Here is a 47,501-nt window from a genome sequence, read left to right on the forward strand (position 1 = left end):
CAAGGGCGGCGTTCTGGGCCTCGCCAAGGCCATGGCCCGGGAACTCGGCCCCGACGGGATCCGGGTGAATTCCGTGACGCCCGGCCTGATCCAGACCGACATCACGGGCGGCAAGCTCACCCCCGAGCTCAAGGTCGAGATCGCGAAGGGCATCCCGCTGGGGCGCCTCGGGGTGGCCGACGACGTCGCCAACGCTTGCCTGTTCCTGGCCTCCGACCTGTCCGCGTACATCACCGGCGCGGTGATCGACGTGAACGGCGGCATGCTGATCCATTGAGAGGCACGCCATGACGTCTCCGTCCCCGACCGAACGGCCCCGTGCGGGGTCCAACGTCCCGCTCAGCGAGCGCGCCTACCATATCCGCCGCCATGCCCTGCGCATGGGCGAGGTCCAGGGCCAGGGCTACATCGCCCAGGCGCTCGGCATCAGCGACGTGCTGGCGGTGAGCTACTTCCACGCCATGGCCTACCGGCCGGAGGATCCCGAATGGGAGGGCCGCGACCGGTTCCTGCTGTCGATCGGCCACTACGCCATCGCGCTCTACGCCGCGCTGATCGAGGCGGAGATCATCCCGGAGGATGAGCTGACGAGCTATGGCGGCGACGACAGCCGCCTGCCGATGTCGGGCATGGCCGCCTACACGCCGGGCATGGAGATCACCGGCGGCTCGCTCGGCCACGGGCTCGGGATCGCGGTGGGCATGTGCCTCGGCCTGAAGCGGAAGGGCTCGAAGAGCGTCGTCTACAACCTGTTCTCCGACGGCGAGCTCGACGAGGGCTCGACCTGGGAGGCCGCCATGTCGGCGGGCTCGTTCAAGCTCGACAACCTGATCGGCCTCGTCGACGTGAACGGCATGCAGGCCGACGGCGCCTCCACGGGGGTGCTCAACTTCGAGCCGCTGGCTCCGAAATTCGAGGCGTTCAACTGGTTCGTGCAGCGGGTCGACGGCAACGACCTCGACGCGCTGGTGGCTGCCTTCGATGCGGCGCGCCATCACCCGGGGCCGCAGCCCCGGATCATCATCTGCGACACGCGCATGGCCAAGGGCGTGCCGTTCCTGGAAGCGCGCGAACGCAATCACTTCCTGCGCGTCGAGCCGGACGAATGGCAGCGGGCTTTAGCGGTCCTGGACGAAGGGAGGGTGCGGTGAGACGCTCGAAATACGAGAGACCCGCCCCGCGGGAAGGCGGCAGCCTCAAGACCTCGGCGATGATCGCCTCGCTCGCCGCCCCCGGGCAGCGCACCAGGGCCGCGCCGTTCGGACATGCCCTGGTCGAACTCGCCAAGACCCGGCCCGACATCGTCGGCCTGTCGGCGGACCTGTCGAAATACACCGACCTGCACATCTTCGCGCAGGCCCATCCCGAGCGGTTCTACCAGATGGGGATGGCCGAGCAGCTCCTGATGAGCGCGGCGGCCGGGCTCGCCCGCGAAGGCTTCACGCCCTTCGCCACCACCTACGCGGTGTTCGCCGCCCGCCGGGCCTACGACTTCATCTGCCTGGCGATCGCCGAGGAGAATCTCGACGTCAAGATTGCCTGTGCCCTGCCCGGCCTGACCACCGGCTACGGCCCGAGCCACCAGGCGACGGAGGACCTCGCGATCTTCCGCGGCATGCCCAACCTCACGATCATCGATCCGTGCGACGCGCACGAGATCGAGCAGGTCGTGCCGGCCATGGCCGCCCATAAGGGGCCTGTGTACCTGCGGCTCCTGCGCGGCAACGTCCCCCTGGTGCTCGACGAGTACGGCTACACGTTCGAACTGGGCAAGGCCAAGACGATCCGCGACGGGCGCGACGTGCTGATCGTCTCCTCCGGGCTGATGACCATGCGGGCGCTGGAGGTGGCCGAGGCGCTGCGCGACGACCGGATCGACGTGGCGGTCCTGCACGTGCCGACGATCAAGCCCCTGGACGAGGCGACGATCCTGCACGAGGCCCGACGTGGCGGACGCCTCGTTGTGGTGGCCGAGAACCACACGGTGATCGGCGGCCTCGGCGAGGCGGTGGCGGGCGTGCTGATGCGCAGCGGAACGATGCCGGAGCGCGGCTTCCGCCAGATCGGCCTGCCGGACGCATTCCTCGACGCCGGCGCCCTGCCCACGCTCCACGACCGCTACGGGATCTCGGCCGCCGCGATGGCGCGGAGCATCCGCGGATGGCTGTGAGCCGCCTCGCCTTCGTCGGCCTCGGCGCCATGGGCCTGCCGATGGCGGGTCACCTCGTCGCCGCGGGTTTTTCCGTGCGCGGCTACGACGTCCGGGCGGAGAGCCGCGCGGCCCTCGCGGCAGCGGGCGGCGAGCTGGCCGGGACCCTGGCGCAGGCGGCCGACGGTGCCGACGCGCTCGTGCTGATGGTGGTCAACGCCGCCCAGGCCGAGGACGTGCTGTTCGGACAGGGTGCGCTCGACGCCCTCGCCCCGGACGGGATCGTCGTCCTGATGGCGACCTGTCCGCCGGGGGCCGTGGAGGCCATCGCGGCGCGCGTCTCGGCCACGGGCCGCCGGTTCGTGGACGCCCCGGTCTCGGGGGGCGTCGTCGGGGCCAAGGCCGCCAAGCTCACGATCATGGCCGCGGCGCCGGCCGCAACGCTTGCGGAGATCCGCCCGTTGCTCGACGCCCTGGGTGACCGGATCTTCCATGTCGGCGAGCGGCCGGGCCAGGGCGCCACCGTCAAGGCGGTGAATCAGCTCTTGTGCGGCGTCCACATCGCGGCCGCCGCCGAGGCGATGGCTCTGGCCGGCCGGGTCGGGGTCGATCTCGCGGTGGTGCTGGAGATCCTCTCGGGTTCGTCGGCGTCGAGCTGGATGCTGCGCGACCGTGGCCCCCGCATGCTGGAGGGCGAGCCGGAGGTCACCAGCGCGGTCGACATCTTCGTCAAGGATCTCGGCATCGTGCTGGAGGCCGGCCGAAGCGCGGGGGCGGCGCTGCCGCTCGCGGCGCTGGCCCATCAGCTCTTCGTCTCGACATCGGGCCGCGGCGACGGCACCGCCGACGACAGCCAAGTGGTGCGCGCCTATCGCGCCCTCAACGGGACCTGAACGTGCGGGCACGGCAGCGGTGAAGTGTCGGCGTTTGTGCGCCGCCACGGCTTGTCCCCGCGCCGCTGAGCCTGGATGATCCGCGCCGGAGCGAGAGACGGCGCGTGAGACGCACAGAAGCGGTCCCCCGAATATCGGTATCGGGCCGCGAAGACTGAAGGGACGCACGAATCCACACGACCGGTCAACGGCGGGGATCGCGCGGCTCGGGACGACCCAGGGAGTGAAACCATGCGCGACACGCGCTTCAGCCGCCGCAGCCTGCTCGCCGGCGCGACCGCCGTGCCGGTCTTCGGCATCCTGACCCGGCGCGGGCAGGCGGCCGAGTTCTCCTACAAGCTCGCCACCGGCCAGGACCCGACCCACCCGGTCAACATCCGGGCGCAGGAGGCCCTCGACCGGATCCGCGAGGCGACCGGCGGGCGCCTGGAGATCAAGCTGTTCCCGGCCAACCAGCTCGGTTCGGACACCGACCTGCTGGCGCAGGTGCGCAACGGCAGCGTCGAGTTCTTCAACCTCGCCACCTCGATCCTCGCCACCTTCGTGCCGGCCGCGAGCCTGCCCAACACCGGTTTCGCATTCAAGGATTACGACGCGGTCTGGTCGGCGATGGATGGCGGCCTCGGTGCCTACGTCCGGGCCGAGATCGCCAAGACGCCGATCCTCACCGTCTCCAAGGTCTGGGACAACGGATTCCGGCAGATCACCTCCTCGACCCGCGAGATCAGGACGCCCGAGGACCTCAAGGGCTTCAAGATCCGGGTGCCGCCGGCGCCGATGCTGACCTCGCTGTTCAAGGCGCTCGATGCCGGCGCGGCGCCGATCAATTTCAACGAGCTGTACTCCGCGCTCCAGACCAAGGTGGTCGAGGGGCAGGAGAATCCGCTTGCCATTACGGCGACGGCCCGGCTCTACGAAGTGCAGAAATCCTGCAGCCTGACCGGGCATGTCTGGGACGGCTACTGGATTTTGGGCAACAAGAAGGCTTGGCATCGCCTGCCGGAGGATCTGCGCCGGACAGTTTCGCAGGAATTCGACCGATCCGGCACCGACCAGCGCGCGGATGTGGCCAAGCTCAGCCTGTCCCTGCGCGAGAGCCTTGCCGCCAAGGGCATCGGCTTCGTCGACGTCGACCGCTCGCGGTTCCGCGCGGTGCTGAGCCGGACGAGCTTCTACCGCGACTGGAAGGCCAAGTACGGGGATGCGGCGTGGGCGCATCTCGAAGACGTCTCCGGCAAGCTGACCTGAAGGACGACCGGCATGCAGATCGATATCGCGGCCGTCGAGAGCGCGGCCGGGCTTGAGCTGGCGGGGCCGCCGCTCCGCGCCAGGACCTGGCTGCGCAAGCTGGACGTGGCCCTCGGCTACCTCGTGGAGATCCCGGCGGCGCTGCTGGTTCTGGCCGAGATCGGCGTGTTGTTCGGCGGCGTGGTCAGCCGCTACGTGTTCCGGGAGCCGCTGGTCTGGTCGGACGAATTGGCCGCGATCCTGTTCCTGTGGCTCGCCATGCTGGGCGCCGTGGTCGCGTTCCGCCGTGCCGAGCACATGCGCATGACCGCCATCGTGGCGATGTGCGGCCCGCGCCTGCGCGCCTTCCTGGAGACGGTCGCGCTGGTGGCCGGCCTGATCTTCGTGGCGCTGGTGCTGGAGCCGGCCTTCGAATTCGCCAGCGAGGAGACCTTCGTCCAGACCCCCGCGCTGGAGCTCAACAACGCCTGGCGGGCCGCCGCCCTCCCGATCGGCTTCGGCCTGATGCTGCTGGTCGCCGTGATCCGCCTCCTGGAATCCGCCGACTGGCGGCTCACCGTCGGCGCGCTCGCCCTGGGCGGCGGCATCGCGGCGGGGCTCATGGCGCTCCAGCCCTGGCTCATGGGGCTCGGCAACCTCAACCTGCTGCTGTTCTTCGTCCTCGGGGTCGGCGCCCTGGTCTTCTCCGGCGTGCCGATCGCCTTCGCGTTCGGTCTGTCGACCTACGCCTACATCACGCTCACCACCAACGCCCCGTCGATGGTGGTGGTCGGGCGCATGGACGAGGGCATGAGCCATCTCATCCTGCTCGCCGTGCCGCTGTTCGTGTTCCTCGGCCTGCTGATCGAGATGACCGGCATGGCCCGGGCGATGGTCGGGTTCCTGGCCTCCCTGCTCGGTCACGTCCGCGGTGGCCTGCATTACGTGCTGGTCGGCGCCATGTACCTCGTCTCGGGCATCTCCGGCTCGAAGGCCGCCGACATGGCCGCAGTCGCGCCCGTGCTGTTTCCCGAGATGAAGGCGCGGGGCGCCAAGGAGGGCGACCTCGTGGCCCTGCTCGCCACAACCGGCGCGCAGACCGAGACGATCCCGCCCTCGATCGTGTTGATCACCATCGGCTCGGTCACCGGCGTGTCGATCACGGCCCTGTTCACCGGCGGCCTGCTGCCGGGCCTAGTGCTGGCCGTGACCCTGTGCGCCCTGGTCTGGTGGCGCTACCGCCGGGAGGATCTGAGCCACGTCGCCCGCCCGTCGCGCAGCGTGATCGGCCGGGCTCTCCTGGTGGCGGTGCCGGCCCTGGCGCTGCCGTTCGTGATCCGCTTCGCGGTGGTCGAGGGCATCGCCACCGCCACCGAGGTCTCGACCATCGGCATCGTCTACGCGGTGCTGGCGGGGCTGCTGATCTACCGCCAGTTCGACTGGCGGCGGCTCTACCCGATGCTGGTCATGACCGCGACGCTGTCGGGGGCGATCCTGCTGATCATCGGCGCGGCCACCGGCATGGCCTGGGCGCTGACCCAGTCGGGCTTCTCGCAGACGCTGGCGATCGCGATGAAGAGCCTGCCCGGCGGCCCCGTAGGCTTCCTGTTCGTGTCGGCCGGCGCGTTCATCATCCTGGGCTCGGTGCTGGAGGGTATCCCGGCGATCGTGCTGTTCGGCCCGCTGCTGTTCCCGATCGCCCGGCAGGTGGGCGTCCACGAGGTCCACTACGCGATGGTGGTGATCCTCGCGATGGGCATCGGGCTGTTCGCCCCACCCTTCGGCGTCGGCTACTACGCCGCCTGCGCGATCAGCCGGATCCACCCGGATGCGGGCATGCGCCCGATCGTCGGCTACATCCTGGCCCTGCTGATCGGCCTCGTCGTCATCATCCTGGTCCCCTGGTTCTCGATCGGGTTCCTCTGACGACACCGAGTCTGCCCTCGCCACCGTGACACCCGGCCGGATCCATCCCCGTCCGGGGAGCGCCGCCGCGCGCCCAATCCGGAACCGCCCCATGCGGGCGCGACCTGCATGACGGCATCCGCGAGCCCGCGGTGGGCTCGATGATGAACGGCATCGCGGCCCATCGCGGGCTGGTGCCTGTGGGCGCCACCGACCTGGTCTTCTCGGATGACATGCGCCCGTCGCTGAGGCCGCGCGGACGCCGGCGTTGAGGCTGTATGCCGGTCAGATCATCCCGGCGCCGCCGGTGCGCGCGACGCGGTCGCGCTGCTCGGCGTAGCGACCGTCGGCGACGCGCTTCAGCGCGCCTTCGAGGCGGCCGGCGACCTGACCGAGAAGCGAACGCTCGGAGCGGAAGCCGACGAGATACGCGAGGGTGGCCATCGTGTCCGATCCCGAACAAGGGCCGGGCAGGCGCGCCCGGTTGCTGCGGTGCAATATGCGCCGGCTCGGGATCGCGCGTGAGGGGGCTCTTCCGCGGCCTGCCATGCAAGGACGGCATGAAGTTCGCATGAATTCTTCACCGAACCGGTCCGCGAACGGCTTCTGCCGGGTGCGGTGCAGCGAACGCGGTCGTCCGAACCGTCACCGTCCGGCAGGGGCACCCGGATCAAGCGGCAGGCCGCCGCGGGCTTCGAGACCCTCGCGGATCGCCCGCTTGGTGATCTTGCCGTAGCCGGATTTCGGCAATTCGTCCCAGAAGAACACCCGCTTCGGCAGCTTGTAGCGGGCGACCTCGCCGGCGAGCCACGCGATCAATTCCGCCTCGCCGATCTCCGCGCCGGGGCGGGCCACGCAGACTGCGACGCCGACCTCGCCCCAGGCCGGGTCGGGCACCCCCAGGATCGCGGCCTCGGCGATGGCCGGATGCTTCAGGAGCTTCTCCTCGGTCTCGCGCGGGTACACGTTCGACCCGCCCGAGATGTACATGTCGGAGGCGCGGCCGGTGATGAACAAAAACCCTTCCGGGTCGAGGTGGCCGAGGTCGCCGGTGCGGAACCAGCCGTTCCGGAACGCCGCCGCGTTGGCCTCCGGGTTGTCGTAGTAGCCCGCGAACACGGCCGGGCCGCAGACGCAGATCTCGCCGGTCTCGCCGGCCCCCAGCTCCCGCCCCTTCGTGTCCTGGATCTGCACCTGCATGCCGGTGCGCTCGAACCCGCAGGTGCCGACCTTCACCCCCGGGCCGTCTTCGGCGGCGTGCAGGCGGGGCGGCAGCACGGTGATGTTGCCGGTCACCTCGCCGAGCCCGAAATACTGGACCAGCACCGGTCCCAGCGCCCGCAGGGCCCGCTTCTGGTCCTCCCGGTACATTGGCGCGCCCGCGTAGATCACGTGGCGCAGGCTCGTATGGTCGTGCGCCGCGACCGCCGGGTGCTCGGTGATCAGCTTCACGATGGTCGGCACGGTGAACAGGTTGGTGATGCGCCAGCGCTCGACCAGCGACCACACCTCCGCGGGGTCCAGGCGCGTGCCGCCGGTGAGCACCGTCATGGCGCCGGCCGCGACCTGGGCGAGCTGGTGGATGCCGGCTCCGTGCGAGAGCGGCGCGACCACCAGCGAGGCGTCCGCCTCCGTCGTGCCCGGCATCAGGTCGCAGAGGTGGTTGGTGATCACGAAGGCCATCTGGCCGTGGGTGAGCACCGCCGCCTTCGGGCGGCCGGTGGTGCCCGAGGTGAAGAAGAACCAGCACGGATCGTCGTGCTCGACATCGGCGGTGGGGGCCGTCTGCGCGGCGTGCGCGGCCACCAGGGCGTCGTAATCCAGCCCGAAGGCGGAGCCGCCGATCTCGACCACGAGGCGCAGGTCCGGCGCGGCCTCGCGGATCGCGGTGGCGTGGTCCGGGAACTCCGCGCCGCAGATCAGCGCCGAGGCGCCGCTGGCGCTGGCGAGATAGGCGACCTCCGCGGGCGTCTGCCGGAAATTCGTCGGCACCCAGACGGCGCCGAGCCGGAAGCAGACGAACATCGATTCGAACAGTTGGTTGCCGTTGCGCGCCTGGACCAGCACGCGGTCGCCCTTGGCGACGCCCCGGGCCGCGAGCGCCGCCGCCATGGCGTCGACCCGGGCATCGAGGGCGCCCCAGCTCCAGGTCCGGTCACCCCAGGCGAGGCCGATCGCGTCCGGCCAGCGGCGGGCCGCCCGGCGCAGAAAGTGGGCGAGGTTCATAACCCGCCGCGAACAGGGCGCGACGCCGCCGCGCGGCGCCGGCCCCGCCGGGCCGTTCACGCGAGCTTCCCGCAGGCCTTCTCCAGGAGGGACCAGCCCTCCTCGCCGTACCGGCCCTTCCATTCGGCGTAGAAGCCGGCCTTGCGCAGCTTCTCGCGAAACGGCTCCGGATCAGGCTTGTTGAACACGAGGCCGCTCTTGGTCAGGTCTTCCTGCAGGCTGGCATTGAGCTTGGCCACGTCGGCCCGCTCCTTCATGCCGGCCTCGTTGATGTGGCGGGCGACCATGGTGCGCAGGTCCTCGGGGAGGCGCTCCCAGGCCCGGCGGTTCGCCAGGAACCAGTAGCCGTCCCACATGTGGTTGGTGAGCGAGCAGTATTTCTGCACCTCGTAGAACTTCGTCGTGGCGATCACCGCCAGCGGGTTCTCCTGGCCTTCGACGATCTTGGTCTGGAGGGCCGAGTAGGTCTCGTTGAGGTTGATCGAGGCGGGCGCCGCCTCGAACGCCCGGAACATCGAGGTCCAGAGCGGCGAGACCGGCACGCGGATCCGGAAGCCCTTGAAGTCGTCCGGATTGGCGATGGGCCGGGTCGAGGAGGTGGTCTGGCGGTAGCCGTTGTCCCAGATCTTCTCCATGGCCACGAGGTTGGCCTTGGCGATCTGCTGGCGGACCCAGGCACCCAGCTCCCCGTCCATCGCCGGCCACACGGCCTCGTAATCCGGGAAGGCGTAACCGATGCCGTTGATCGAGGCGTTGGGCACCAAGGTCGAAAGGATCAGCGGCGACATCGTGAAGAACTCGACGCTGCCCGAGCGCAGCTGGCTCAGCGTGTCGGTGTCCGAGCCGAGCTGGCTCGTGGGGAAGATCTTGAGATCGAAGCGGCCGCCGCTCTCGGTTCGCAGCGCGTCCGCCATCTCGCGGGCGCGGACGTTCATCGGGTGCGTGTCGGGCAGGTTGTTGGCGTACTTGTAGGTGAAGTCCGCCCGCTGGGCCCGCGCCACGTGCGGCATCGCCACGGTTCCGGCGAGGATCGCCGTCGAGCCGGCGGACAGGAACCCGCGGCGGGACAGGGGCAAGTGAATTCGCGACGACATGGGCGGCCCTCCTGATCCGGGCGCGCGGCCCGGCGTTTCCTCAGGGTCCGCGTTCATGCGCGGACTCTCTCGTGTCTTGCGGCTTCGATAGCGGCTGGCCCAATCCAGTCAACGGGGCCGTTTCGGCCCGGCCGTCAGTGCGGGCGACTTGTCAGGGCATGTCTTAAGGGCATGCCCGCCGAAGCGTGCGGATCATCCGCGCGATGACCGTCTCGTGCGGGCCTATGCGGCCGGCAATTGCTGCTCCAGATGGGCACGAAGGATCGAATAGTGTTGGACGACCTTGTCGAGCTTGTCGGCGTTCGCTCTCCGGATCCGCTCCGAGCCGGCGTCGGGCTGGTAGGTGGTTGCGTAGTGGGCGGCGTGTGCTTTCAGCTTCGCGGAAACGAAGGCCAGATCGGCCGACCAGACGACCTCCGCGCGGACCAGCTGAAGGCGCCGCGCGATCTCGAGCCAATGCAAGTCGAGCGCGATGCCGCTGCCCATCTGCTTGAACAGGTCGAACAGGGAATCAAGGATGCCGATCGCGGTCCGGGCTGACACGATGGAGCGCTCCGTCATGCCTGCGTCGCGATGAGGTCGGGCCGCACATACCAATCGTCAAACAGGGACAGCTGCCGGAAACGCCGACGGTAACCCAGGCCGGTCAGCAGGGCGTAGATTTTCTCGCGGCTGTCCGAGAAGTTGTGCTCGACGCTGATCAGGGCGATGTCGTGGCGCGTGAAATCGAAGCTTTCCAGCACGTCAAACTCGCCGCCCTCCACGTCGATGCTCATGTAGTCGATGCGCTTCGGCGCCCGGGCCTCAACCAGGAATCGCTCCAGCGAAACCGTCTGGACCGCGTATTGCCGACCGTCCTGGCGGAACTGCGCGTGGAAATCGCCCGTCACCAAGTCGTTCATGCCGGACAGCTCGCCGATGTCCACCTCGTTGAATAGGACCTCGACCCCGTCGGTCCTATAGACGCACTTGTCGGTGATGTAGCAGTTCCGGTTGGCGTAGAGCGCGGCGTGCCAGGCCCGGGCCGGCTCGGCCAGCGCGCCCTGCCAGCCGAAGGTCTTCTCGAGCAGCAGCGTATTGCTCAGGCTGATCCCGTCGCAGGCACCGAACTCGACGAAGTAGCCGTTCCGCTTCTCCTTGAGTTCGTACAGGACCCAGAGGTCCTGCAGCAGCTGCGCGTTGGAATACGGCGCCATCTTCGTGGCGAACGACAGGAACGCGAGTTCGGAGCTGGCGAGATGGGGCTTCGCGTCCAGTTCGTTCCTGAGATCGACCAGGGCGTTGAAGACGGTCAGGAGCGCGACATCCATGGCCCTGCGTTCCACCATGTTGAGGGGACCGATCGATACAGGTGACGAGTGCGGGTGCGGTGCGCTCAGGGACGGGTCCGGTCAAGAGGCCGGGCCCCCAGGATCCGGTTCGAGCCGTCGAACAGAACCGTATGCTGCAGCGAATCGGGCCCCTGGTCCGGTACCGTGCGGGCCGCCCTGCGGATCGCCGACAGGAAGCGCTTCCGGCTGAACCCGAAGGGCCGCAAACTCGCCAACAGGGCCTCGATCAGCTTGGTCGAGGCTTCGGATCGCGCCCGGGCCAGATCGCGCTCCCGCACGGCCGCGTCGCGCTCGGCCGTGATCAGTGCCAGTGCAATCTGCTGCTGCTGGATCTGGCGGATGTATTTGGTGTCGATGTCGTGGACAGGGGACGTCGTCATACGGCAGCCTTCGGGGCTCTGAGCGGAACCAGGTGGCGATACGGCCGGGAACGCGGCGGGACCTACGGGGATGATGGGATCCCATGCATGCTCCCGTGCCCTCGCACGTCTCAGATGGTCCTGGCCAGATCGTCCTGGCCAAGACCATCTGGCAAAGATTACGGTTCTAAGCGGCCCCGCATCCGGTGCTGCCGGATGGCGGCCTGTGCAAGCATCGGCCGACGTTACGGTCCCAACGAAACGATTGACTTCGTCGGGTCCTGAGATGGCGGTTTCGCGGTGTCGAGGGTTGCTGGGCCAGCGGGATAGCCATCAGAAACCGCATGGTTGCGTCACTGTCCGTCCCGGCGACCTCCCCCACCGTGCGCAGCGGCATGTCGTGGCCATCTGGCGCGCGCACCGTGCCGCGGCATTCGACACGGTTCGGGCCGGTCGGCTGCGGCTGCACGACGCCGGGCCGGTTGTTCATCGCGTGCTGGACCCGCGCATCTGCCCGGTCTCTCGTCCTCGCGGGCGAAGCCGAAGGCAGACAGGGACGTCCAGCGCGTCGCGCCCTTGCGGTGCTTCAGGTTGAGGAGGCGTGTAGAAAGTTTCCAACCCTGAACGGTCCAGAGGACGGTGACGATGCCGCCGTTCACTGAGGGGCAGGCCCCGCCGGCTCAATCTAATGCGGGGAAACCGTCCGCTCGGGCGCCATAGGGTCGAATGGTGGAGACGACAGGGATCGAACCTGTGACCTTTCCCATGTCAAGGGAATGCACTACCGCTGTGCTACGTCTCCTAATCGATCGTCATCAGGCTCGTCGAGCCTGAAAGCCATCGAAATAACCCAGGCCACTCAGCGGCTTATGAGGAGTGCCCCCTACCCTGTCAAGGTAGTGCGCTCCCGCTGAGCTACGCGCCCGGTCCGGTGCTGCGTGAGCACCGGTGGGCCGGGCCTATAGCCGGTGCCCGGCGGGGGCGCAAGCGGAAGGTTGAGGGGCGTAGCCCGGGGGGCGGATACCGCAATGGTGCACGCGGGGAAGAAAATGCGCTATGGGCGTGCCGGCCGGCATCCGGCCGGGCCGCTCGGGCGGTCCCGGCATTCCGCCGCCTCAAGCTTCGGGACATGCGCTACTTCATCGATCACGATCACGGCGACTCGATCCGCGGCTGGATCGTGCCGGACAATCCCCTCGCCGTCAGTCGGGTGATGGTCTCCGTCGGAGGCCAGCGCGTGGCCGAGGTTTCGGCCAGCGTCACCGACGAGACGTTCAAGCGCAACGGCTGGCACGCCACCGGGCAATGCACCTTCGTGCTCACGCAGGCCGAGGTGCCGGGCCTGGCCGAGATCCAGCGCCTCGAACTCTACGACGCCGACACCAATGTCCTGGTCTATCGCCGCACGCCTCCGGACGGGCTCGTGCGGCTGCGCGTCATGCTCATCAACACCGGGATCGAGCCCGAGACGGCCCTGCAGGCGGCCTTGTTCCCGTATTTCCAGCACTGCTACTTCGGCGTCCACAAGCTGCCGGACGAGATCCTGACCTGCATCCTATCCGGCCCCTCAGCCCCCTCGGCGTTGCTGTCGGGCGCCGTGACGATCCCGCGCTACGAGAACTTCATGACGCCGGACCTGATGGTCACCGGCATCCTGGTGCAGGACCCCTACACCGAGATGGCGACCCGCATGCTCTGGCTGAAGGCCCGGGCCGGCGACGCCCTCGATCCGGTGCGCGGCTGGCGCCTCGGACCGCTGGCCGAGGCCGCGTCGTTCTCGGAATCCTACGACTTCACCGACGTGAAGAGCCTCAAGCGCTACTTCCGCATGCTGCCGGAGCCGGCCTACCGGCTGCTCTACAACCCGTTGACCCGCCAGCTCGGAACCCGCATGCCCGAGGATCGCCTGCACCCGGGCAACTCGATCGCCGCGATCGAGATCCTGGCCCGGGTCGGGATCGTCGGCCACAAGACGCGGTACCACGCCTTCGCGTCGACCCTGTTCGACCGGCTGGGCATCCACGCTCCGGTGCCGGTTCCGCCGCCGGTGCCGGCCGAGACCCAGGCGCTGGCCGAGCGCTTGCGGACCGTCAAGGCGGTGGAGGAGATGCTGGTGTTCGACGTCGCGATGTCGGATGCCGTGAAGGACTCGATCGACAAGAGCTGGAGCTGATGGCGCGCCCGACCGAGACGGGGGGCCCCGAGACGCGCCTGCCGCCGGCGCACCTGACGCGAACCGGACGCAAGCGCCGCCCTCTGCCGGTCCGGGCGGCGGCGGACGGGATGCGCGTCGAGCTTCCGGGGCTCGCGGGCCGCTGGCTCGAGATCACCCTGTCCAACGACCCGACGGAGGGTCCGGACACGATCCCCGGCATGGCCTTCGCCGGTCCCGAGGGGCGTCCGGGGCCGCTGCTGCCCCAGGAGGCGTCGGGCGGGGGTGCCTTCACGTGGATCGGGCGCCTCCCCGAGGGCGTCGTCGCCCTGCGGGTGGCCGATCCCGCCGGTCGGGTCCCGGTCCGGCTGCGCCGAATCACGGTGCGCCGCCTCGACTGGCCGACCCTGGTGCCGCGCGCGCTCCTGCGCGAGCCGGCGCTGACCCTGCAGGCGCTCTACTGGCGGATCCTCGGCAAGAAGGTGCGGGCGCGCGGCTTCCTGGGCCGGGCGCTGGCTCACCGCCGGGTGACCGGATACGAGGCCTGGATCCGTGCCCACGGCTACCGCCGGGCGGAGCGGGACGGCATTGCCGCCGAGATCGCCGCCTGGGCCGATCCGCCGCTGATCTCGGTGCTGATGCCGGTGCACGATCCGGACCCGAAGGTGCTACAGGCCGCCCTCGCCTCCCTGCGCGCGCAGCTCTATCCGCACTGGGAACTGTGCGTCGTCGACGACGCCTCGACGCGGCCCGCGATTCCCCGGATCCTTGAGCGCGCCGCCGAGGCCGATCCGCGCATCCGCGTGCTCGCCCGGTCCGAGAACGGCCACATCGCCCGGGCCACCAACGATGCCCTGGGCCTCGCACGCGGTGTCGCCTGCGCCTTCATGGACCACGACGATGTGCTCACCGAGGACGCCCTCTATGAGGTCGCCCGGGCGCTTCGCCTCGATCCGGATCTGGTGCTGATCTACAGCGACGAGGACAAGATCGACGGACGCGGCCGCCGGTTCGACCCGCATTTCAAGGCGGGCTTCGACCGCGAGCTGCTCTACGCGCAGAACTACATCAACCATCTCACCGTGGTCCGGACCGACGCCCTGCGGGCGGTCGGCGGCCTGCGTCCGGGTTTTGAGGGCAGTCAGGACCACGACCTGCTGCTGCGGCTCACCGACGGCCTCGACCCGTCCCGCATCCGCCACATCCCGCGGGTGCTCTACCATTGGCGCGCCGCGCAGGGTTCCGGCACCTTCTCGGACCGGGCCCTGTCCCGGGCCGAGGCGGCGCGGCTGCGCGCCCTCGACGAGGTCGTGGCGCCCTGGGGTGGCCGGGTCGAGCGCGGGCCGTCGGGCTTCAACCGCCTGGTCCGACCGCTCCCGCTTCCGCCGCCCCGGGTCTCCGCGATCATCCCGACCCGGGACCGCGCCGAGATCCTGTCGGTCACCCTCGACGGGCTGCTCGCGGGCACCGACTACCCCGACATCGAGGTGGTGATCGTCGACAACGACAGCCGCGAGCCCGAGACGGCGGCCCTGTTCGCCCGGTATCGCGACGACCCGCGCGTGCGCATCGTGCCGGTGCCGGGAGCCTTCAACTTCTCGGACCTGTCGAACCGCGGCGCGGCCGCCGCCACCGGGCCGGTGCTCCTGTTCCTCAACAACGACGTCGAGGTGCTGGACAGCGAGTGGCTCGGGGAACTGGTCCGGCACGCGGTGCGGCCGGAGATCGGCGCCGTCGGGGCGAAGCTGCTCTACCCGGACCGGACCATCCAGCACGGCGGCATCGTGCTGGGGATCGGTGGCGTCGCCGGGCACAGCCATCTCGGCGTACCGGACGCGGATCCCGGCTATTTCTGCCGGATGGTCATCGCCCACGAGGTCTCGGCGGTCACGGGCGCCTGCCTGGCCATGCGCGCCGACGTGTTCGAGGCGGTCGGCGGCTTCGATGCCGACGCCCTGAAGGTCGCCTTCAACGACGTGGACCTGTGTCTGAAGATCCGCCGGGCCGGCTACCGCATCGTGTGGACGCCGTTCGCCAAGTTGATTCATCACGAATCGAAGAGTCGGGGCGCCGAGGATACGCCGGAGAAGCGCAAGCGCTTCGAGGGCGAGGTGCTGACCATGCTCGACCGCTGGGGCCCTGAGCTCCGGGCCGACCCCTACTACAACATCAACCTGTCACGAAATTCGGCGCATTACCGGGTCTAGGCGTGTGGGCTCGGCCGGCGCCGCGGCGACGGGTTCCGCCCGCCGCGGCAGGCCGCCCCGCATGTGCCGACTGCAGGGCAGGCATGGGGGTGCCATGCATGCGTCAGTGGGTGAACTTGCGTCGGATGCCGGTTGCGATACCTCTGGACATGCCGCATGAGGCGGTTCCGGCCATGGCGCCCGAACGGGCGCGCGGCGAGGGCGGCAGTCAACCATGAGTGCGAACACCCCAATGGCCTCGGCCACGACCCTGGAGCGCGATGCTCAGCAGGCGATGGGGGACCACAAGGTCCACCCAAACGAGATCGCCATCGGCGTGGTCATCGGCCGCGCGTCCGAATACTTCGACTTCTTCGTATTCGGCATCGCCTGCGTGCTGGTTTTCCCGAAGGTATTCTTCCCCTTCGTCGATCCGCTGACCGGCACGCTGTACGCGTTCTCGATCTTCGCCCTGGCCTTCATCGCCCGGCCGATCGGCTCCGTGATCTTCATGGCGATCGATCGCCGGCACGGGCGCAGCGTCAAGCTCACGATCGCGCTGTTCCTGCTCGGGGGCGCCACGGCGGCGGTCAGTTTCCTGCCGCGCTACGATAGCATCGGCATATCTTCCGTCTACCTCCTGGCGGTCCTCCGGATCCTTCAGGGCCTGGCACTGGGCGGCGCCTGGGACGGGCTCGCCTCCCTGCTCGCCATGAACGCGCCCCGGGAGCGCCGCGGCTGGTACGCGATGATCCCGCAGCTCGGCGCGCCCCTGGGCTTCATGGTAGCGAGCGCGTTGTTCGCGTTCTTCCTGGTCAACCTCGACGAGGCCGACTTCATCGATTGGGGCTGGCGCTTCCCGTTCTACTGCGCCTTCACCATCAACGTCGTCGCCCTGTTCGCCCGGCTGCGCCTGGTCGCCACCGACGAATTCGCCCGGATGATGGACCTGGACCGGCTCCGCCCGGTCCCGGCCCTGGAGCTGTTCCGGCACCATGCCGCCGACGTGATCCGCGGCGCCTTCGTGCCGCTCGCCGGCTTCGCCCTGTTCCACCTCGTGACGATCTTCCCGATCGCCTGGCTGGCACTCAACAACACCAGCAGCCGCTCGCCCGGCGAGTTCCTGATCGTGCAGTTCTCCGGGGCCATCGTCTGTGCCGGCGCGATCGCCGCCTCCGGGCTGATCGCCGACCAGATCGGCCGCCGCAACTGCCTGATCATGAGCGCCTCGCTGATCGGGTTCTTTGCGGTCGGCAGCATCATCGCGCCGCTCCTGTTCGGCGAGAGCGCGATCGGCCAGACCATCTACGTCACGATCGGCTTCATGCTGCTCGGCCTCGCCTACGGCCAGACCGCCGGCGCGGTGACGGCCCGGTTGGGCAACCACTACCGCTACACCGGCGCCGCGCTGACCTCCGACTTCGCCTGGCTGGTCGGTGCCGGCTTCGCCCCGCTGGTGGCGCTGTTCCTGTCGCAGCGCTACGGCTTGGCCATGGTCGGCGTCTACCTGTTGTCCGGCGCGGTCTGCACCCTCGCGGCCTTGTTCCTCGACCGCTCCGAGATGCGCCAGATGTAGCCGGCAGCGCGCGGCGCAGGCTGCGCGCCTTCTTCCAGACGTTGTCGGCCGTGCCGCAGACGCGACACGGCGCGGATGCCGCGCACGCGGCGTGGGATAAAGAGACGAGTGCTGTGACCTCTTCGACCCCTCTCCCGGACAGGATCGAGCCCAGCGACCGCCGGAGCGGCCTCGCACGTCGGCTCGTGCCGCTCCTCGCCCTGCCGCCGATCCTGGCGTTGCTGGGTGGCTGCAACCTCGTGGTCATGAGCCCGGCCGGCTACGTCGCCGAGCAGCAGCGCAACCTCGTGCTGGCGGCCACCGGGCTGATGCTCCTGATCATCGTCCCGGTGATCTTCTTCACCTTGTTCTTCGCCTGGCGCTACCGCGCCACAAACAAGGACGCGGTGTACGATCCCGAATGGCACCACTCGACGCAGCTCGAGGTGCTGATCTGGACGGCGCCCCTGATGATCATCATCGCGCTCGGCGCCCTCACCTGGATCGGGACCCACACCCTGGATCCGTTCCGGCCGCTCAGCAAGATCGACGCGAAGCGCGACGTCCCGGCCGGCGTCGAGCCGCTGCAGGTCGAGGTGGTGGCGATGGATTGGAAGTGGCTGTTCCTCTACCCGCAATACGGGATCGCCACGGTGAATGAGCTCGCCGCCCCGGTGGACCGGCCGATCCAGTTCAAGATCACCGCCACCGACGTGATGAACACGTTCTACATCCCGACGCTCGCCGGCATGGTCTACGCGATGCCGGGCATGCAGACACAGCTCCACGCGGTGATCAACCGAGAGGGTTCCTATGAGGGCCGCTCGGCGCACTACAGCGGCGCCGGCTTCTCGAACATGTTCTTCAAGTTCAACGGCGTGACCAACGAGGCCTTCGATCAGTGGGTCGCCAAGACCAAGGCGCAGGGCGGCGAGCTGACCCAGGAGGCCTATCTCGAGCTGGAGAAGCCGAGCGAGTCCGAGCCGTCCCGCTTCTACAAGTCCTACGCCAAGGGCCTGTACGACCGGATCATCGGCATGTGCCCCCGGCCGGAGCAGATGTGCGTCGGTGAGATGGTGAAGATCGACGCCCGGGGCGGCGCGTCCGGGGCAGAGGCCGAGGCCAACTACGACCGGTTGCAGTACGACAACCGCATGGCCGATCGCGGCAACGAGGCTCCCGGCGCGACGGGGCCGGCATCCGGGACCGGCCCGCATGGGCAGACGCAGCCTCAGGGCATGAAGCCCAGGCCCGACATGGGCAACCCGGACTCGCGCGGCCAGGGCGAGAATGCGCTGCCTGGGCAGGAGAAGACCCCTGAGGTCAAGGCCCCCGACAGCCAGGGCCAGAGCGAGGGCGGGCAGATCGCGCCCAAGCAGCTCAACCAGTAAGAATGCTCGCGTGAACGCGAGCCCCACACCGTAAAACCGGCGGTCGCCGTCGAACCCATTGAACGGGCCGATCCCATGTTCGCAAACCTCGACCTACAGCAGTTGATCCTCGGTCGATTTACGATCGAGCAGATCCCGTATCACGAGCCGATCCTGCAGGCGACGTTCGCCGGCGTGGCCGTGGTCGGACTCGCCGTGCTGGGCGTCATCACGTATTTCCGCTTCTGGGGGCCGCTGTGGCGTGACTGGGTCACGTCCATCGACCACAAGAAGATCGGTATCATGTACTGCATCTTCGCGCTGATCATGCTGCTGCGCGGCTTCGCCGACGCGCTGCTCATGCGCTCGCAGCAGGCGGTGGCGTTCGGTTCGGAGCAGGGCTTCCTGCCGCCGCACCACTACGACCAGATCTTCACCGCCCACGGCATGATCATGATCTTCTTCGTGGCGATGCCGTTCGTCACGGGGCTCATGAACTTCGCGGTGCCGCTGCAGATCGGCGCCCGCGACGTGGCCTTCCCGTTCCTGAACAACTTCAGCTTCTGGATGACGGTGGCCGGCGGCATCCTGGTGATGGTGTCGCTGTTCGTCGGCGAGTTCTCGCGCGCCACCTGGCTCGCCTACCCGCCGCTCTCGGGGGCTGCCATGAGCCCCGGCGTCGGCGTCGACTACTACATCTGGGCGCTGCAGATCGCCGGTATCGGGACGCTGCTGTCGGGCATCAACCTGATCGCGACCATCGTGAAGATGCGCGCGCCCGGCATGACCATGATGAAGCTGCCGATCTTCGTCTGGTCGTCGCTGTGCACCAACATCCTGATCGTGGCCGCCTTCCCGATCCTGACGGCCGTCCTGGCTATGCTGTCGCTCGACCGCTACGTCGGCACCCACTTCTTCACGAACGACCTTGGCGGCAACGCCATGCTGTACTTCAACCTGATCTGGATCTGGGGCCACCCGGAGGTCTACATCCTGATCCTGCCGGCCTTCGGGGTGTTCTCGGAGATCACCTCGACGTTCTGCGGCAAGCGGCTGTTCGGCTATACGTCGATGGTCTACGCGCTCGTGGTGATCACCATCCTCGCCTACCTGGTGTGGTTGCACCACTTCTTCACCATGGGCTCGGGCGCCGACGTGAACTCGTTCTTCGGGATCACGACGATGATCATCTCGATCCCGACGGGCGCGAAGATCTTCAACTGGATGTTCACGATGTACCGCGGCCGGATCCGGTTCGAGGTGCCGATGATGTGGGTGGTGGCGTTCATCGTCACCTTCGTGATCGGCGGCATGACCGGCGTCCTCCTGGCGGTGCCCCCGGCCGACTTCGTGCTCCACAACTCGCTGTTCCTGATCGCGCACTTCCACAACGTGATCATCGGCGGCGTGCTGTTCGGCATGTTCGCCGGCGTGACCTTCTGGTTCCCCAAGGCCTTCGGGTTCAAGCTCGACGAGTTCTGGGGCAAGATGGCCCTCGTGTTCTGGGTGAGCGGGTTCTACGTCGCTTTCATGCCGCTCTACGTGCTCGGCCTGATGGGCGTGACCCGGCGGATGCAGCACTTCGACGACCCGTCGCTTCAGATCTGGTTCGTGATCGCGGCTGGCGGCGCGGCGCTGATCGCTTGCGGGATCGCTTCGCAGATCATCATGTTCGTGGTCTCGATCCGCAATCGCGAGAAGCTGCGCGACCTGACCGGCGACCCGTGGGGCGGCCGAACCCTCGAATGGTCCACCTCCTCCCCGCCGCCGGACTACAATTTCGCCTTCACCCCGGTGGTCCACGATTCCGACGCGTGGTGGGACATGAAGAACCGCGGCTTCGCCCGGCCGATGACCGGGTACAAGCCGATCCACATGCCCAAGAACACCGCGACCGGTGCCATCCTGGCTGGACTGAACTTCACCTTCGGCCTGGCCATGGTCTGGTACGTCTGGTGGCTGGCGGCGCTCAGCTTCGTGGCGATCCTCGTCGTCGCGATCCTTCACACCTTTAATTACAAGCGCGACTTCTACATTCCTGCCGACACGGTCAGTCGGACGGAAGGTCAGAGGACGCGCGAGCTGGAGATGGCGTGATCCGATGATGCACGCGGAGACTGCACCCCCCGGCGCTGCGGCGCCGGTCTTCTACCAGACCGACGAGGAGGGCCATCACTCCGAGGGCTCGACGATGCTCGGGTTCTGGCTCTACCTGATGAGCGACTGCCTCATCTTCGCGACCCTGTTCGCGACCTACGGCGTGCTCGGCCGCAGCTACGCGGCCGGGCCGACTCCCAAGGAGCTGTTCGACTTGCCGGGCATCGCGGTGAACACCGCGATGCTGCTGTTCTCGTCCATCACCTACGGCTTCGCCATGCTGGAGATGGACCGGGACCGGATCAAGCCGACGCAGATCTGGCTCGCGATCACCGGCCTGTTCGGCGTGGCCTTCGTGGCCCTGGAGATCCGGGAGTTCGTCCACCTGTTCCATGAGGGCGCGCCGCCCTGGCGCAGCGCCTTCCTGTCGTCGTTCTACACCCTGGTGGCGACGCACGGCCTGCACGTCTCGGTCGGCATCCTCTGGCTGGTCGTGCTGCTGGTTCAGCTGCGCAAGCACGGCCTGATCGTCGAGAACAAGCGGCGCCTGATGTGCCTGTCGATGTTCTGGCACTTCCTCGACCTGATCTGGATCGGGGTGTTCACGGTCGTCTACCTGATGGGAGTGCTCGAATGAGCGCCGACGCGCACCACCTGACCGGTCACGGTCCGGATACCCATGACGCCCACGCCCACAGCGAGGGCGGGCACGGCAGCTTCGGCAGCTACATCACCGGCTTCGTCCTGTCGGTCATCCTGACGGTGATCCCGTTCTGGCTGGTGATGGGCAACGTGCTCGACAACAGCCTCGTCACCACCCTGGTGATCCTGGCGCTGGGCGGCGTGCAGATGGTCGTGCATGTCATCTACTTCCTGCACATGAACACCAAGTCCGAGGGCGGCTGGACCTTCCTGGCCCTGATCTTCACCATCATGGTGGTGGTGATCATGCTCGCGGGCTCGGTCTGGGTGATGTACCACCTCAACCACAACATGATGCCGATGGATGCCCACGACGTCATGAACAACGCCCGCTGAGCGGGCGTGCGGACGTGATCCCCTCGGGGTCGGCGGGGGGCTCCGGTCCGGGCCCCTCCCCGGCCCCGCTTTCGTTCGCGCGGCGCTTCGTGTTCGGCGCGGCCGCCGCCTTCGTGTTCGTCGTCCTCGTCGGGCTCGGGACGTGGCAGGTCCAGCGCCGGGCCTGGAAGCTCGACCTGATCGCCCGGGTCGATACCCGGGTCCACGCCCCGGCGGTGCCGGCTCCCGGCCCAGCCGAATGGCCACGGGTCGGCCCCGACGACGCCTACCGGCATGTCCGGCTGTCCGGCACCTTCCTCCACGACCGGGAGACGCTGGTCCAGGCCGTCACCGAGCGGGGCGGCGGCTTCTGGGTGCTGACGCCGCTCCGCCGGCCCGACGGCACCCTCGTGCTGGTCAACCGCGGCTTCGTGCCGGGGCCGAACCGGGATCCCGCGACCCGGCTGGCCGGTCAGGTGGCGGGGGATGCGCGGGTGACCGGCCTCCTGCGACTGACCGAGCCCGGTGGCGCGTTCCTGCGGTCGAACGACCCGAAGGATGGGCGCTGGTATTCGCGCGACGTGGCCGCCATCGCGGCGGCAAAAGGCCTGACCGACGTCGCCCCCTACTTCGTCGACGCCGACGCGGCGCCCAATTCCGGCGGCCTGCCGGTGGGCGGGCTCACGGTGATCGCCTTCCCGAACAGCCACCTCGTCTATGCGCTGACCTGGTACGGGATGGCGCTGATGCTGGCCGGTGCAGCGATCTACATCCTGCGCGGCCGGCGGACGTCTAGACCTGGAGGGGAGTAGCCCGGTTTCCGGGGGCGTCTATAATAGGGTGACAAACGCCACAACGAGTCACCCACATGACCACCCGCATTCCGAACTTCGCCGAGATGTCTTGGGTCGGCGAGCCGCTTGCGGTGGCATCGCCCACGCTGCCCGAGCCCTGGATGACCCCGGAGGGCATTCCGGTGAAGGGCCGGTACGGGCCGGAGGACCGGGAGGGCCTGGAGTTCCTCGACACCTATCCCGGCATCGCGCCGTTCCTGCGCGGCCCCTACCCGACCATGTACGTGACCCAGCCCTGGACGATCCGGCAATATGCCGGCTTCTCCACGGCCGAGGATTCGAACGCGTTCTATCGGCGCAACCTCGCGGCCGGGCAGAAGGGCCTGTCGGTGGCCTTCGATCTCGCCACGCACCGCGGCTACGATTCCGACCACCCCCGGGTCTCGGGCGATGTCGGCATGGCCGGGGTGGCGATCGACTCGATCTACGACATGCGGACGCTGTTCTCCGGCATCCCGCTCGACGAGATGACGGTGTCGATGACGATGAACGGCGCGGTGCTGCCGATCCTCGCGCTCTACATCGTCGCCGCCGAGGAGCAGGGCGTGCCGCCCCAGAAACTCGCCGGTACGATCCAGAACGACATCCTCAAGGAGTTCATGGTCCGCAACACGTATATCTATCCCCCCAAGGGATCGATGCGGATTATTTCCGATATCTTTGCGTATACGTCCAAGAATATGCCGAAGTTCAACTCGATCTCGATCTCCGGCTACCACATGCAGGAGGCCGGGGCGACGAACGACCTTGAGCTCGCCTACACGCTGGCCGACGGCGTCGAGTACATCAAGGCCGGGCTCGCGGCTGGCCTGACCATCGACCAGTTCGCCCCGCGCCTGTCGTTCTTCTGGGCGATCTCGACCAACTTCTTCATGGAGATCGCCAAGATGCGGGCCGCGCGCCTGATCTGGGCGAAGCTGGTCAAGGGGTTCGATCCGAAGTCCGAGAAGTCGCTGGCGCTGCGCACCCACTCGCAGACCTCCGGGTGGTCGCTCACCGCCCAGGACGTGTTCAACAACGTCACCCGCACCAACATCGAGGCGATGGCGGCGACGCAGGGCGGCACGCAGTCGCTGCACACCAACGCTCTGGACGAGGCGCTGGCGCTCCCCACCGACTTCTCCGCCCGGATCGCCCGCAACACCCAGCTGTTCCTGCAGCAGGAGAGCGGCACCACCCGGATCGCCGATCCGTGGGGCGGCTCCTACTACGTGGAGAAGCTGACCGCCGACATCGTGGCCCGGGCCTGGGAGCATATCCGCGAGGTCGACCAGCTCGGCGGCATGGCCAAGGCGATCGAGGCCGGCATCCCCAAGCTGCGGATCGAGGAGGCCGCGGCCCGGGCGCAGGCACGGATCGATTCCGGCCGCCAGACCATCGTGGGCATCAACAAGTTCAAGTCCGACGACGACATGGCGATCGACCTCCTGCGGGTCGACAACGGCAATGTCCGCCGCCTCCAGATCGACAAGCTCAAGCGGCTGCGCTCGGAGCGCGACGAGGCGGCGGTCACGGCCCGGCTCGAGGCGCTGACCAACGCCGCCGACACGAACGAGAACCTGCTGGCTCTGGCCGTGGACGCGGCCCGCGCCAAGGCCACCGTGGGTGAGATTTCCGAGGCCCTGGAGAAGGCCTGGGGCCGGCACCGCGCCGAGATCCGCTCGATCTCCGGCGTCTACAAGCGCGAGGTGGGGGGCATGTCGCCAGTGGTCGAGGAAGTCCGGGCGCTGGTCGAGGCGTTCGAGGAGAATGACGGCCGCCGGCCGCGCATCCTGGTCGCCAAGATGGGCCAGGACGGGCACGACCGTGGCCAGAAGGTCATCGCCTCGGCGTTCGCCGATCTCGGCTTCGACGTGGATATCGGACCGCTCTTCGCCACCCCGGACGAGGCCGCCCGGCAGGCGGTGGAGAACGACGTGCACATCGTCGGCGTCTCGTCGCTCGCCGCCGGGCACCTCACCCTGGTGCCGGAGCTGAAGGCGGCGCTCACCGAGCAGGGCCGCGACGACGTGATGATCGCCATCGGCGGCGTGATCCCGCCGGGCGACTACGATGCCCTAGTGGCGGCCGGCGCCTCGGCGATCTTCCCGCCCGGTACGGTGATCGCCGAAGCCGCGGTCAAGCTGATCCGCGCGCTGAACGAGCGGTTGGGCTACGCGGCGCGTCAGGCCGCGGAGTAGATCGGGGCCCGTCTCCCCGAACGCGGGGAGACGGGACGCCGCTCAGTTCAGCGCGGTCGGGTCCGCCTCCGTGAGGAAGGCTCCGACCGCGTGGAGGAATTGCATGCGGTTCTTCTCCATCATCACCGTATGGGTGCCCTCCCCCAGCTCGACGAAGCGCTTGTAGGGGGCGTGGGTGAGCTTGGCGAAATACTCCTGTGCCTGGTAGCTCGGCAGGTCCGCGTCCCACTCGGCGTGGATGATCAGCACCGGCACGCGGATGTCGCCCGGGTCGTAGAGCGGTTTGCCGGCCGCCCAGTAGGCGTCCTTGTCGGCGACCGTGCCGTTCGGGGCGCGCAGGACCGGCGGCGCTTGCTTCGCGCCGACCGGATCGGTGGCGAAGGTCGCGTCGGCCCATTGGTCGAACCAGCCCGCCGGGATCAGGTCGGACTTCTTGTCCTCGGGGACGCCGGTCAGCCAGCGCGTCCGGGCGCTGTCCCGGCTCACGCTGCGATAGGCCCCCACCGGGCCGCCGCCGCCGATCAGGCCCGGCGTGCGCGCCAGCCATTGCGGCGCGTACAGGACGAGCCGGTTGACCCGATCGTTGTGGGTGCTGGTGTAGAGGCCCATGGTGGAAGTCCCCCAGGACCAGCCCATCAGGTCGATCTTCTCGACCCCGCGCCTCTTGGTGATGAAGTCCACGACCTGCCCCACCACCTTTGCGGCGTCCTGCGTGCGCATGAGCGGCGGGTTGTCGGCCGGCGGCGCGTCCATCGCGGCCGGGCGTCCGGACAGGCCGTAGCCCGGCAGATCCACGAGGTAGACGTCGAAGCCGAGGCCCGCGAGGTAGTCCATGGCCGACATGCCGCCCAGCGGCAGGTCGAAGGCCGTGGACGACGGGTAGGTGGATCCGTGCACGTAGAGCAGGATCCGGTCGCCCGGAAACCGGTCGATCCCGGCAGGGCGCTTGTTGCGGACGTAGATCTCGACGCCCGGCTCGCTCCACGGCAGCCGGAATTCCTCCGTCTGCAGCCGGCTCGCGGGCGCGGCCGCCGACGGGGCCGGTGAGCCCGCGACCGCCACCCCGGCGGCGAGCGCCCCGACCAGCTGGCGTCGGGCCAGGCCCCTGCCCGGCCGCGCCCCGTTCGGATCCTTCTGCACCACTCTGTCCGCCATGGTTTCCTCCGGCCCGCCTTGTTCGGCGGCTCCGGTGATTCAACCGACGGGTGTCGATCGGCGCAACGGTCCGGAGCGGCCGCCGGCGGACAGGAGGCGGGTTCCGTTGCCCGATCCGGCGAAAGCGCGTGAAAAAACCCCCGCCTCTGTCGCCGACGCGGGTGACGCCGCGCCTCCGCGCGGGCATTGAGGCGGGAGAACCCGGGAGACGCCCGCCCATGACGACCCCGACGACCGTCGCCACCACGCCCTTCCCCGATCAGAAGCCGGGCACCTCCGGCTTGCGCAAGAAGGTGCCCGTGTTCCGGCAGCCGAACTACGTCGAGAACTTCGTCCAGGCGATCTTCGACACCCTGCCCGACAAGGCGGGCGCGACCCTGGTGCTCGGCGGTGACGGGCGTTTCCTCAACCGCGAGGTGGTGCAGAAGACGCTGCGGCTCGCCGCCGGCAACGGGTTCGGCCGGGTGCTGGTCGGACGCGGCGGCCTGCTCTCGACCCCGGCCGCCTCCTGCGTGATCCGCAAGGCCCAGGCGATCGGCGGCATCATCTTGTCGGCGAGCCACAACCCGGGCGGGCCGGACGGCGATTTCGGCATCAAGTTCAATGCCGCCAACGGCGGTCCCGCGCCCGAGACCATGACCAACGCGATCTTCGAACGGGCCAAGGCGCTCACCCGCTACAGCCTGGTCGAGGCGCCGGATCTCGACCTCGACACCCTGGGCGAGATCCGGCTCGGCGCCATGACGGTCGCGATCATCGACCCGGTGGCCGACTACGCCGAACTGATGCGCACGCTGATCGACTTCGACGCCGTGTCGCGCCTGTTCGCCTCCGGCTTCCGCATGCGGTTCGACGCGATGAGCGCGGTGACCGGCCCCTACGCGGTCGCCATCCTCGAAGGCATGCTCGGCGCGCCTCGGGGGACGGTCGTCAACGCCATTCCAAAAGAAGATTTCGGTGGCCATCACCCGGATCCGAACCCGGTCCATTGCCACGACCTGTTCGACCTGATGCAGGGGGCGGACGCCCCCGATTTCGGCGCGGCGTCCGACGGCGACGGCGACCGCAACATGATCGTGGCCCCGGGCCTGTTCGTGACGCCGAGCGACAGCCTCGCGCTCCTTGCCGCCCACGCCCACCGGGCGCCGGGCTACGCGGGTGGGCTCGCCGGCATCGCCCGCTCGATGCCCACGAGCCGCGCCGCCGACCGGGTCGCGGCGGCTCTGGGCATCCAGGCCTACGAGACGCCCACCGGCTGGAAGTTCTTTGGGAATCTTCTCGATGCCGGCCTGATCACCCTGTGCGGCGAGGAGAGCGCCGGCACCGGCTCGAACCACGTGCGCGAGAAGGACGGGCTGTGGGCGGTGCTGCTCTGGCTCAACATCCTGGCCGCCACCGGCGAGCGCGCCGACGCGCTGGTGCGGGCGCATTGGCGCACCCACGGCCGCGACTACTACGCCCGCCACGACTACGAGGAGGTGGATTCCGACGCCGCCAACGGCCTGATGGATGCGCTCCGGGAAAAGCTCGCCGGTCTGCCGGGCACGCGGCTCGGCGACCTCACGGTCTCGACGGCCGACGAGTTCGCCTACCGCGATCCCGTCGACGGCTCGCTCACCGAGCACCAGGGTATCCGCATCGGCTTCGCCGAGGATGCCCGCGTGGTCTTCCGTCTCTCGGGCACCGGCACCGCCGGGGCGACGCTCCGGGTCTATCTGGAGCGCTACGAGGCCGATCCGACCCGGCTCGACCTGCCCGTCTCCGAGGTGCTGGCCCCGGTCGTGGCGGCGGCCCGCGCCGTCGCGGAGATCGAGCCCCGCACCGGCCGGGCCGAGCCGAGCGTGGTGACCTGACCGATCCGGGTTTCCAAAGGGCTCAGCCCTTTGGCGGGGTATCGGGGCGGAGCCCGATAGCAGGGCTCCGCGCAGCATTCACGCCGAAGGTCGCTCATTGATCCTCGGTTCGCGCATAGACCCGCAGGCGATGCCCGTCCGGATCGACGGCGACGAAGCTGCGGCCGAAATCGAGATCCGTCGGTGCCAGGACGATCTCGGCGCCCTTCGCCCGCCAGGCGTCGTGGAGCGCGTCCACGCGCGCGGCCCCGTGCACCCGGAAGCCGATTTCGCCTCCGCCGCCCGCTTGCGTGGGGGCCGGCACCACTCCGCTTCGCGCCCACAGGCTCAGCGCCAGGCCCGAGGGCAGCGCGAACAGCACGAAGGTCGGGCTCGCCTCGACCGGTTCTCGGTCCAGGAGGGTCGCGTAGAGGCGCGCGCTGGCCTCCGGGTCTGTGACGTAGAGAAGGATGTTGCTGGGTTCGGCCATCGGTCGCTCCTGTCGGTGGATGCGCGACCTCGATATCCAGCGCCCCTGCCAGTTTCCGGCAGCATCAAGCGGCGGGGTCTATGATCCCCTCGGTGCGTCGCCAGTCCTTGAGCAGGGCCTGCCGGCGCCGCGGATAGCGCGCGTCGCTCAGCTGGGCTTCGGCGGTCCGGTCGGTGCGGAAGTGCCGGAAGCCCTGGCGCAGCTCGCACCAGCCCACCAGGATCCGGGCGGCGTCGAAGAATGCGAGGGCGAACGGCCACACCACCCGCTCCGAGGCCGCGCCCGTCCCGTCGCGGTAGCGCAGTGTCAGCTTGCGCTCGGTCCGGATCGCCCTGCGCAGCAGGGCGGGGTCGACCGCGTCGGCTGGGGCCGCGGTGCCGGGGCCGACCAGCAGCGCCGAACCCGCGAAGGTCTCGCGCAGGTCGTCGGGCAGGACCGCGCCGATCCGGGCGAGTGCGCTCCGGGCCGCGCTGCTCAGCCGGTCATCCGCGCGATCGGCGACCCAGCGCGATCCCAGGACCAGCGCTTCGATCTCCTCCGGGCTGAACATCAGCGGCGGCAGCAGGAAGCCCGGCCTCAGCACGTATCCGACCCCGGGCTCCCCCTCGATGGCGGCCCCCATCGCCTGAAGGCTCGCGATGTCCCGGTACAGGGTGCGCAGGCTGACGCCGGTCTCCCCGGCCAGCACGCGCCCGCTGACGGGCCGCCGGTGGCTGCGCAGGGCGTGGAGCAGGTCGAACAGGCGTTCCGAGCGGGACATGCGGCCCTTCTAACGCCCGCGACGCTGCCATCGGATGACGGCATCGCGGGTTCAGGCCGGTTACGGAGCGATCGCCTTCACCATGTGTACCGTGATGTCGTCGTCCAGGGTCCGGCCCGGTCCGTCATACGGCTCCTCGCGCTCCACTTCGTAGCCCAGCGATCCGTAGAGGCGCAGGTTCGCCGTGTATTTCTTGTTCGTGTAGAGCCGCAGCCGCGTCAGGCCGGCCCCGGCGGCGATCGTATCCGCGCGGGTGAGCAGCGTCGTCCCGAAGCCCCGGCCCTGGAAAGACGGGTGGACCGCGACGTTGACGACCAGCAGGTGGCCGTTCCCTTCGTCGTCCCTTCGCGTGGTCTCGATCAGGGCGGCCAGTTCTTCGTCGATCTGCAGAAGGTCGAAGCGGTGATCCTGCACAGACTTCGCGTAATCGGCCCGCATCGGCGTCGGCAGGCGGCCGATCAGCGGGATCCATTTGGCGTAGGCCGCGTCCACCACACCCCGGATCGCCGCCGCGTCCGCCGCCTCTGCCTGCCTGATCCGCATCGTCGCCGCCATTCCGAAAGTCCGCCTGTGGTTGACCCGGGCCGGCCCATCCCCTAAAGACCCGGCCGTCGATGGGGCTCCGCACGGGGCCCCGTCGCGTTTTCACGCGCACCCGTGGGCGGGATCATCCCGCCCTGTCGTCCCGGCCTTGAGGGTCCGGGAAAAGGAGGGCGCGTTCCTCAATCTCGGTCACGAGAGGACGCGAAACATATGTCAAAGCGGATTCAGGCGAAGCACAAGCTCGACCGCCGCATGGGCCAGAACATCTGGGGCCGCCCGAAGAGCCCCGTCAACCGCCGCGAGTACGGCCCGGGCCAGCACGGCCAGCGCCGCAAGGGCAAGATGAGCGACTTCGGCACGCAGCTGCGCGCCAAGCAGAAGCTCAAGGGCTATTACGGCAACATCACCGAGAAGCAGTTCCGCCGCTACTACGCCGAGGCGATCCGCCTGCGCGGCGATTCCGGCGAGAACCTGGTCGGCCTGCTCGAGCGTCGCCTCGACGCCGTGGTGTACCGCGCGAAGTTCGTGGCGACCCCGTTCGCGGCCCGCCAGTTCGTCAACCACGGCCACGTCAAGGTCAACGGGATCCGGGTGAACATCCCGAGCTATCAGGTGAAGGCCGGCGACCTCATCGAGGTCAAGGAATCCTCCCGCCAGCTCGAGATCGTCATCGTGGCGACCCAGCTCCCCGAGCGTGACGTGCCGGACTACATCGAGGCCGATCACGCCAAGATGACCGCCCGCGTCACCCGCATCCCCAGCCTGTCCGAGGTGCCCTACCCGGTGCAGATGGAGCCGAACCTCGTCATCGAGTTCTACTCCCGCTGAGTCTCCCGGGATCGCACCCCGCGGCCGAGTCGGCGGCGGGGTGCGGTTCGGGACCGTGGACTTGCGAAAGAAGGGGCTGCCCGCAGGGGCGGCCCCTTTTCGTATCCGGCTCAGCAGCCGTTGCAGATCGTGCCCATCGTGTGGCGCATCTTGCTGTCCCACGCCTTCGAGCGGGCTTCCGCGGCCTTCTGCGCCTTGATCATGGCGACCTCGTTCACCGGCCGGGCCGTACCCGTGGCGGCGGGGCTCGGCGGCTTGGTCTGCCCGGTGGCGGTGATCCTGCGGCCGACCCGGGACCCGTCCGGGGCCGCCGGGCTCTGGGCCAGGGCCGGCGCCGCCCCGAGCAGCACGCCCAGGATCACCGCGTGACGGATCGTTGCCATGGACCTGATCTCCCCGACGGCGGGTTGTCTGTGTGCCCCGCCTCACCTGCCGATGACATTAGGGCTGCACCGGAGCACGTTGCAATTGGATGCGGCGCTAAGCCTTTGTCGTGATGCGCGTGCGCACCCCGAGCCGGTATCCGCACCGGCGGCCAGCCCCCTAGCCGGCCGCGGCGGCGAAATCATGGTGCCCGGGCCGCAGGCGGCCCTGCGCGCATCCCGGAGAAGATCCACTTGTGCTCGACCTCGTCCTCGCCCCTGAACCGCCGCGCGGCCGTGGCCGAGGCGCTGGCCCACATCGCCCCGCGCCTGCCCGCCTTCGAGTCCGACGCCGTCCTGGACCGGGCGCTGGCGAGCGCCGGCCTGCGCGGAGCCGCCCCCGGGACCGCCGCGCGCCTCGCCCTGGTGGCCTATGCCCGCCACGTCTTCACCGATTACGACGACCTTCTGGGCGAGGGCTACGACCGCGACAGCGCCCGGCACTTCGTCCTCGACGACCTCAACGCGGCGCTCACCGCCTGGGGCGCCGCGCCGATCCCCGAGGAGGAGCCTGAGGCCGATCCGGAGGGCGAGCCGGATTAGCGTTTTGTCCCGGTGGCGGGCGGGATTCGGGGATGGCAAAGCCGGGTCCGGGCTCACGCCCGACGATGCAGCCCGACAGCGGGGCACCCGTCGCCGGCAAGCTGTCGCGGATCACGAGAGAGGCGCCTTTTGGAGGGGCTGGTTTCGACCCAACCCAGCCGCCAAACTCGTCAACAGCGCTTCCCATAAGCGGTCGTCCGTCGGCCGTCCGGCCACTTCGGCTTGGGACAGGAAGCGGACTTTAGCTTTTGGCCAAGAAGCGGACGCTCCGCATCCTACCTGCGACCCTGATATTGAAATAGTACGCCATCGTCCTATTTCTTTCCGATGCATGCTACGCCCGTCCGACACTCCGATTGCAGGGTCCTTCTCTGGCTTGCCGAGGATCTGAGGCTTGAGGACAATCTTGCCCTCCGGCGGGCCACCACCGGCTACGGAGGCATGGCGGTGCTGCGCATCGCCCCGGAGGCGCGGGGGCGACCCAGGCGGACTCCGCATCGGCGCACTCTTGAGGAGGCAGCCGAGGCGCGACTTGAGGCGCAGTTCTTGGCCAAAGGCATACCTTTCGAGGTGCGTGGCCCTGGTGACGATACGTCCGTTGCGGCGGCTTGTCGGCGGCATGGATGTACCGTGGTCATCCGCAACGCCGCCGATGGCATGGCCGCCGAGCTTGCCCATCACAGGCAATGGACGGACGAGTTGGCGGCGGTCGGCATCCCGCTGGTGACCGTCAACGGCGAGATGATCCGTCGCAAGGGAACGGGAGGGGCCAGGCCCGACGCGCCGTTCCTATCCGATGCGGCCGAGATCGCACCGGGGGCGCTGCCGGACGATCACCCGATAGCCTTGCTGCGGGCCTTCCTGAGGGGCCTGCCGGAGCGGGATTACCTGGCCGGCATGTGGGTGCCGGGCCGAGATCGGCTGAGCACCAGCCTGCTTTCGACCCACTTCGCGGCGGGCACGTTGTCCAGCGACAGGGCGAGGGTCGAAACCGAGGCGGCGGAACGCGCCTGGCACCGCGCGAACCCGGGCCAGGCCCGTTCGGTCGCGGGGAAATCCTTCGGCGCCTTCAAGGGGCGCGTCCGCTACCGTCCCGGCTTCCTGACGACCTTTTCCCGCTATGAGGACGATCTGCGTCCGCTCCCGATCACGCCGGAGATGCGGCACAGGGTCGAAGCCTGGCGGGACGGATGCACCGGCATCCCCATGCCTGATGCGGCCATGCGCGAGCTGAAGGCGACCGGCTGGATCAATTTCCGCCTTCGCCAGCTGGCCGCGTCCTATGCGGTGCAGCTCCTGGGCTTGCCTCCGTTCGAGGTCGGGACGGTCCTGGCGGAGATGTTCGACGACTACGAGCCCGGCATCACCTGGCTTCAGGTCGCGATCAACGACGGCCGGGTCAATCAGGATCGCGGGCCGCGCATCCTGAACCCGGTCAAGCAAGGCCGCGACCTCGACCCCGACGAGAGCTACGTCCGCGCCTGGTTGCCCGAGCTGACCAGCCTTCCGGCCGGGTTCGCCCACGAGCCATGGCTGCATCCCGCATCGCCCCTGCCGCCGCCCCTGGTCGATCACCTGGCCGCCGCTCGCGCAGCCCGCGCGGCTTGGCGCGCGAAGTCCCCAGCGCTCGGGGCGCGTCCGGTCCACGAAACCCCATCGTTCGACTTCGGCGAAAGGAATGCCCCCAGATGATCGAGAAGCACACCTTCGACTTCCTGAAGGGCATCGCGGCCCACAACGACAAGGAATGGTTCGAGGAGCATCGTGACGACTACGAGCGCGCGAAATCCAACCTCGTCGACGTGGCAGGCCACCTGATCGACGCGGCGTCCCGCTTCGATCCCAAGGTGAAGAAGGCGAACGCCGAGCCGACGAAGTGCGTGACCCGCATCAACCGGGACATGCGCTTCGCCAAGGGCAAGCCGCCCTACAAGACCGACCTGTTCGTGATGCTCAACAGCGTCGGCGACTACCAGGGGTCGGCCTCTTACTACCTCCATGTCGAGCCGGGCGGCTGCTATGCGGGCGGGGGCATCTTCACGACCGAGCCGAAGGCGCTCGACCACATCCGCAAGCGGATCGCGGCGTCGCTGCCGAAGTGGACCGGCGTCGTCGGGTCCCGCGAGATGAAGGCGATGTTCCCCGAAGGGCTGACGAGCCCGGGCGAGCTCAAGCGTGCGCCCCAGGGATACGATCCCGACCACCCGGCCATCGAATATTTGCGCATGAAGGGGTTCTGCGCCAACCGGAAGCTGACGAACAAGCAGCTCCAGGGCGAGGACGCCCTCGACGTGGTCGTTGAGACCTTCAAGGCGGCCCAGCCCCTGGTGGACTACCTCAACGACGCCGTCGCCGGCTGAAGGCCAAGATCAAAAATCGGAACCGGCCAGGAACCATGGGCCGAACTGCGACTTCCCATAATAGGACGATATCGTCCTATTAATGCTCCGGGCATCGCCTTCGGACCGCCCCACCTTCGGACGTGGCTGGCCGTACGGCGCAACAGACAGGCAATCCGAATGTCCCACGACACGATCAAGACCTGGTACATCGCCGGCCTCCAGGCCTACCGTTCGGCTTCCGAGCAGGGCAAGACGGCAGCCTCCCAGGCCGAGGGGCAGTTCACCGATCCCGCGTTCAAGAAGCTGGCCGCAGAGGGCGCGGCGCTGTGCGGCCGCCAGCAGCAGGCGATGATCGGCTTCCTGAAGGAGCTCGACACCCAGCCGAACGACTTCAAGGACCGTATCCAGGCCGGCATCGCCGAAGGCACGGAGATGTCTGTCAAGGCTGCCCAGGACGACGAGACACGCGACGTCGCCATCGCCTTCGGTGCCCGAGCGGGCCTCACCTACGTGGCCACCGCCTTCCAGTGCCACGTGATTTACGCAAAGGCACTTTGCCTCTCCAAGCAGGCCGAGGAGTTCGAGCGCCTTGGCCAGGAGAGCAAGGCGCTGGAAGAGCGTTACGCAAAGGCCGCCGAGGCCGCGGTCGGCAAGCAGGCCGCTTAGCCCGACGGCGACAGGGATCACGGGGCCACCGGCCATGTGATGACGGCGACCGGCCGGCGCTCCGCCCCCTCGCGCAGGTCGGTCGCCGCTCGCCATCTCAGGTGGACGGCCGTGTGGGACGACTTGGCTTGGCCGTTCGAACGCACCACCTTTGGTGCATGCGTCCCCCAGCAAAATCGGTTCCGATCTTGGACCAATCCGGCAAGCGTACCCCCGTCCCTTCGGCACCGGACCGCCCGCGCCGTGGACGCCCGCGCGCTGACCAGGCCGGACAGATCGAGGAACGCATCATCACCGTCGCCTCGTCCCTGTTCCTGGAGCAGGGGTTTGGCCGCACGACAGTCGATCAGATCGCCGATCTCGCCCACACCGGGAAGACGACGCTGTACGCGCGCTTTCCGACCAAGGAGGCGCTCTTCTCGGCGGTGGTGCTGCGCTACGTCGACGAACTACAGGCCCGAATGGCCATCGTCCCGACGAACGGGACGCCCAAGGAACGCCTCGTCCAGGTCGGGATCGAACTCGCCAACCTAACCCTGGCCGAGGAGAGCATCGCCCTGATGCGCCTCACCATCGCCGAGGCGAAGGCGTTTCCCGAACTCGGTCGCGAGGGGTTCCGGATCGGCTTTGGCGGATGCGTCCGCTGCATCGCGCAGTGCTTGGCGACGGACGGCTCCAACGCGGCGGTGACGGATGCAACACCGCTGGCGGCACGGTTCGTCGAGATGGCCCTCCACCCCCTTTACATGCACGCCTTCTCAGGTGCGGATCTTGCCGGACTGTGCGAGCGGGCGACCCGAGACGTGCCCGAAGTCGCCGAGATCCTGCTGAGCGGACGATGTTGATGTCCGCTTGAAGCATTTGGCGACCGAAATCGGTCTCGCCGCTTCCCACCCTCACCAGCCGTTCCGATCGCGCTTCAACCGTCATCTCGACGTGCGGTCTTCCGCCGTTGCGAATCGTTTCCGGTTCCCCTAGCCTCGGCACTGTCGCGCTCGCATGAGGGAGGAGACCGCATGAGCATCGTCTATGCCGTCCGCCCCGCAGGGATCGTCCGAGCCCGCGCGCGGATCGGCTAGCCGCCGACCGCTGGCGCCCGGCCTCACGGCCCCGGCGTCCCCGAGCCTCTCCCCCGTCTGACCGCGCCCGCCCGCGTCGCATCCGATGCCGGGCCGGCGTTTCCCGGAGCCGACGCCGACGCGTCGGGCTTGTACATGTCCCTGTCCCCTCCCCGGCGGGTGGGCGCGGTCCGCCGCGTGCTCGCCTTCGTCGTCCGCGGCTGGCGCCGGCGCTGGCCCCTCGTGGCCGGCCTCTCCGGCGCGATCACCCTGGCGACCTTCGCGGAGGTGCTGCTGCCGCTCTATGCCGGCCGGCTGGTCGACGCGCTCACCGGGCCCGAGCGGCAGGCGGCGCTGGAGGCGGCGCTGCCCGCCTTCCTGGCGATGACGGCGCTGGGCCTCGCCACCGCGCTGCTGCGGCACGTCGCCTGGAGCCTGGTGGTGCCGCTCACCCTCCACACCATGAGCGATATGGCCCGGGACGGCTTCGCCCGGGTCCAGCGCTTCTCGACCGAGTGGCACGCCAACACCTTCTCGGGCTCCACCGTGAGAAAGATCTCGCGCGGCATGTGGGCCCTCGACGGGCTCAACGACACGCTGCTGCTGGCGCTGCTGCCCGCCCTGGTGGTGCTGCTCGGCACCGCCCTCGTGCTCGGCCTGCACTGGCCGGCCCTCGGCGCCGTGGTGGCGCTGGGCGCCGCCGCCTATGTCGGCGCCACCGCGCTCCTGGCGACCCGGGTCATCGCCCCCGCCTCCGCGCTCTCGAACGCCCTCGACACGCGGCTCGGCGGCGCCCTCAGCGACGCGATCGGCAACAACGCCGTGGTCAAGGCCTTTGGCGCGGAGGCCCGGGAGGAGGCGCGCCTCGGCCGGCTCCTGGCCAGGTGGCAGCGGCGCACGCACCGCACCTGGATGATCATCACGTGGAGCGGCACCGGCCAGCTCGGGCTGCTGCTCGCCCTGCGCACCGCGATCGTGGCCACCGCCCTGTGGCTGTGGTGGCGCGGGGAGGCGAGCCCGGGCGACGTCGCCTACGTGCTCACCACCACCTTCGTGGTGCACGGCTACCTGCGCGACATCGGCGGCCACATCAACCACCTGCAGCGGGCGGTCAACGAGATGGAGGAACTGGTCGCGCTGGCGGACGAGCCCCTCGGCGTCGCCGACCGGCCGGGGGCGGCCCCGCTCGCGGTCGCGGGCGGGACGATCCGCTTCGAGGCCGTGCGCTTCCACTACGGCGCCCACGGGCATCCGCTCTACGACGGGCTGTCGGTGACGATCCCGGCGGGCCAGCGGGTCGGGCTGGTCGGCCGCTCGGGCTCGGGCAAGACCACCTTCGTCAAGCTGATCCAGCGGCTCTACGACGTCTCGGGCGGGCGCGTGACCATCGACGGGCAGGACGTGGCGGCGGCGAGCCAGGACAGCCTGCGGGCGCAGGTCGCGATCGTGCCCCAGGAGCCGGTGCTGTTCCACCGCTCGCTCGCCGAGAACATCGCGTATGCCCGGCCCGGCGCCTCGGCGCAGGCGATCGAGCGGGCGGCCCGGCTCGCCAACGCGCACGCCTTCATCGCCCGGCTGCCCGATGGCTACGCCACCCTGGTCGGCGAGCGCGGGGTCAAGCTCTCGGGCGGCGAGCGCCAGCGGGTGGCGCTGGCCCGCGCCTTCCTGGCGGATGCGCCGATCCTGATCCTCGACGAGGCGACCTCGAGCCTCGATTCGGAATCCGAGGCCCTGGTGCAGGAGGCGATGGCGCGGCTGATGCACGGCCGCACCGCGCTCGTGATCGCGCACCGGCTCTCGACCGTGCAGGCGCTCGACCGCATCCTCGTGTTCGACCACGGCCGCATCGTCGAGGATGGCCCCCACGCCGACCTGATGCGCCGCCCGGGCGGGGCCTACCGCGCCCTGTTCGAGCGGCAATCCGTCCTGGCTGCGAGCGCGTGACGGACCTGTCCCCCCGCCCCCGGGTGGTCGCGCCGACCCGCGCCATGCTGTAGGACACGCGCCGGATGCGGCCCGATTCGGCCGAGTGAGCTTCGGAGCACGACAGCATGAAGATCAGCGCGCGCAACGTCCTCAAGGGCACCGTGGTCTCGGTCGACAAGGGCTCGACCACCGCCCACGTGAAGATCGAGATCAGCCCCGGCCAGGTGGTCACCGCCGCGATCACCAACGAGGCGGTCGATGCCCTCAAGCTCGTGGCCGGCGGCCCGGCCTACGCCGTGGTGAAGGCCTCCGACGTGATGATCGCGGTCGACTGAGCCTGCCATGGGGCGCCGGGCGGTCATTGCGCTCGCCCGGTGCCCGGATTACGCCGGCCCGGCGGGCTCCCGGGCGGGGCCTGCAGGTCCGATGACCCTAGGGAGTGGCCCGTGAAGACCGTGCTCGGCATCGAGACCACCTGCGACGAGACCGCCGCCGCCGTGGTGTCCGTGGATGAGGACGGGGCCGCGCAGATCCGCGCCAACGAGATCCTGAGCCAGATCGCCGAGCACGCCGCCTACGGCGGCGTCGTGCCCGAGATCGCCGCCCGGGCCCATGTCGAGGTGCTCGACCGGCTGATCGCCCGCGCCCTCGACCGGGCCGGGATCGGCTTTTCCGACCTCGACGGGATCGCGGTGGCGGCCGGGCCCGGGCTGATCGGCGGCGTGCTGGTCGGCCTCGTCACCGCCAAGACCCTGGCCCTGGTGACCCGCAAGCCGCTGCTCGCGGTCAACCACCTTGAGGCCCACGCGCTCACCGCGCGGCTGACCGACAACCTGCCCTTCCCGTATCTCCTGCTGCTGGCCTCGGGCGGCCACACCCAGCTCGTCGCCGTGCGCGGGGTCGGCGACTATGTGCGCCTCGGCTCCACGGTGGACGACGCCATCGGCGAGGCCTTCGACAAGGTCGCCAAGCTGCTGGGCCTCGGCTACCCCGGCGGCCCCGAGGTCGAGCGCATGGCCGAATCGGGCGACCCCGAGCGCTTCGCCCTGCCCCGGCCGATGCTGGGCCGGCGCGAGGCGGATTTCTCCCTGTCGGGTCTCAAGACCGCCCTGCGGATCGAGGCCGAGCGGATCGCCCCGCTGGCCGAGCGCGACGTCGCCGACCTGTGCGCGAGCTTCCAGGCCGCCGTGGTCGACGTGGTGGTGGACCGCGCCCGGGTCGCCCTGCGCGCCTTCTCGGGCGTCGCCGGCCGGCCCACCGCCCTGGTGGCGGCAGGCGGCGTCTCGGCCAACGGCGCGATCCGTCGCGCTTTGGCGGCTTTGGCCGGCGAGGCGGGCCTCGGCTTCGTCGCCCCGCCCCTGCCGCTCTGCGGCGACAACGGCGCCATGATCGCCTGGGCCGGGCTGGAGCGCCTGCGGCTCGGGCTCGTCGACGACCTGACCGCGCCGGCCCGCCCCCGCTGGCCGCTGGCCGTCGACCCGGCCCGGGACGCGGTCCCGGCCGGATGAGCACCGGCGCGGACCGGCGCGCGCAGTGGCGGGATCTCGTCGCGCGCCGCCTGCCCGAGGCCGCCCGGCCCGGCTGGCCGGTGCGCCTCGATCATTGCTTCGCCCGCATCCTCCTGGACAATGCCTGCGGCGGCCCCTGGCGCGACAGCGTGGCGGCGCCCGCCCACGCCAACATGCCGGCCGACGGCCTTGAGCACGCGATCGCCCTCGGGGAGGCGGTGCTGGCCGGCACCGCCGACCTCGCCCTGCTGAACCGGCGTTCCCTGGCTTGGCGCGGCAAGATCCGGCGCGGCAAGATCCGGCGCGGCAAGATCCGGCGCGGCAAGATCCGGCGCGGCAAGATCCGGCGCGGGAAGCTCCGGCGCAGCGAGATTGCGACGGCCCCAATGCCGGACGGCCTTCAGGACGGCGACCTGCTCCTGCGCCGCTGGCGTCCGGCCGACACGACCCCGTTCGCGGCGCTCAACGCCGATCCGGCGGTGATGGAATTCTTCCCCCGGCCCCGGACCGAGGCAGAGAGCGCCGCCGAGGCGAGCAGCTATGACCGGCGCTTCGTGGCAGATGGGTTCGGCCCTTGGGCCCTGGAGCGGGACGGCCGGTTCGTCGGCTTCGTCGGGGCGTTCCGGATCATGCGGGCCATGCCGTTCCCGGGGGGCGAGCGGGTCGGCGCGACCATCGAGATCGGCTGGCGCCTCGCCCGGGATGCCTGGGGCCACGGCCTCGCAACCCGGGCGGCGCGGCTGACGCTGGCCGACCTCGCCGGGCGCTGCGGCATCCGGTCGGTCGTGGCGTACACCGCGTCCGGCAATCGGCGCTCGTTGGCGGTGATGGAGCGCCTCGGCATGGTGCGGGCGGAGACGTTCGCGCATCCGGCGGTGCCGGAGGGGCCGCTGCGCAGCCACATCCTCTATCGGCTTGAACAGGCGGGGGTTTCGGCATGAGCGCACCCATCAACGTCGTCGGCGGCGGCGCCTGGGGCACGGCGCTGGCCAACGCGGCCGCGGCCGCCGGGCACCCGGTCTCGCTCTGGCTGCGCGACCCGGAGGCCGCCGCCAGGCTGCAGGCCGCGCGGGAGAACCCGCGCTACCTGCCGGGCGTGCCGCTCCACGACCGGATCGTGGTGACAGGGCAATCCGAACAACTCGCCGGCGCCCGGGCGACCCTGCTGGTCGTGCCGGCCCAGACCGTGCGCGGCGTGCTGGAGACCCTGCGCGGTCCCCTCGCCTCGGCCGGGCCGGTGATCCTCTGCGCCAAGGGGATCGAGCGCGGCAGCGACAGCTTCCTGAGCGCGGTCGCCGAAGGGGTCCTGCCGCCGGGAACGCCGGTCGCTGTCCTGTCCGGCCCGAGCTTCGCGGCCGACGTCGCCCGCGGCCTTCCCACGGCCGTCACCCTGGCGGCGACGGATCCCGGGCTCGCCGCGTCGTTGAGTGCATTGCTCTCGGGGCCGAGCTTCCGGCTCTACCACACCGACGACGTGCGCGGCGTCGAGATCGGCGGCGCCGGCAAGAACGTGCTGGCCATCGCCTGCGGGATCGTGGCGGGCCGGGGCCTCGGCGAGAGCGCCCGGGCGGCCCTGATCGCCCGCGCCTTCGCCGAGCTGATGCGCTTCGCCCGGGCGTTCGGAGGCCGGCCCGAGACCCTGATGGGCCTTTCCGGCCTCGGCGATCTGGTGCTCACCGCCTCCTCGCCGCAATCGCGCAACTTCGCCTTCGGGCAGCGGCTCGGCGCCGGGGCGAGCCCGGAGGCGGCGTCCGGCGGCAAGCTCGCCGAGGGCGCCTTCACGGCCGCGGCCCTGGCCGGCCTGGCGGCGGCCCGGGCGATCGACATGCCGGTGGCGCAGGCCGTCGCGGCGATCGTGACGGGCCGGGCCGGCGTCGAGGACGTGATCGCCGGCCTGCTCGCCCGGCCGCTGCGCGGCGAGTCGGATTAGGGTTTCAAAAGGTCGGGACCTTTTGCGGGTCCAGGGCGGAGCCCTGGTCGCCTGAAAGGTGTCTCAGGGGCTCCGCCCCCGAACCCCGCCAAAGGGCGGAGCCCTTTGGAAACCCTCAAGTCGTCGTGCGAACGCCCTAACCCCGCCGGTGCTCCCGGAACGCCGCCGTGATCGCCCGCAGCGCGTCCTTGCTGCGCGGATCGGTGAGGGACGAGTGCAGCACCAGGGCGAGTGCGGGGATCGGCGGTAGCCCCAGCGCGTCGGCGACGTCGATCACGTCGGCCGGGGCGAGCCGGCGCGGGAAGGCCGAGACCGCCAGCCCCGCCGACAGGGCCGCGCTGATCGCCGCGGTGCCGCCGACGAACACCTCCGTCCAGGGAATCCCGGCCCGGTCCAGCAACTGGATGGCGACGTCCCGCACGGAGCAGCAGGGCGAGGTCGCGGCCAGGCGCAACGTCTCGCCGGCCCGGTGCTCGAAATGCGGGGCCGCGAACCAGCCGAAATGCTCCGGCCCGAGGATGTCGCCGTCGCGCCGCCCCTGTCGGAGCGCCTGCTCCTGCGCCACGGCCCGGGCGTGGTCATCCCGCTCGGCCTGTTCGCCATCGGCGCCGGCGTCCTGCTGATGCGCGCGGCCGCCACCGGCGCGCAGGCGGGCTGGCTGACGCTGCTGCCCGGCTGCCTCCTGGCCGGCACCGGGCTCGGCCTCACCAACACCCCCGTGACCAACACCGCCACGGGCGCCCTGCCGCCGGAGCGCGCCGGGATGGCCGCGGGCATGGACATGAGCGCGCGGATGATCGCGCTTTCCGTCAACATCGCCCTGATGGGTTTCATCCTGCTCCAGGGCGTCCGGGCGGGCCTCGCCCCGCTGGCGCAGGGGGGCGGCGCTCGACGCCCTCGCGGAGACGGTGGCGGCCGGCAATCTGGCGCTGCCCGACGCCGGTGCCGGGGCGGCATCGATCGCCCGGCAGGCGCTGGTCCGGGGCGTCGACGGCGTCATGCTGTATGGCGGGCTCTGCGCCTGGGCCTTCGCGGGCGCCAGCTGGCTCGTGCTCGGCCGCAACGGGCGGTGAGCCGGGGCCGGAGGGGCCTGTCCGCGCCGGGGACAGCTGCGCTATGGGGGCCGTGCCGCCGCGACGGGGCGGCCCCGCGAGAGAGGGCGTGATGGCGTACTGGCTGTTCAAATCCGAGCCCGCGACCTGGTCGTGGGACCAGCAGGTCGCGGCCGGCGCGGCCGGCACCCACTGGAACGGCGTGCGCAACCACCTGGCCAAGAAGCACCTGATGGCCATGCAGGTCGGCGAGCAGGGCTTCTTCTACCACTCGAACGAAGGCAAGGCCGTGGTCGGCATCGTCGCGGTGATCCGGCCCTACTACCCCGACCACACCGACGAAACCGGCCGTTTCGGCATGGTCGACCTGAAGGCTGTCGCGGCGCTGCCCCGGCCGGTGACGCTGGACGCGATCAAGGCCGACCCGGCGCTGGCCGACATGGTGTTGGTGAACAACTCGCGCCTGTCGGTTCAGCCGGTCACCGAGGCCGAATGGAACCGCATCCGCGCCGTGGCTGAGATCCCGTAAGGTCCCGGTTTCGAAAGGTCCGAGACCTTTTGCGGGTCCAGGGCGGAGCCCTGGTGCCGGGCTTCGCCCGATGATCAGGGGCTCCGCCCCCGAATCCCCGCCGAAGGGCTGAGCCCTTCGGGAACCCCTTCGTTCAAGCCGCGCGGTTGAACGCGCCCCGCACCGTGACGAACGCGTCCGCGCCGACATCGACGGGCAGCAGGGTGTCCATCACCCGCGAGGCCGGCAGGGTCACGATCACCTCGGTGCCCTCACGCGGCCGCGAGGACAGCTGGAACTGGCCGCCGTGCAGTTCCACCAGCCCCTTCACGATCGGCAGGCCGAGCCCCGAGCCCTGCTCGGCGGTCTTGATCGCCAGGGAGCCGCGGCCGAACGACGACATCACGGTGCCGAGTTCGTCCTCGGGGATGCCGGGTCCGCTGTCCTTCACCGAGACGTACTGCCCGCCTGAGGCGGTCCAGCCGACCTTCAGCCAGATCTCGCCGCCCGGCGGCGTGAACTTGACGGCGTTCGACAGCAGGTTGAGCACGATCTGGCGCAGCGCCCGCTCGTCGGCCCAGAGCCGCGGCAGCGAGGCGTCGACCAGGTCGTGGAAGGTCTGGTTCTTCGTCTTGGCCCGCAGGCCCATCATGTGGCGGCATTCCTCGACCACGTGGGCGAGCTGCACCGCCTCCTCGTTGAGCTCGTAGCGGCCGGCCTCGATGCGCGACAGGTCGAGGATTTCGTTGATCAGGTTCAGCAGGTGCATGCCGCTGTCGTGGATGTCGTTCGAGTATTCCCGGTAGGACGGCGCCGTGTGGATGCCGAACACCTCGTTCTTCATCACCTCCGAGAAGCCCAGGATGGCGTTGAGCGGCGTGCGCAGCTCGTGGCTCATGGTGGCGAGGAAACGCGATTTGGCGAGGTTCGCCTCCTCGGCCCGGCGGCGCGCCTCGTCGGAATTGGCCTTGGCCTGCTCCAGTTCGCCGAACACCGCGTCCTTCTCGGCCCGGGAACGCAGGGCGCCCACCGTCGAGGCGTAGAGGCGGCGGGCCAGCCCCAGGAAGAACAGCTGCGCGCCGGCGGCCATCAGCACCAGCAGCATCGCCTCCATGCCCTTCGAACAGGCGGCCAGCGACGCGGTGGCGAGCACCAGCGGCACCAGGGCGGCGACCGCCGCCACCGGCACCGTCGCCGCCAGCATGGTCGAGACCGCGGCCGCGATGACGAGGCCGAACAGCGCGAAGGTCCAGCCGCCGGTGGTGCCGAGCCCGATCATCGCCGACCACGACAGGCTCTGCAGGACCTCGCCGATCAGGAAGCGGCGGCGCCAGCGCGCGAGCGGGATCGTGGCCGCGTCGGCCCGCAGGAAGCCGCGGCTCAGCGTGGTGTTGAGCGTGACCATCAGGATCACGCCGAGTGCCCAGAGCGCGGCCACGACCGGGGCGATCCAGAAGGTTGCCGCCGTCGCCAGGGTGACGGCGAACAGCACCAGCGGAATGCCGGCTCCCGCCCGGTACCGGGCGTAATGGCGCAGGAGTTCGTGGTCGAAGGCCCGCTCCAGGCCGGTCTGCGACGTCAGCTTCTCGCGCGCCGAGCGGATCTCGCGGGCGACACCGAGGCGCCGCGCCGCTTCCTCCGTCGAGGGGCCGCGACCGCGCTGCACCATCTCGACGGTGAGATCGGACATGGGATTGTTGAAACTCGGCTCGAACGCGGCGGCGAGGCAGCTGGGCAGGGGGGCGACGGCGCCAGGATGGGGCGGATGTCTTAAGAAGCGGCTGCCGGCATCGGTCGCATCTTACGCATCGGCGTCCGCGCCATGGGGATCGGCCGGCCGGATCGACGTGCGGCGCCACACATCGTTGGCCAGGCGGGGCCGGTTACGGTAAACGACCCGCGTGGCGGGGCCGAAGCGCCGCGATCCGGCGCGCGCCCGGATCCCGCGTGTCGATCGAGGGCCGCCGACCATGCCGATGCTCACCGTCAACGGGGTCACCCACACGGTCGACGCCGACCCGGACATGCCCCTGCTGTGGGTGCTGCGCGACCGCCTCGACGCCACCGGCACCAAGTACGGCTGCGGCATCGCCCAGTGCGGCGCCTGCACGGTCCATCTCGACGGGCAGCCGGTGCGGTCGTGCCAGACTAAGGTGGGCGATGTCGGCACCGCCCAGGTGACCACCATCGAGGGCGTGTCCGGCCGCGTGGCCGAGGCCGTCCAGGCCGCGTGGCGCAAGCTCGACGTCGTGCAGTGCGGCTACTGCCAGTCCGGACAGATCATGTCGGCGATCGGGCTCCTGTCCGGCAACGCCAAGCCCTCCGACGCCGACATCGACGGCGCCATGGACGGCAACATCTGCCGCTGCGGCACCTATCAGCGCATCCGCGCCGCGATCCACGAGGCCGCGCGCGACCTCGCCTGAAGACCCCTCTGCAGACCCCTCTGCCCCTCCCCGCGGTCCTGACCGGAGCATCGCCGCCATGCTGAACGCCCGTCGACCGAACGCATCCCCCGTCCGTCCCAGCCGCCGCGGCCTCCTGGCCGGCGCCGGCGCCATCGTGGTCGCCTTCCGGCTGGACGCCAAACCCGCCCGGGCCGCCGCCGGCCCGGACCTCGCCAGCGTCAAGGCCCAACCCAACGCCTTCGTGCGGATCGCCCCGGACGACACCGTCACGGTGGTGATCAAGCACCTCGACATGGGCCAGGGGAACACGACCGGGCTGGCCACGATCCTGGCCGATGAGCTCGGCGCCGACTGGAAGACGGTCCGCACCGAGTTCGCGCCCGCGGACGCGACGCTCTACAACAACAGCCTGATGGGCCCGATCCAGGGCACCGGCGGCTCCACCGCGGTGGCCAATTCCTGGTTCCAGCTGCGCAAGGCCGGGGCCGCCGCCCGGGAGATGCTGATGGCCGAGGCGGCCTTCCGCTGGAAGGTCCCGGTGGCGCAGATCACGGTGGCCGAGGGCGTGGTCCGCCACGAACCCTCGGGCCGGCAGGCCCGGTTCGGTGAACTCGCGGCCTCGGCCGCCTCCCTGCCGGTCCCGTCCGAGCCGCGGCTCAAGGACCCGAGCGAGTGGACGCTGATCGGCCGGACGGTGCCGCGCCTCGATTCCGTGGCCAAGACCAACGGCTCGGCGGTCTACTCCCTCGACATCCGCCGCCCGAACCAGGTCACCGCCGTGGTCGCCCGCGCCCCGCGCTTCGGCGCCACCGTGAAGAGCTTCGACGCCGCCGCGGCCCGGAAGGTCGTGGGCGTGCTCGACGTGGTGCAGGTCCCCACCGGCGTGGCGGTGATCGCCCGGGACACCTGGGCGGCCATGAAGGGCCGCGAGGCGCTCACCGTCGCCTGGGACGACAGCACCGCCGAGACCCGCTCGTCGGACGCGATCCTGGCCGAGTACCGGGAGCGCGCCAAGGGCCCCGGCCTCACCGCCTCCGAGCGCGGCGACCCGCAGGCCGCGTTGAACGGCGCCGCCAAGGTGATCGAGGCCGAGTTCACCTTCCCGTACCTCGCCCATGCCGCGATGGAGCCCCTGAACGCCACGATCGAGCGGGCGGCCGACGGCGGCTACGACGTCTATGCCGGCTTCCAGTTCCAGACCGTGGAGCAGGCGACCATGGCGGCGATCCTCGGGGTGACGCCCGACCGGGTCCGGCTCCACAGCAACTGGGCCGGCGGGTCCTTCGGGCGCCGGGCGACGCCCACCGCCGACTACCTCGCGGAAGCCGCCACCGTGTTCAAGGCCGCCGGCGAGACGGCTCCCATCCACCTGGTCTGGACCCGCGAGGACGACATGGCCGGCGGCTATTACCGCCCGACCGTGCTGCACAAGGTCCGGGCCGGCATCGACGCCAAGGGTGCGGTGGTCGGCTGGGACCACGTCATGGTCGGCAAGTCCATCATGATCGGCTCGCCCTTCGAGGCGATGATCGTCAAGAACGGGATCGACTCGACCACCGTCGAGGGCGCCTCCGACACGCCCTACGCGCTGCCGGCCTACCGGTTCGGCGTCCATAACGGCCGCGAGGGCGTGCCGGTCCTGTGGTGGCGCTCGGTCGGCCACACCCACACGGCGCACGTCATGGAGGTGATGATCGACGAGCTGGCCCACGCCGCAGACGTCGATCCGGTGGCCTACCGGCTGTCGCTGCTGACGCAGGCGCCGCGGCTCTCGGGCGTGCTGAAGCTCGCCGCCGACAAGGCCGGCTGGTCGGACAAGCCGCAGAACAAGCCGCAAGAGAAGGGCCGCGGCCTCGGGGTCGCGGTCCACGAATCCTTCGGTTCCTACGTCGCCATGGTGGCCGACGTCACCGCCCAGGATTCCGGGATCCGGGTGAACCGGATCGTGGCGGCGGTGGATGTCGGAATCCCGGTCAATCCGGACGTGATCCGCGCCCAGGTCGAGGGCGCGGTCGGCTTCGCGCTGTCGGCGGTGCTGCGCAACCGCATCACCCTGAAGGACGGTCAGGTGCAGGAGCACAATTTCGACGCCTACGCGCCGACCCGCATGAGCGAGATGCCGCAGGTCGCGGTGCATATCGTGCCGAGCCAGGCCGCGCCCACCGGCATCGGCGAGCCGGGCGTCCCCGTGCTGGCCCCGGCCATCGCCAACGCGGTGTTCTCCGCCACCGGGCAGCGCCTGCGCGCCCTGCCCCTCGACCTCTCCGGCATGAAGGGCGCGTGACGAATCGCACGGCGCGCCTCCCGGCCCCGGCGTAGGACGGAGGGGCCTTCCCCCCAAGGCAAGAGACCTGAGTAAGAGACCCGACTGACGACGGCGCGGCGCGACACCGCGCCGTTTTTTTTGGTTTCTGCGCAGCCGCTCGCCATCTTGGCAACGATGCCCGCACACGCCCCGTTCGAAGACACTGCCGCGCGCCTGCGCGCCTGCCGCCTGTGCCGGGACAGCTCGCTCTACGGGCCGCCCCTCCCCCAGGAGCCGCGGCCGATCGTGCAGGGCAGCACCGGCGCGCGGCTCTGCGTGGCGAGCCAGGCCCCCGGGACCCGGGCCCACCGCACCGGGATGCCGTTCACCGACCCGTCGGGCGTCCGGCTGCGGAGCTGGCTCGGCCTCGACGAGGCGCGGTTCTACGACCCCGCGCAGGTGGCGATCGTGCCGATGGGCTCCTGTTTCCCGGGCCTCGACGCCAAGGGCGGCGACCGGCCGCCGCGCCGGGAATGCGCCGAGCGCTGGCGTACGGAGCTGTTTTCCGGCCTGCCGAACCTCGATCTCATCCTGGTGATCGGCCAGTACGCGCAGGCCTGGCACCTGGGCCGGATGGAGGGCGGCCTGACCGGCACCGTGCGGCGCTGGCGCGCGCTCCTGGACGAGCCC

45 protein-coding genes and 1 tRNA gene (1 of these 46 only partly in view) are annotated in these 47,501 nt (G+C 69.9%); 32 read left to right on the plus strand and 14 right to left on the minus strand.

Annotation, left to right across the window (positions count from 1 at the left end):
- The 6 genes from FV242_RS09430 to FV242_RS09455 form a co-directional block, all read left to right on the plus strand.
- Positions 1-277, plus strand: the end of a protein-coding gene (locus tag FV242_RS09430; protein WP_147907241.1) for an SDR family NAD(P)-dependent oxidoreductase. It extends 473 nt beyond the left edge of the window; only the last 277 of its 750 coding nucleotides appear in the window; its start codon lies beyond the left edge, outside the window; it ends in the stop codon at positions 275-277.
- Positions 278-287: 10 nt separating this feature from the next.
- The gene (locus tag FV242_RS09435) at positions 288-1,151 is read left to right on the plus strand and encodes a transketolase (protein WP_147907240.1); all 864 of its coding nucleotides are present in this window, start codon (positions 288-290) and stop codon (positions 1,149-1,151) included.
- The gene (locus tag FV242_RS09440) at positions 1,148-2,170 is read left to right on the plus strand and encodes a transketolase family protein (RefSeq protein WP_147907239.1); all 1,023 of its coding nucleotides are present in this window, start codon (positions 1,148-1,150) and stop codon (positions 2,168-2,170) included. Before FV242_RS09435 ends, FV242_RS09440 begins: the two co-directional genes overlap by 4 nt.
- Positions 2,161-3,042, plus strand: coding sequence for an NAD(P)-dependent oxidoreductase (locus FV242_RS09445; RefSeq protein ID WP_147938735.1), 882 nt, complete (start codon positions 2,161-2,163; stop codon positions 3,040-3,042). Before FV242_RS09440 ends, FV242_RS09445 begins: the two co-directional genes overlap by 10 nt.
- A gap of 231 nt (positions 3,043-3,273) precedes the next feature.
- Positions 3,274-4,290 (plus strand): TRAP transporter substrate-binding protein, encoded by a 1,017-nt coding sequence (locus FV242_RS09450; protein ID WP_147907237.1) that lies wholly within the window; start codon positions 3,274-3,276, stop codon positions 4,288-4,290.
- A gap of 12 nt (positions 4,291-4,302) precedes the next feature.
- Positions 4,303-6,195 (plus strand): TRAP transporter large permease subunit, encoded by a 1,893-nt coding sequence (locus tag FV242_RS09455; RefSeq protein WP_147907236.1) that lies wholly within the window; start codon positions 4,303-4,305, stop codon positions 6,193-6,195.
- 264 nt (positions 6,196-6,459) lie between these two features.
- Here the strand turns inward: FV242_RS09455 and FV242_RS34455 are convergent, their stop codons facing one another.
- The 7 genes from FV242_RS34455 to FV242_RS09490 all read right to left on the minus strand — a co-directional run bounded on the left by FV242_RS34455 (position 6,460) and on the right by FV242_RS09490 (position 11,986).
- Positions 6,460-6,618: a hypothetical protein gene (locus FV242_RS34455; protein ID WP_187193601.1), complete on the minus strand. Its 159-nt coding sequence runs from the start codon at positions 6,616-6,618 to the stop codon at positions 6,460-6,462.
- Positions 6,619-6,819: 201 nt separating this feature from the next.
- Positions 6,820-8,460, minus strand: coding sequence for an acyl-CoA synthetase (locus tag FV242_RS09465; RefSeq protein ID WP_147938736.1), 1,641 nt, complete (start codon positions 8,458-8,460; stop codon positions 6,820-6,822).
- Positions 8,457-9,494, minus strand: coding sequence for a TRAP transporter substrate-binding protein (locus FV242_RS09470; RefSeq protein WP_147907234.1), 1,038 nt, complete (start codon positions 9,492-9,494; stop codon positions 8,457-8,459). Before FV242_RS09470 ends, FV242_RS09465 begins: the two co-directional genes overlap by 4 nt.
- A 222-nt stretch (positions 9,495-9,716) precedes the next feature.
- On the minus strand, positions 9,717-10,055 hold the full coding sequence (locus tag FV242_RS09475; protein ID WP_246692286.1) for a hypothetical protein: 339 nt from the start codon (positions 10,053-10,055) through the stop codon (positions 9,717-9,719).
- Positions 10,052-10,804, minus strand: a complete 753-nt coding sequence (locus FV242_RS09480; protein ID WP_147907233.1) for an FkbM family methyltransferase — start codon at positions 10,802-10,804, stop codon at positions 10,052-10,054. The genes FV242_RS09475 and FV242_RS09480 overlap by 4 nt, the downstream gene beginning before the upstream one ends.
- Positions 10,805-10,869: 65 nt before the next feature.
- A complete protein-coding gene (locus tag FV242_RS09485) occupies positions 10,870-11,205 on the minus strand; it encodes a hypothetical protein (protein WP_147938737.1) in 336 nt (111 codons plus the stop codon).
- Positions 11,206-11,911: 706 nt separating this feature from the next.
- A tRNA-Val gene (locus tag FV242_RS09490) sits at positions 11,912-11,986 on the minus strand.
- 327 nt (positions 11,987-12,313) lie between these two features.
- Between FV242_RS09490 and FV242_RS09495 the strand changes: the two genes are divergently transcribed.
- The 9 genes from FV242_RS09495 to scpA all read left to right on the plus strand — a co-directional run bounded on the left by FV242_RS09495 (position 12,314) and on the right by scpA (position 24,595).
- The gene (locus FV242_RS09495; RefSeq protein WP_147938738.1) at positions 12,314-13,357 is read left to right on the plus strand and encodes a hypothetical protein; all 1,044 of its coding nucleotides are present in this window, start codon (positions 12,314-12,316) and stop codon (positions 13,355-13,357) included.
- Positions 13,357-15,543 (plus strand): glycosyltransferase family 2 protein, encoded by a 2,187-nt coding sequence (locus FV242_RS09500; protein WP_147938739.1) that lies wholly within the window; start codon positions 13,357-13,359, stop codon positions 15,541-15,543. The genes FV242_RS09495 and FV242_RS09500 overlap by 1 nt, the downstream gene beginning before the upstream one ends.
- A 214-nt stretch (positions 15,544-15,757) precedes the next feature.
- A complete protein-coding gene (locus FV242_RS09505) occupies positions 15,758-17,098 on the plus strand; it encodes an MFS transporter (protein ID WP_147938740.1) in 1,341 nt (446 codons plus the stop codon).
- A gap of 113 nt (positions 17,099-17,211) precedes the next feature.
- Positions 17,212-18,468 carry a ubiquinol oxidase subunit II gene (gene cyoA, locus FV242_RS09510; RefSeq protein WP_147938741.1) on the plus strand — a complete coding sequence of 419 codons (1,257 nt, stop codon included), beginning with the start codon at positions 17,212-17,214 and terminating at the stop codon, positions 18,466-18,468.
- A gap of 75 nt (positions 18,469-18,543) precedes the next feature.
- Complete coding sequence (gene cyoB, locus FV242_RS09515) at positions 18,544-20,544, plus strand: cytochrome o ubiquinol oxidase subunit I (protein WP_147938742.1); 2,001 nt, start codon at positions 18,544-18,546, stop codon at positions 20,542-20,544.
- Positions 20,545-20,548: 4 nt separating this feature from the next.
- Positions 20,549-21,181: a cytochrome o ubiquinol oxidase subunit III gene (cyoC, locus tag FV242_RS09520; protein WP_147907226.1), complete on the plus strand. Its 633-nt coding sequence runs from the start codon at positions 20,549-20,551 to the stop codon at positions 21,179-21,181.
- Entirely contained in the window at positions 21,178-21,582 is a 405-nt protein-coding gene (gene cyoD, locus FV242_RS09525; RefSeq protein WP_147907225.1) for a cytochrome o ubiquinol oxidase subunit IV, read from the plus strand. The genes cyoC and cyoD overlap by 4 nt, the downstream gene beginning before the upstream one ends.
- A 14-nt stretch (positions 21,583-21,596) precedes the next feature.
- A complete protein-coding gene (locus tag FV242_RS09530) occupies positions 21,597-22,373 on the plus strand; it encodes an SURF1 family protein (protein ID WP_147938743.1) in 777 nt (258 codons plus the stop codon).
- Between the two features lie 56 nt (positions 22,374-22,429).
- On the plus strand, positions 22,430-24,595 hold the full coding sequence (scpA, locus tag FV242_RS09535) for a methylmalonyl-CoA mutase (protein WP_147907223.1): 2,166 nt from the start codon (positions 22,430-22,432) through the stop codon (positions 24,593-24,595).
- Positions 24,596-24,637: 42 nt separating this feature from the next.
- Here scpA and FV242_RS09540 read toward each other — a convergent pair whose 3' ends face one another.
- The gene (locus FV242_RS09540) at positions 24,638-25,750 is read right to left on the minus strand and encodes an alpha/beta hydrolase (RefSeq protein WP_147938744.1); all 1,113 of its coding nucleotides are present in this window, start codon (positions 25,748-25,750) and stop codon (positions 24,638-24,640) included.
- 218 nt (positions 25,751-25,968) lie between these two features.
- Between FV242_RS09540 and FV242_RS09545 the strand changes: the two genes are divergently transcribed.
- Positions 25,969-27,603 (plus strand): alpha-D-glucose phosphate-specific phosphoglucomutase, encoded by a 1,635-nt coding sequence (locus FV242_RS09545; protein WP_147938745.1) that lies wholly within the window; start codon positions 25,969-25,971, stop codon positions 27,601-27,603.
- Between the two features lie 94 nt (positions 27,604-27,697).
- Here FV242_RS09545 and FV242_RS09550 read toward each other — a convergent pair whose 3' ends face one another.
- From FV242_RS09550 to FV242_RS09560, 3 genes are all read right to left on the minus strand, one after another.
- Positions 27,698-28,072: a VOC family protein gene (locus FV242_RS09550; protein ID WP_147938746.1), complete on the minus strand. Its 375-nt coding sequence runs from the start codon at positions 28,070-28,072 to the stop codon at positions 27,698-27,700.
- A 64-nt stretch (positions 28,073-28,136) separates the two neighbouring features.
- Positions 28,137-28,832, minus strand: coding sequence for a YafY family protein (locus tag FV242_RS09555; RefSeq protein WP_147938747.1), 696 nt, complete (start codon positions 28,830-28,832; stop codon positions 28,137-28,139).
- Positions 28,833-28,892: 60 nt separating this feature from the next.
- Positions 28,893-29,387 (minus strand): N-acetyltransferase, encoded by a 495-nt coding sequence (locus tag FV242_RS09560; protein WP_147907218.1) that lies wholly within the window; start codon positions 29,385-29,387, stop codon positions 28,893-28,895.
- Between the two features lie 198 nt (positions 29,388-29,585).
- Here FV242_RS09560 and rpsD point away from each other — a divergent pair, with 198 nt between their 5' ends.
- Complete coding sequence (gene rpsD, locus FV242_RS09565; RefSeq protein ID WP_058190956.1) at positions 29,586-30,203, plus strand: 30S ribosomal protein S4; 618 nt, start codon at positions 29,586-29,588, stop codon at positions 30,201-30,203.
- A 110-nt stretch (positions 30,204-30,313) separates the two neighbouring features.
- Here the strand turns inward: rpsD and FV242_RS09570 are convergent, their stop codons facing one another.
- Positions 30,314-30,586 (minus strand): hypothetical protein, encoded by a 273-nt coding sequence (locus tag FV242_RS09570; protein ID WP_147907217.1) that lies wholly within the window; start codon positions 30,584-30,586, stop codon positions 30,314-30,316.
- A 234-nt stretch (positions 30,587-30,820) separates the two neighbouring features.
- Here FV242_RS09570 and FV242_RS09575 point away from each other — a divergent pair, with 234 nt between their 5' ends.
- From FV242_RS09575 to FV242_RS09620, 10 genes are all read left to right on the plus strand, one after another.
- Positions 30,821-31,168 carry a DUF2293 domain-containing protein gene (locus FV242_RS09575; protein WP_246692649.1) on the plus strand — a complete coding sequence of 116 codons (348 nt, stop codon included), beginning with the start codon at positions 30,821-30,823 and terminating at the stop codon, positions 31,166-31,168.
- A gap of 327 nt (positions 31,169-31,495) precedes the next feature.
- The gene (locus tag FV242_RS09580; RefSeq protein ID WP_147938749.1) at positions 31,496-32,860 is read left to right on the plus strand and encodes an FAD-binding domain-containing protein; all 1,365 of its coding nucleotides are present in this window, start codon (positions 31,496-31,498) and stop codon (positions 32,858-32,860) included.
- Positions 32,857-33,528: a DUF2461 domain-containing protein gene (locus FV242_RS09585; protein ID WP_187278374.1), complete on the plus strand. Its 672-nt coding sequence runs from the start codon at positions 32,857-32,859 to the stop codon at positions 33,526-33,528. The genes FV242_RS09580 and FV242_RS09585 overlap by 4 nt, the downstream gene beginning before the upstream one ends.
- Positions 33,529-33,687: 159 nt before the next feature.
- Entirely contained in the window at positions 33,688-34,176 is a 489-nt protein-coding gene (locus FV242_RS09590) for a DUF892 family protein (protein WP_147938751.1), read from the plus strand.
- 188 nt (positions 34,177-34,364) lie between these two features.
- Positions 34,365-35,021 (plus strand): TetR/AcrR family transcriptional regulator, encoded by a 657-nt coding sequence (locus FV242_RS09595; RefSeq protein WP_187278375.1) that lies wholly within the window; start codon positions 34,365-34,367, stop codon positions 35,019-35,021.
- A 369-nt stretch (positions 35,022-35,390) separates the two neighbouring features.
- The gene (locus FV242_RS09600) at positions 35,391-37,178 is read left to right on the plus strand and encodes an ABC transporter ATP-binding protein (RefSeq protein WP_147938753.1); all 1,788 of its coding nucleotides are present in this window, start codon (positions 35,391-35,393) and stop codon (positions 37,176-37,178) included.
- A gap of 107 nt (positions 37,179-37,285) precedes the next feature.
- Positions 37,286-37,495: a molybdopterin-binding protein gene (locus FV242_RS09605; RefSeq protein WP_147908434.1), complete on the plus strand. Its 210-nt coding sequence runs from the start codon at positions 37,286-37,288 to the stop codon at positions 37,493-37,495.
- 111 nt (positions 37,496-37,606) lie between these two features.
- On the plus strand, positions 37,607-38,668 hold the full coding sequence (tsaD, locus tag FV242_RS09610; protein WP_147908433.1) for a tRNA (adenosine(37)-N6)-threonylcarbamoyltransferase complex transferase subunit TsaD: 1,062 nt from the start codon (positions 37,607-37,609) through the stop codon (positions 38,666-38,668).
- Entirely contained in the window at positions 38,665-39,609 is a 945-nt protein-coding gene (locus FV242_RS09615) for a GNAT family N-acetyltransferase (RefSeq protein ID WP_147938754.1), read from the plus strand. The genes tsaD and FV242_RS09615 overlap by 4 nt, the downstream gene beginning before the upstream one ends.
- On the plus strand, positions 39,606-40,598 hold the full coding sequence (locus FV242_RS09620) for an NAD(P)H-dependent glycerol-3-phosphate dehydrogenase (RefSeq protein ID WP_147938755.1): 993 nt from the start codon (positions 39,606-39,608) through the stop codon (positions 40,596-40,598). Before FV242_RS09615 ends, FV242_RS09620 begins: the two co-directional genes overlap by 4 nt.
- Before the next feature lie 136 nt (positions 40,599-40,734).
- On the opposite strand, the gene FV242_RS35390 is transcribed toward FV242_RS09620, so the two are convergent.
- Positions 40,735-41,520 carry a hypothetical protein gene (locus FV242_RS35390; protein WP_246692650.1) on the minus strand — a complete coding sequence of 262 codons (786 nt, stop codon included), beginning with the start codon at positions 41,518-41,520 and terminating at the stop codon, positions 40,735-40,737.
- Between FV242_RS35390 and FV242_RS34460 the strand changes: the two genes are divergently transcribed.
- Both FV242_RS34460 and FV242_RS09635 read left to right on the plus strand, forming a co-directional pair.
- Positions 41,507-41,671, plus strand: a complete 165-nt coding sequence (locus tag FV242_RS34460) for a hypothetical protein (RefSeq protein WP_187278376.1) — start codon at positions 41,507-41,509, stop codon at positions 41,669-41,671. The two genes, FV242_RS35390 and FV242_RS34460, sit on opposite strands and share 14 nt — an antisense overlap.
- Before the next feature lie 91 nt (positions 41,672-41,762).
- Positions 41,763-42,179, plus strand: coding sequence for an EVE domain-containing protein (locus tag FV242_RS09635; protein WP_147938761.1), 417 nt, complete (start codon positions 41,763-41,765; stop codon positions 42,177-42,179).
- A 133-nt stretch (positions 42,180-42,312) separates the two neighbouring features.
- On the opposite strand, the gene FV242_RS09640 is transcribed toward FV242_RS09635, so the two are convergent.
- On the minus strand, positions 42,313-43,848 hold the full coding sequence (locus FV242_RS09640) for a sensor histidine kinase KdpD (RefSeq protein WP_147908430.1): 1,536 nt from the start codon (positions 43,846-43,848) through the stop codon (positions 42,313-42,315).
- Positions 43,849-44,128: 280 nt separating this feature from the next.
- Between FV242_RS09640 and FV242_RS09645 the strand changes: the two genes are divergently transcribed.
- From FV242_RS09645 to FV242_RS09655, 3 genes are all read left to right on the plus strand, one after another.
- Complete coding sequence (locus tag FV242_RS09645) at positions 44,129-44,584, plus strand: (2Fe-2S)-binding protein (RefSeq protein WP_147938756.1); 456 nt, start codon at positions 44,129-44,131, stop codon at positions 44,582-44,584.
- A gap of 58 nt (positions 44,585-44,642) precedes the next feature.
- Positions 44,643-46,850, plus strand: coding sequence for a xanthine dehydrogenase family protein molybdopterin-binding subunit (locus FV242_RS09650; RefSeq protein WP_147938757.1), 2,208 nt, complete (start codon positions 44,643-44,645; stop codon positions 46,848-46,850).
- A gap of 156 nt (positions 46,851-47,006) precedes the next feature.
- Positions 47,007-47,501, plus strand: a 495-nt coding sequence (locus tag FV242_RS09655; RefSeq protein WP_147938758.1) for a uracil-DNA glycosylase family protein, incomplete at its 3' end; no start/stop codon positions are given.

Origin of the sequence: Methylobacterium sp. WL64 (assembly GCF_008039945.1) — a bacterium.
GTDB lineage: Bacteria > Pseudomonadota > Alphaproteobacteria > Rhizobiales > Beijerinckiaceae > Methylobacterium.

Coding starts and splice junctions, on each gene's coding strand:
- FV242_RS09435 (WP_147907240.1), top strand. CDS start 288: ATGACGTCTCCGTCCCCGACCGAACGGCCCCGTGCGGGGTCCAACGTC.
- FV242_RS09445 (WP_147938735.1), top strand. CDS start 2,161: ATGGCTGTGAGCCGCCTCGCCTTCGTCGGCCTCGGCGCCATGGGCCTG.
- FV242_RS09450 (WP_147907237.1), top strand. CDS start 3,274: ATGCGCGACACGCGCTTCAGCCGCCGCAGCCTGCTCGCCGGCGCGACC.
- FV242_RS09455 (WP_147907236.1), top strand. CDS start 4,303: ATGCAGATCGATATCGCGGCCGTCGAGAGCGCGGCCGGGCTTGAGCTG.
- FV242_RS34455 (WP_187193601.1), bottom strand. CDS start 6,618: ATGGCCACCCTCGCGTATCTCGTCGGCTTCCGCTCCGAGCGTTCGCTT.
- FV242_RS09470 (WP_147907234.1), bottom strand. CDS start 9,494: ATGTCGTCGCGAATTCACTTGCCCCTGTCCCGCCGCGGGTTCCTGTCC.
- FV242_RS09475 (WP_246692286.1), bottom strand. CDS start 10,055: ATGACGGAGCGCTCCATCGTGTCAGCCCGGACCGCGATCGGCATCCTT.
- FV242_RS09480 (WP_147907233.1), bottom strand. CDS start 10,804: ATGGATGTCGCGCTCCTGACCGTCTTCAACGCCCTGGTCGATCTCAGG.
- FV242_RS09485 (WP_147938737.1), bottom strand. CDS start 11,205: ATGACGACGTCCCCTGTCCACGACATCGACACCAAATACATCCGCCAG.
- FV242_RS09495 (WP_147938738.1), top strand. CDS start 12,314: ATGCGCTACTTCATCGATCACGATCACGGCGACTCGATCCGCGGCTGG.
- FV242_RS09500 (WP_147938739.1), top strand. CDS start 13,357: ATGGCGCGCCCGACCGAGACGGGGGGCCCCGAGACGCGCCTGCCGCCG.
- FV242_RS09505 (WP_147938740.1), top strand. CDS start 15,758: ATGAGTGCGAACACCCCAATGGCCTCGGCCACGACCCTGGAGCGCGAT.
- cyoB (WP_147938742.1), top strand. CDS start 18,544: ATGTTCGCAAACCTCGACCTACAGCAGTTGATCCTCGGTCGATTTACG.
- cyoC (WP_147907226.1), top strand. CDS start 20,549: ATGATGCACGCGGAGACTGCACCCCCCGGCGCTGCGGCGCCGGTCTTC.
- cyoD (WP_147907225.1), top strand. CDS start 21,178: ATGAGCGCCGACGCGCACCACCTGACCGGTCACGGTCCGGATACCCAT.
- scpA (WP_147907223.1), top strand. CDS start 22,430: ATGACCACCCGCATTCCGAACTTCGCCGAGATGTCTTGGGTCGGCGAG.
- FV242_RS09540 (WP_147938744.1), bottom strand. CDS start 25,750: ATGGCGGACAGAGTGGTGCAGAAGGATCCGAACGGGGCGCGGCCGGGC.
- FV242_RS09545 (WP_147938745.1), top strand. CDS start 25,969: ATGACGACCCCGACGACCGTCGCCACCACGCCCTTCCCCGATCAGAAG.
- FV242_RS09550 (WP_147938746.1), bottom strand. CDS start 28,072: ATGGCCGAACCCAGCAACATCCTTCTCTACGTCACAGACCCGGAGGCC.
- FV242_RS09555 (WP_147938747.1), bottom strand. CDS start 28,832: ATGTCCCGCTCGGAACGCCTGTTCGACCTGCTCCACGCCCTGCGCAGC.
- FV242_RS09560 (WP_147907218.1), bottom strand. CDS start 29,387: ATGGCGGCGACGATGCGGATCAGGCAGGCAGAGGCGGCGGACGCGGCG.
- rpsD (WP_058190956.1), top strand. CDS start 29,586: ATGTCAAAGCGGATTCAGGCGAAGCACAAGCTCGACCGCCGCATGGGC.
- FV242_RS09570 (WP_147907217.1), bottom strand. CDS start 30,586: ATGGCAACGATCCGTCACGCGGTGATCCTGGGCGTGCTGCTCGGGGCG.
- FV242_RS09580 (WP_147938749.1), top strand. CDS start 31,496: ATGCATGCTACGCCCGTCCGACACTCCGATTGCAGGGTCCTTCTCTGG.
- FV242_RS09585 (WP_187278374.1), top strand. CDS start 32,857: ATGATCGAGAAGCACACCTTCGACTTCCTGAAGGGCATCGCGGCCCAC.
- FV242_RS09590 (WP_147938751.1), top strand. CDS start 33,688: ATGTCCCACGACACGATCAAGACCTGGTACATCGCCGGCCTCCAGGCC.
- FV242_RS09600 (WP_147938753.1), top strand. CDS start 35,391: ATGTCCCTGTCCCCTCCCCGGCGGGTGGGCGCGGTCCGCCGCGTGCTC.
- FV242_RS09605 (WP_147908434.1), top strand. CDS start 37,286: ATGAAGATCAGCGCGCGCAACGTCCTCAAGGGCACCGTGGTCTCGGTC.
- FV242_RS09615 (WP_147938754.1), top strand. CDS start 38,665: ATGAGCACCGGCGCGGACCGGCGCGCGCAGTGGCGGGATCTCGTCGCG.
- FV242_RS09620 (WP_147938755.1), top strand. CDS start 39,606: ATGAGCGCACCCATCAACGTCGTCGGCGGCGGCGCCTGGGGCACGGCG.
- FV242_RS09635 (WP_147938761.1), top strand. CDS start 41,763: ATGGCGTACTGGCTGTTCAAATCCGAGCCCGCGACCTGGTCGTGGGAC.
- FV242_RS09640 (WP_147908430.1), bottom strand. CDS start 43,848: ATGTCCGATCTCACCGTCGAGATGGTGCAGCGCGGTCGCGGCCCCTCG.
- FV242_RS09645 (WP_147938756.1), top strand. CDS start 44,129: ATGCCGATGCTCACCGTCAACGGGGTCACCCACACGGTCGACGCCGAC.
- FV242_RS09650 (WP_147938757.1), top strand. CDS start 44,643: ATGCTGAACGCCCGTCGACCGAACGCATCCCCCGTCCGTCCCAGCCGC.